Source organism: Gordonia amarae NBRC 15530, assembly GCF_000241345.1.
GTDB classification, from domain to species: Bacteria; Actinomycetota; Actinomycetes; order Mycobacteriales; family Mycobacteriaceae; genus Gordonia; species Gordonia amarae.
The window spans coordinates 1-57,671 of the sequence record NZ_BAED01000056.1 but is presented as its reverse complement, the minus strand read 5'-3'; the positions used below and the strand labels follow the sequence as shown (position 1 = coordinate 57,671).

The window sequence follows — 57,671 nt, the reverse complement described above, 5'->3', positions numbered from 1 at the left end:
GGCCAAGGATCCCGCCGACCGTTACGGTTCCTGCGGCGAGTTCGCCCGCGCCCTGCGGTCCGCGCTCGCGGATGCGACCACCGGCGAACGGCTTCCTGTCGCACCGGCGCCGGCCGTCGGCGCCGACGATGCGGCGACCAACCGGACCGACCTCTCGTCCCCGGACGCGGTCACCGAAACGGTGAACCCCCCGGAATCCGCTGTGTCCCCGGAACCCGCTGTGTCCCCGGAACCGGCGGTTTCTCCGGCACCTCAGCCACTGGCCGCACCACCCTCTCAGGGGCCGCCGGGAGCGAAGCCCCAGGCTGCGCCCGAGCCCTCGCCACCCCCTCGGCAGGAGAAGAAGCGCCGCGGCAAGGGCCTGCTGATCGCGCTAGCAGCTCTGGTGGTGGTCGTGGCGCTTGCCGCGGTGCTGGCGCTGACCGTCTTCAAGTCCGACGCCAAGGGCGGCGGTGGCGGCGGTGAACAGACCGAGGTGGCCGGTCCGACGGAGATCGACCGCTCGACCGTGCCCGCGGGCACGGTGATGCCCTTGGCCCAGATCGGCGCGGACGGTGTGCCGGTGGCTCATTCGCCGGGCAGTGGACTGCGTGCGAAGGGATCGGGTGAGGCCGTCTGCGGGCCGAAGACCATCGCGTGGCTCGGGCCGCTGAGCCGGGAACGTGCCGAACGTGCCGGTGGCAGCCGCAACGGCGTGGCGATGGCGGTGCGCGAACACAACGGCAACAATCCGGACTGCCAGGTCACCGTCCGCGAATACGACACCGAGGGTTCGCCGGAGAAGGCCCGGCAGCTCGCCACGACGATCACCGCGGACAGTTCGGTCATCGGCGTCGTCGGACCGTGGACATCGGGCGAGGTGCGCGCGGCCGGGCCGGTCCTGAACAAGGCGGGCCTGACGTTCACCAGCCCGTCGGCCACCGACCCGACGATGGGCCGCAACCTGGGCTGGAAAACGTTCTTCCGCGGCACGGTCAACGACCGTCAGGTCGGGGTCTCGATCGCCAACTATCTGACGGGCGAACGGGGACTGTCCAAGATCTGTGTGATCGGCAACGATTCGTCGGACGCCCGGGACCTGGCGCCGACGGTGGCGTCGACACTGAAGTCGGCGACCGCACCAGGTTGCACGCTGACCGTCACCCGCGGTGCCCAGGATTTCAGCGAGCAGGTGGCGACGGTGCAGCAGGTGGGTGCCGACGCCGTGTTCTACGCCGGTGAGTGGATGGAGGCGGCGCCGCTCGTGCGGCAGCTACGTGCCGCGGGTGTGACCGTCCCGTTCATCGCGGGCGCCGACCGCGTCTTCAGTACGCAGTTCTCCTCGATCGCCGGGACCGCCGCGTCGCGGTCGTTGCTGGTGTGTGCGTGTGGCCCGACGTCCGGCCAGTTCTCCACCGAGTACCGGGAGCGGTACGGCCAGGCCCCGGTCACCTTTGCCGCTGAGGCCTATGACCTGACCGCGATCATGCTCAAGGCGATCGACTCGGGCGTCGACAGCCGGACCGGGATGACCGCGTACTTCCGGGACTACCGTGGAAACGGCATGGCCCGCACATACCAGTGGGATGCCGACGGCTACCTGACGACGACACTGCCGTGGGTATACGAGGTGGCCTGACGCACGGTTCGCCGGTGGTTCCCGCCTGAGAGGTCGGGCACCGGCCGTCGAGTGCCAAGTGTAGGCTGCCCTTACTATGCTGCCTGTTGCCTGGTTCCCGTCGCGTGCCGTCCGTCTGTCCGTCGCCGTGGTGCTCGGCGCCCTGATCGCGCTGCTCACCGCGACGTCGTTCGTCATCCCGGCGGCCGGAGCCGACCCCCGAACCGATGGGCAGCTGCATTCGCTGCGCCACCTGCGCGACAACCTCTGGGAGGCCACGGCCTACTCGACCGCGATGGATACCGAGATCCCGCTGCACATCATCCGGCCGGCCGGCGGTGGCGCCGGGGCGCCGACGTTCTACCTGCTCAACGGTGCCGGCGGCGGCGAGGACGGGGCCAACTGGCTGGCGCAGACCGACGCGATGAAGTTCTTCGCCGACAAGAACGTCAATGTGGTGATCCCCGAGAAGGGGATCGGTAGCTACTACACCGACTGGATCGCCCGCGACCCGGCGATCGGGAAGCCGATGTGGCAGACGTTCCTGACCACCGAACTGCCGCGCGCGGTCAACACGTCACTGCGCACCAACGGGGTCAATGCCATCGGCGGGATGTCGATGTCGGCCACCTCCGTGCTCAACCTCGCGATCGTCGCGCCGACACTGTACAAGGGAGTCGCCTCCTACAGCGGCTGCGCGCGCACCAGCACCCTTGAGGGCTACTCGGTCATCCGCGGCACCGTGTACGTCGCCAACAAGGCCAACGTCGACAACATGTGGGGACCGTTCGGGTCGCCGCTGTGGACCACATACGACCCGTACGTCAACGCGGCCCGATTGCGGGGACTGACGCTGTACCTGTCGAGTGGCAACGGGATGGCCGGAAAGTACGACAAGCCGGGGCTGCAGGCGCCGGGAGCGCCGACCCTCGGGGAACAGGTCGTCGTCGGTGGTGCCCTGGAGGCCGCGGCGCACACCTGCACGACGGCGATGGCGGGCCGGCTGCGGCAGCTGCGGATCCCGGCGACCGTCCACCTATCGCGCAAGGGCACTCACTCTTGGGGTTACTGGCAGGACGAACTGCACCGGTCCTGGCCGACGATCGCCACCTCCTTGCGTCGCTGAACGGTGGTGATGATGGAGCCCGAGCACACCCGGACGCACCCGCGGCACGCAGTGCCCGAGACCTGCGATTCACGTGAAGATCGCTCACTCGCAACGGAATCCACGTTCGTGGCGGGATGGCGGAGGACCGCCGCCGAACGTGGTGACGCGGTGGCCGTCCAGACCCCGGACGAGTCGGTGACCTACCGGCAGGCCCTCATGGTCGTCGAGGAACGGGCCCTGGTGCTCGGGGCGGCGGTGCGCGACCGATCACGGCCGATCGCGGTAGACGTCGAATCCGACGTCGAATCGGTCCTGTCGATTCTCGCGGTGCTGTGTTCGGGACATCCGGTGATCGTGCTCGATCCGTTCCTGCCCGACGCCCGCCGTGACCACATCCTCGGAGTATCGGGCGCATACCGGCTCACCGCCGACGATCTGGACACACCGGTTCCGGACGGCGTCGAAATCGCCGAGCCCGGCCCGGATGATCCGGCGGTACTGATCTTCACGTCAGGATCGACCGGTGCGCCGAAGGGCGTCGTGCATGGGCAGCGGGCCTGGGTCAACCAGGCCGCCGACGGCCGGGCGTTCATGGGATTGGGTCCCGGCGACCGGGCGGCGACTCTGCTGCCGCTCAGCTTCGGCGCCGGATTCGACTGCCTGGTCATGACGATGCTCAACGGATCGCGGTTGCTGCTGTGGGACGTGCGGCGGCGCGGTACCGACGGCCTGCGGGACTGGCTGGCCACCGAGCGCGCCACCACGGCGCATTGCACGCCGTCGCTGCTGCGCTCGTGGCTTTCCCCGGAGACCTCCGCCGTCGGTTCGCTCCGGCTCCTGTCCACATGCGGGGAGTCGGTGTACCGCGGCGATGTCGAACGCGTCCGTGCCGGGCTCATGCCCGACGGTGTCTTCTGCAGCTGGTCCGGTTCGTCGGAAGCCGGGAATCTGGCTTTCAATCCCTTTCCCGCCGAACGTGAACTGCCCGCCGGGGTGATCCCGGTGGGCACCCCGGCATCGGACAAGCACGTCCGGATCGTCGGTGACGACGGCGCGGATGTCCCGGCCGGGGAGGCGGGTGAGGTGATCATCGAGTCGGCGCATCTTGCCCTCCGTTACCACGACGCACCCGACCTCACCGACGCCCGGTTCACCGACCTCGGTGCGGGCCGGAAGCGTTACCGGACAGGAGATCTCGGCAGGTTCGACCAGCTAGGTCAGCTGCACCTGCTCGGCCGCGGAGACGACGCGATCAAGATCCGCGGGTACCTCGTCGAACCGGTGGAGGTGGAGTCGGCGATCCGCGCACTGCCGTGGACCGCCGACGCCGTGGTGACCGCCGACCGCGGCCAGGGGCGGCTCACCGCGTATATCGCCGTCAACCCCGGCACGTGGTCGCCCGCGCCGGTGGAGATCCGGCGCGAACTGGCGAAGATGCTGTCGCCCTGGATGATCCCGCGTGACATTGTCGTCATCGCCGAACTGCCGCGCACCGAACGCGGCAAGGTCGACCGCGCCGCCCTGCCCGCCGCCCCCGGACGGACGATCGAACCGATGCGGGGCCTCACCGAAGCCAACCTGGAGATCCTGTGGCTCGAGGTTCTGGCCCTGGACGCGGTGGGGCGCACTGAGGATTTCCTCGCTCTCGGCGGCGATTCACTCGCCGCCGCCACCTTGCTGGCGCGGGTGCGTGAGCGCTGGTTCGTCGATATCCCGACCGCCGAGTTCGCCGAGGAACCCACCATCGCCGGCCTCGGCCGGCTCCTGGATGAGGCGAACCGCGAACGCGCCCGGACCGACGCCGCCGGCACCGTCGTGGAACTGCGCGGCGGGGAAGGGCGGCCGATGTTCATCGCCGCGGGCGCGGGTGCCCCGGCGGTGAGTCTGCTGCCCCTCGTGCGCGAGCTGGGCGGGGACTTTCCGGTGTACGGCCTGCAGGCGCACGGACTCGAACGCCGGGGGCGTGCCGATCGCACCATCAGGGCCGCCGCGCGGCGCGCGATACGTGACATCCGCAGGATTGCGCCCGACGGGCCGTACCGGCTGGCCGGCTACTCCTACGGCGGCTTCGTGATGCTGGAGGCCGCGGCGAGACTTGTCGACGGTGGAGCCCGGTGCGATGCGGTGATCCTTCTCGACGCGCTGTTCGAGCCGGAACTGCTCGACCGGATATGCGGTGGGCGGCATCCCGAGTTGTCGGGGGCCGGTGATCGGGTGGCGCTCCCGGACCGCACCGGCGTGACCGCGGACACGTCGGAACGGCCGAACGAGGACCCGGCGCCGGCGGATCGGTTGGCCGCGCTGCGGTCCCGTGTGCTCATGCGGACGCTGGTGGCCACGGCGGGACTGGTCACCCTGCCCACCGCGACGCAGTGGACGGTGTTCTGGGACCTGGGCCGGCAACTCATCCGCCGGCACCGTCCGGCGATCTACCGTGGGCCGGTGGTGCTGGTGCGGGCGGCTTCGAGTCCCGCGAACGTAGCGGCATGGAGCCGCCTGGTCACCGGTGGGACGACCGTTGTTCCTGTTGCCGGGGACCATCATTCGATGCTGCGGACGCCACTGGTCGCCGAGACCGCTGCCGCGATCGACGCCGTCGTCACCCCCGGTGGCCCGGCGCGGGAGCGGAACCGATGACCGGCCCGGTGGTCGCGGTCGTCGCCGCGTTCGAACCGGATGGGGAACTGCTCGAGGTGGTCGAACGGGCGCTGGCGCAGTGTGATTCGGCGATAGTCGTCGACGACGGTTCCCCGTCGCGGTCGGCCGCTGCGGAGCGGGGGGTCCGCGAGGTGCTCGACGCGTGTGCGGTCGCGGGTGCGACGGTGATCGAACAGCCGCGGAACCAGGGCATCGCGTGCGCGCTGAATACCGGAATCCGGGAGGCCCGCCGCCTCGGTGGCCGGTACGTACTCACCCTCGACCAGGACACCCACATCGAATCCGGTTATGTGACAAAGGCACTGAATCACCTGACGCTGGCCGGGTCGGTGGGCGTCGAGGCGGCGATGGTGTCGCCGAGTCTGATCAACGACGACGTCGCCCCGTTCTGGTTCGCCGACAAGGGCCTGACCCTGGCCTTCGAACCTATCCAGTCGGGCTTGCTGATCCCGTGCACGGTCTTCGACACGATCGGGCTGTTCGAAGAAGACCTGTTCATCGACTGCGTGGAGACCGAGTTCTACCTGCGCGCCCGGGCCCACGGCATGTCGGCGCTGGTGGTTCCCGGCACCCGGATCCGGCACCGGCTGGGCCGCACCGCGTCGTGGGAGCCGCCGTGGCCGTTACGTCCGATCCTGCTGCGCGGGAGGGGATCCGGGGCGACGATCGAGTTCACCGAACATCCGCCGTCCCGCAACTACTACATCTCCCGTAACCGGCTCGTCCTGTACCGGCGGTATGCGCGCGCCGAGCCGCTGTGGTGTGTGGTGTCCATCGCCAAGGACACGTTGATCCGGGGCCGGGCGATGCTCATCGGCACTCAGCGCCCCGCGCGGATCAGGCTGTCGGTGGCGGGCGTGCGCGCGGCGCTGGCGGGGGATACGGGGAAGATTCCGGACGGCCTCGTCCGGCGGCGCGGGCATCCGCGGTCGGTGGGCGGTTCGGCATGACGGTGTCCGCCGCCCCGCCTCGAGTCCCGGCCTCGGTGTCGGTGGTCATCGCCGCGCACAACGCCGCCGGCACGCTCGGCGCGCAGCTCGAAGCGCTGCGCGCGCAGGACTATCCGGGCCGGTTCGAGGTGATCGTGGCCGACAACGGGTCGACCGACGCAGTGGCGGGCTATCTCGCCCGGCATGAGGCACGCGAGCGCCTCCGCCTGCGGTGTGTGGACGCCTCCGGACGGCCCGGGGCGGCTCACGCCCGGAACATCGGAATATCCTCGGCGACAGGTGATCTCGTCGCCTTCTGTGATGCCGATGACGTTGTCCGGCCGGGCTGGCTGAGAAACCTGGTCGCGGCCGCGGGACACTGCAGCCTGGTCACCGGTGCGGTGGAGACCCGCACCCTCAACTCGGAGACCGTACGCCGGTGGATGCCGATGCCGCCGCCGGACCGGCCGCTGGAGGTGCCGGGTTTCCTGCGGGCCGCAATGGCCGCGAACATGGCGTGCTGGGCCGATGCGCTGAGGAAGGTGGGAGGGTTCGACGAGTCGTACCGGAACGGCTACGAGGACGCGGATCTGGCGTTGCGCGTGCAATTGTCCGGCGGCACCGTCGGACACTGCGCGGACGCGCTGATCGCGTACCGGCTGCGCGACACCACCGCCGCATTGTGGCGGCAGTCGCTGACCTACGGAAAGGGCAGCGTGCAGTTGTATGCCGACTACCGTCCGTACGGCATGCCCCGGCGGTCCGCGAGCGACCTCATCCAGACACTGGCCCTGGTGATTCTCGGAAATCCGCTGGTACCGGAACGTATGTCGCAGGTGTCCCGCGGTCTGTGGCTGTTCCACGCCGGGCACCTCGCCGGACGGGTGGCCGGCAGCGTCCACCACAGATGCTGGTACATCTGATGGCCTCGCAACCCGCGTCTGCGGGCCGCCGCCCGCCTCCCGAACTGGTGTCGGTGGTGATCGCGGTCCACAACGGAACGGACCTGCTCGGCGACCAGCTCGACGCGCTCGTGGCCCAGACCTACGCGGGTGACATGGAGGTGATCGTCGCCGACAACCGCTCCACCGACGGGCTGAGCGAGTTCCTGCGGCGGTACCCGGATGCGGACGCACTGCGCCTGCGCCGGGTCGACGCGTCGGAGCGGGCCGGTGCCGGTTACGCGCGCAACACGGGCGTCGCGGAATCGGCGGGGGACTTCATCGCGTTCTGCGACCACGACGATCGAGTGCACCCGGGCTGGCTGGAATGCCTGACCGCCCTCGCACCCGAGCACGCCGCGGTCGGTGGCGGCCTGGAGACCGCGACCCTGAATTCGGCCGACGTGCGACGTTGGCGGCAGCTGCTGCCGCCCGACGTACCCAACGGCTTCCCCGGCTTCCTGCGGTGGTCTCCCACCTGCAATCTGGGGATCTGGCGGGACGCCTTCGACGGTGTCGGCGGATTCGACCTCGCCTACGCCGAAGGCGGGGAGGACGCCGATCTGACATTCCGGGTACAGCTGGCGGGCGGCTCGTTGGGGTTCGCCCCCGACGCGCTCATCGCCTATCGGTTGCGCGACACCCTGATCGGACTGTGGAAGCAGTCGGTCATGTTCGGGGAGGGCGACGCCCGGCTCTTCGCCGGCTACCACCGGCACGGCATGCCGCGGCGCCACTGGCTGGCGACCGTCGACGTGATCGCCTATGCGCTGATCCGCAATCCCCTGCTTCCCACCTGGTTGACCAGGGCGCCGCGCGGGGCGTGGGTGTTCCACACCGGCAACCTCGTCGGCCGCGTCAAAGGCAGCCTCAGGCACCGCTGCTTCTATGTGTGAGTGCCGGCTCAGTCGTCCGTCGCCGCGCGCCGATAGCCCGCGACCGTCGGGCCGGTGAACAGCACCAGCAAGGCCGCCGACCAGAGCAACGTCAGCACCAGCGGCCGCCACACGGGTCCGGCATCGGCGAGACCGCGGATCGTGTCGATGGCGCAACTCATCGGCTGATACTCGACCACCGGCCGCAGCCACCGCGGATACGATTGCGCGGGAACGAAACCGGTGTTGAAGAACATCGCGAGATTGGTGCCCACGGCCGTCCACTCCACGACCCGCGACTCGGAGTTGCGCAGCGCGAGCGCCGTGACCATCATCGAGAACGACAACCCGAACAGCACCGCCACACCGATGACGGCGAGGTAGCCCGGCACGCCGGTGTGGATGCGGAAACCGACGATCGTGCCCACGAGCAGCACCGCGGTCACCGTCACCACGATGCGCACGGCCTCGGCGAGGAGCCGGCCGGTCATCGCCGACGCGCGATGCACCGGAAGCGTCCACATCTTGCTCAGCAGGCCGGTCTTCCGCTCCCACTGCAGACCCAGGCCGCTGATCGATGACCCCGACATCGCGCCGACCAGCGCCACCATCGGGACCATGCCGAACACATTCGATGTGCCCGAATGCTCGCTGACGGACCGGTCCAGGACCAGCCAGAACAGCAGCACCATCAGTGCCGGGAACAGCAGTGACTGGAGCAGGGTCACCGGATCCTTCGACCACCTCACCAGGATCCTTTCCGCCTGTAGGAGCGACGCCCTGGCCAGTGACCGGGCCGCGACGGCCGGAGCCGCCCGGGTGGACACCGGCACCGCGTCGCGGGCGGGGAAACGGAGCGAATCGGCGCTGTGGGCCACCGATTCGGTCAGCTCGACGAGGTCCTGGTTGCGGGAGGCCGGTCGGTGACTCCTGGTTCTGGGGCTCATAGGTACGCCCTCCGGTGTGTCTGGGCGTGGTGAGCCGCCGCGATGAACACGACGGCCAGCCCGGCCAGCCACAGCAGCGACGGCAGTGCCGAGTTCCAGCCGGGGTGACCGTCCGCCAGTTCCCGCATCAGCGTGGAGAAATGGGAGATCGGCTGGTTGCGGGCGAACGGTTGCGCCCAGTCGGGAAACCCCGATTCGGGGACGAATCCGGTGGACAGCAGCCCGAGGACCAGCTGCGGCAACACGAGCAGCTGGGAGGTCGCCTCCGCGCTGCGGGCCATCACCCCGAGGGTGTCCGCGCCGATGCCCAGGACCAGGGACACCGCGATCGCGAACACGATGAACCCGGCTGTGTCGATGACACCGCCGTTGAAGGAGAAGCCCAGCAGCGCACCGAAGGCCAGCGCGGCGCAGATGGAGAGCAGTACGCGGACGATGGTCACGCTCATGCGCGAGAGCAACGGCACCAGCGGATGCACCGGCATCGCCGTCAGCCGCCGCGTCATGCCACGCATCCTGTCCAGGGCGGCGCGCTGCGCGGCGGCGACCGCGGTGAACGCGACAGCCTGCAGCACGATGATCGGCATCAGGAACTGGGCGTAGTCGATGCCCCGCTCGGCCATGATCAACCGCAGCGGCAGGTAGAAGCCGAGCGCGAACACCAGCGGCATGGCGATCGCGATCACGAATTCGCTCTGCGACCATGCCGACCGGAGTGCTCGCGCGGTCATCGTCCGCCACTGCCGGACGAAGGCGCCGCCGGGTTCCCACACGGCGGCGTCGGCACGGTCGGGCCAGGTCAGGCGGTCCCCGCTGACCGCGGTGGCCGTGGATCTGATGCTCATCGGGTGTCGCCGGTCGCGGATGTGTCGCCGGTCAGCGTGAGGAACACATCGTCGAGCGAGGGACTGCGCAATCCCACGTCACGAAGGGCGATTCCGGCGTCGCGGGCCGCGGTGATCACCTGCCCCATCGTGTCCACCCGTTCGGGCGCGGTGAGGGTGACGGTGCCGGAGCCCGTGACCGTGCACCGGTACCCGGGGCCCAACAGGCCGGCGAGCACAGCCCGCAGCGCGGGCGCGTCGGCCTCGTCGGCGGGTGCCACCTCGCAGTAGGTGGCCCCGACACGGTCTTTCAGCGTGGCGGCGGTGCCCTCGGCGACGACCTCCCCGCGATCGATCAGGATGATGTTGTCGGCGAGCTGGTCGGCCTCATCGAGGTACTGGGTGGTCAGGAGTGTGGTGATGCCGTCGGCCCGCAATGCCGCCACCAGCGACCAGACCGCCTGGCGGCTGCGCGGATCGAGTCCGGTTGTCGGCTCGTCGAGGAAGACCACCTCGGGTCTGACGACGAGACCGCAGGCGATGTCGAGGCGCCGGCGCATGCCTCCCGAATAGGTCTGGACGGGCCGCCTACCGGCCGCCACCAGACCGAAGCGCTCGAGGAGATAGTCGGCGCGCTCACGGGCTTTCGGCCGGCACAGGCCCTGCATCCGTCCGAAGAAGATCAGGTTGTCGCGGCCGCTGAGGGTCTCGTCGAGGGCCGCGTACTGACCGGTCATCGAGATCGATGCCCGGACGCTTGCCGGGTCGGTGCGCAGATCGTGGCCGGCGATGCTCGCGGTTCCCGAATCCGGTGTGATCAGGGTTCCCAGCGTGGACACCAAGGTCGACTTGCCGGCTCCGTTGGGGCCGAGGATGCCCAGGATGCTGCCCTTCGGCACGTGGAACGAGATATCCCGGAGCGCCTCGACCTCACCGAATCGTTTGCTCAGACCCGATACCCGCACCGCGATCTCGGGTCCGGGGGGCGTCGTCGCATCCTCGGGGACGCGGGCGCCGACGGAGGTGCGGGACTGGGGCGGGGCTCCCATCGGGTGTTCCACCTTTCCATCGTATACCGTCACACAGGTAAGCCTGTGCTAACCTAGCGTGTCCTAAGTACGTCGCAGCGCGTGGGTCGACCTCAGCTCAGGCCCGCCCCGAGAATCTGTTGGGATGGCTGAACCGCTTTGACCGTCAACGAGCTCGGCGCGCAGTCTCAGGCCGGGTCTCTGCCCGCCGACGTGGCCCTCGCCGCTGACCGGATCGTCCCGCTGTCGGCGGCGCAACGCAGCATCTGGTTCGCCCAGCAGCTCGCACCCGACACGGCGTTCTCTATCGCCCAGTACGTCGATGTCGACGGTGACCTCGACACCGCGCTGTTCACCGCGGTCGGACAGCAGGTGGCCCGGGAGTTCGGGGCGGCCATGGTCCGCCTCATCGACCCGCCCGACCCGGACAGCCGCTGTGGGGGCGGACACGGCCCGGACCCCGCCGGTGCGCCGGTGCAACTGATCGACGATTCGTTGCGCGACGAGATGACTCACCTGGACCTGCGTGCCGAGCCCCACCCGGAGTCCGCGGCCCGCGCCTGGATGGACGCCGAGTTCCGCCGCCCGCTCAACCTGTACGCCGACCGGCTGATCGAATCGGCCACCCTGCGCATCGCCGACCGCCGCTGGTTCTGGTACACGCGGGTCCACCACATCCTGCTCGACGGCTACGGGGCGACGGCCTTCGCCGAGCGGGTGGCGCAGGTCTACTCGGCACGCATCCTCGGTACCGAGGTGGAGCCCTCGCGTGCGGGCAGCCTGGCCGACCTGCACGCGGATGACCTCACCTACCGGTCGTCGACCAGATTCGAGCGGGACCGTGAGTACTGGTCGGGGCAGCTCACGGATCTGCCCGCACCGATCCGGCTGGGCGGTCCGTCCGGGGCAGGTGGGGCCGCGCATCGCGTGGGCGCCGATCTCGACGAGCCGCTGCAACGGGCGGTGCGGGATTTCTGCGCGGCCAACGACGTCACCGTCGCCGCCGTTGCCGTCGCCGCGACAGCCCTGTACCTGGCCCGCATGAGCGGACGTGACGAGGTGGTCCTGAGCCTCCCGGTGTCGGCGCGCACCAACGCGCTGCTGCGCCGCTCCGGCGGCATGGTCTCCAATGTGGTGCCGATCCGCGCGACGATCGGTGCGGACACCACCGTCGCGCAGTTCCTGGCCCAGATCACCGCCGAGTTGAGCGGCGCACTGCGTCATCAACGGTTCCGCTTCGAGGACATGACCCGGTCGTCGGACGGGTCGGCCGGGGGGCGCGGATTCTTCGGGCCCGCGGTCAACATCATGATGTTCCGGGGCGAGACCCGGCTCGGACACAGCACCGGCCGCGGCTACGTGCTGAGTACCGGCCCCACCGACGACATGGCCTTTACCGTGTACACCGGCGGTGGCGACCTGCGCATCGACATCGAGGCCAACGGGGCGGCGTACTCGGCGGCCGGCGCCACCGCGCATCACCTGCGGCTGTGCACCGTGCTCGCCGCACTCGTCGGGGCGCCCGCCGACGCGCGGGTGGCACGGCTTGACGTCGTCGCCGCCGAGCAGCGTGCGCTGCTGGTCCCGGCCCGTGGACCCGTCGCCGCGACAGCCGAACCCGTGCCCGATCTGCTCGCGCGCGTGCGCGCGGCCTGTCCGGAAGCGACGGCCCTGATCGGCGATGAGACCGCGCTGCGGTACGACGAGCTCGCCGAACGCGTGAACCGGCTGGCCCGGGTGTTCATCGCTCACGGGATGGGGCCGGGTGAGCGGGTCGCGGTTCTGCTGCCGCGCGGCATCAGTTCCGTGACCGCCACCCTCGCCGTGTTCGCCACGGGCGCGACCTTTGTGCCCATCGACCCGGCGCTTCCCGACGATCGCATCGCGTACCTCCTCGACGACAGCGGGGCGGTTTTCGGTGTCACCGGCCCAGGAGGCCGCGAGCGGCTCACCGCGTTGTCCGGCCCGTCGTCCACGCGGTGGCTGCAGCTCGACGATGCGGCACTGATCGCCGAGTACCGGGCGGCCGCGCCCGATGCGGTGACCGACACCGACCGGAACAGGCCCCTCACCACCGCCGACGCCGCGTACCTCATCTACACGTCTGGGTCGACGGGGCTTCCCAAGGGGGTCGTGGTGTCCCATCGGGGACTGGCGTCGTTCTCCGCCGAACAGATCCGGCGGTACGGTCTCGGACCGGGCTCGCGCACAGTACATTTCGCCTCCCCGAGTTTCGACGCGGCGATCCTCGAACTCCTCCTGGCCTTCGCGTCCGGGGCGACGCTGGTCGTGGTGCCGTCGTGGGTGTACGGCGGCGACGAACTCGCGAGGATCCTGCGTGCCGAACGCATCACTCATCTGTTCCTGACCCCGGCTGCTCTCGCCTCGGTACCTCGGGACGATCTGCCCGACCTCGGCACGGTCATCGTCGGCGGCGAGGCCTGCCCGCCTGACCTGGTGGCACGCTGGGCGCGAGAGCGGTTGATGTTCAACGCCTACGGGCCCACCGAGGCGACCGTGATGGCGACCCTCGCGGGGCCGCTGAGACCGGGCGCTGAGCCGGGGGAGCGTGACGTGCCGATCGGGGCACCCATCACCGGCACCACCGCCGTCGTGCTCGATCACCGGCTGTTGCCCGTGCCGGTCGGTGCCACCGGTGAGCTGTACCTGGGTGGCGCCGGCATCGCCACCGGCTATCACCGCAGGCAATCCCTCACCGCGACAAGGTTTGTCGCCGACCCGTATGGACCACCCGGTGCGGTGATGTACCGCACCGGGGATCTGGTCGCCTGGCGGGCCGACGGCATGCTCGCCTATCGGGGCCGCGCCGACCGGCAGATCAAGATCCGCGGCTTCCGCATCGAGCCGGGTGAGGTCGACGCCGCGATCGCGGCCGTCCCCGGGGTCGGTGCCGCGCTCACCGAACCGCAGGTGGTGACCGGTCCACACGGCGGACCGCGGACCGTACTGGTCGGGTACTTCACGGGAACCGCGGACCCGGACGAGATCGGCGACAGGCTACGCGCGGTGCTGCCCTCGCACATGGTGCCGTCGGCCCTGGTGCAGCTCGACGAGATCCCGCTGACCTCCTCGGGCAAGGTCGATCGTGACGCCCTACCCGTGCCCGAGGTTCGTGCGGCGCCGTACGAGGCGCCGCGGTCCCCGGAGGAGGCGGTGGTCGCCGCGGCCTTCGCCGGCTGTGTGAGTGCCGAGCGCGTCGGCCGGGACGACGACTTCTTCGCACTGGGCGGGGACTCGCTCGCGGCGACCCGGCTCGTCGCCGAACTCGCCGAGCGATTCGGCACCGACATCCCGGTCCGCTGGGTGTTCGAGTCGCCCACGGTGGCCGCGCTGGCGCGGCGCCTGGACGAACCGGTCGTCCGCCGGGTGCCGGCATTGCGGCACAACACCTCCGACGACGATGCCGTGCCGGTGTCACCGCAGCAGAAGCGTATGTGGATCATCAACCGGTTCGACACCGACTCGACCGTGTTCCACATCCCGTTCGCGCTGCGCCTGCGCGGTGCACTCGACGTTCCGGCGCTCGCGTCCGCGGTCACCGATGTGCTCGACCGTCACGAGACGTTGCGCACGGTGTATCCGGACAGCCCGGAGGGTCCGGTCCAGCAGGTGGTGCCCGTCGCGCTGCTGCACCAGCTGACCGATGCGGTGCGGACACCGGAAGCCGTTGCGGCCGAAGCTGTCACCCATCGCATCGAAGAACTCGCCGCGACTGGTTTCGATGTCTCGGCGCAGGTGCCGCTGACGGTGACGCTTCTGCGCGTCTCCGAGGACGAGCATGTACTGGTGTGCGTGGTTCACCACATCGCCGCGGACGGTTCGTCGTCGGCGCCGCTGGCCCGGGACCTCGCGGAGGCCTACACCGCCCGGCGCAGGGGCGCCGCGCCCGGCTGGGCACCGCTGCCGGTGACCTACCGCGACTACACCCGCTGGCACCACGAGCTGATGGGAGATGAGGCCGATCCGGACTCGGTATCGGCTGTGCAGCTGAGGTATTGGCGCGAACGGCTCGACCGGTTGCCTGATCTGCCGGCGCTGCCGACAGACCGGCCGCGGCGGGCCGCCGCCGGTGGCTGCGGCGGCGTCGTCTCGTCGTCCCTCCCACCCGGCGTCGTGGAGCGGATACGCACCGTCGCAGTGGCGACGGGCACGACACCGTTCATGGTGGCGCACGCGGCGCTGGCGGTGGTCCTGGCCCGGTTGTCCGGGACAACCGACATCGCAGTCGGCACCCCGGTCGCCGGGCGCGGGCAGCGGCCGCTGCCGGACCTGGTGGGCATGTTCGCCGGAACCCTGGTGCTGCGCACGGAGGTTCGCGGTGAGCAGAGTTTCGCCGCACTGCTGGCGGATGTGCGCGAGGTGGATCTCGGCGCGTTCGAGAACGCCGACTTCCCGTTCGACAGACTGGTCGACCTGATGAGACCGCGGCGTTCCGCGGCCCACCATCCGCTCTTCCAGGTGGGCTTCTCCTACCAGAACATCAGCCTTGGACACTTCACCCTTGACGGACTCGATGTGGAGGTCATCGAACCCGAACTCGGCGTCGCCAAGTCGGACCTGCACCTGACCCTCGTCGACGACGGTGGTTCCGGCCCGATGGCGGTGCGCTGGGACTACGACCGGGATCTGTTCGACCACAGCACCATCGAGCGCTGGCACACCCTGTGGTCGGGCGTGCTGGCCGCCGCCCTCGACGCGGTCGACACCCCGGTGGGCGACCTCGCCGCCGGAGCGGACGGTGCCGGTGCGGTCACGGGGCCGGTGAGCGGACGTGCCGACCGGACCCTCACCGGGCTCCTCGAATCCGCGTTCGCCGCGTACCCCGACCACGAGGCGCTGTGGGTCGATGCCACGTCGTCGGCACTCTCCTACGGACAGCTCCACAGCCGGGTCACCGCACTTGCCCGCACGCTCATCGCCACCGGTGTGGGCCCCGAGACCAGGGTGGCCGTGGCCGTCGAACGGTCCGCCGAACTGATCGAGGGAGTGCTCGCGGTCCTCGTCGCCGGTGGTGCCTACGTGCCCGTCGACCCGGCCGCACCGCCCGAACGTAACCGGCTCGTCCTCGAGTCGGCGCGTCCTGCGCTGGTGCTCGTCGCCGGGGGCGTTCCCGACGGCCTGCGCTGCGACGGGATTGCCGTGTACGACATGACCGCCGGAGGTCAGGTGGTAGCCGGCGGACGCGTCACCGACGCCGACAGGCGCGCACCGCTGTGGCCGTCGAACACCGCGTACGTGATCTACACCTCCGGGTCCACTGGCACCCCGAAGGGAGTGGCGGTCTCCCACGCCGCGATCGCCGCCCAACTATCGTGGAAGACCGGGGCTTTCCCGCTCGGCACCGACGACACGCTGGTCCTCAAGACCGACCTGACCTTCGACCTGTCGGTGTGGGAACTGTTCTGGCCGTTGATCAGTGGCGCCCGGCTGGTTCTCGCCGCACCCGGTGCGCAGCGCGATCCGCGCGAACTGGCGGGGCTGATGGCACGGACCGGCACCACCGCGGCACATTTCGTGCCGTCGCTGCTCGACGCGTACCTCGACGCGCTCGACGATCTGCGTGCCCTCGACAACCAGCCACTGTCGCCGCGGCTCGACCGGGTGCTGTGCATCGGTGAAGCCCTCACCCCGGCCACCGCCGCACGTGCGGCGCGGACGCTCGGGGCGCGGGTGTTCAACCTCTACGGGCCCACCGAGGCCGCGGTCGGCATCACCTGCCACGAGTGGACGGCCGGCGGCCCGGAGAGCGCCACGGTGCCCATCGGCGTCCCCGTCGACGACTCGGTGACCGTGATCCTTGATGCCCGGCTGCATCCGGTGCCCGCCGGTGTGGTGGGCGAGCTGTATCTGGGCGGAGTGCAACTGGCCACCGCCTACGAGGGACGGCGGGACCTGACCGCCACCCGGTTCGTGGCCCGGCCAGGTGGGACGGGCGACCGGCTGTACCGGACCGGTGACCTCGCCCGGGTGCGCCCCGACGGACAGATCGAATTCCTGGGCCGCAACGATTTCCAGGTCAAGATCCGCGGCCGGCGGATCGAGCTGGGGGAGATCGAGTCGGCGCTGGCCGCCGACGAACGGGTCGCCTCGGCCGCGGTCACCGCGCACGACGACCTGCTGACCGCGTATCTGGTGCCGTTCTCCCCGGAGGCCGGCTGGGACGCCGATACGGTCCTGCGGGATCTGGCCTCGCGGTTGCCCGCGTACATGGTCCCGGGCGTGGTTGTCACCCTTGCGGAGCTGCCCCGCGGGATCCACGGCAAGGTGGACCGTGGTGCGCTGCCCGAACCGCACCGTCCCGGCCGCGAGTATGTGGCGCCCCGCACGGCCACCGAACGCGCTCTCGTCGACCTCCTCGGCGACCTGCTGCCCGGCACGGACACGCATGAGGATCTGGGGATCCGGGACGACTTCTTCGACGCCGGGGGCAACTCACTGCTGGCCGCCCGGTTGTCCGCACGTATCGAGGACGTCTTCGGTGTGCGGGTTCCGGTGCGAGTGGTCTTCGACACCCCGGTTGTCGGCGACCTCGCGCGCCGTATCGAGGACGCCCACGCCACCGACCGTCCCCGGCTGATGGCACAGCAACGGCCCGAACGCATTCCGCTGTCGCGGCCACAGCAGCGGATGTGGCTGCTCGACCAGCTCGACCCCGGCTCCGCCGCCTACAACCTCCCACTGGCGCTGCGCGTCGACGGGCCGGTCGACCAGGCCGCACTCACCGGTGCGCTGCGGTACCTCCTCGACAGGCACGAGAGCCTGCGCACGATCTACCCGGCCATCAACGGTGTGCCGCACCAGCGGATTCTCGGTACCGACGAGGCGCTGGCAGGTGCCGACATGGTCCTTTGCGCTTCTGGGGCCGATGCCGGGGCCCGTGACCTGACGGCGCGGATCGCGGAGATCGCCGCCGGCGGATTCGCCCTGGACACGCGGATCCCGTTGCGTGTTCACCTGATCGCACAACCGGACGGGCAGACGGTCGTGGTGGTCGTGGTGCACCACATCGTGGCCGACGGCTGGTCGGTCCGGCTCCTGTTCGGCGACCTCATCGCCGGTTACCTCGGGGCAGGCGGGAGCGCACGCCCGTTGCCCGTCCAGTACGCCGACTACACGTTGTGGCGGGCGGAACTGCTCGGTGACGTCGGACCGGTGCACGCGAGCATCGCCCACCAGCACAGGTTCTGGCGTCGCACGCTGGCCGATCTGCCGGGGCCGCTGCCGCTTCCGTTCGACCGGTCGCGGCCCGCGCATCCCACGGGCCGGGGTGCGACCGTCGAATTCGAGATCGACCCCGCGCAGGTGGCCGCGGCCGAGGCATATGGCCGCAGCCGCCGGGCCACCCTGTTTCATGTGGTGCACGCCGCGTTCGCGGTGATGTTGTCCCGGCTGTCGGGCAGCACCGACATCGTTATCGGCACACCGGTCTCGGGCCGGCCCAGCGCGGTGCTCGACGATGTGGTCGGCATGTTCGCCGAGACCGTCGTCCTGCGCACCGAGGTGAACCCGGACGCGACCGTCGCCGGGTTCGTCGACGCGGTGCGAGCCACGGATACAGCGGCACAAGATAATTCGGAAATTCCCTTCGATGTCCTGGCCGCCGAATTCGAATCAGACCCGGGTGGCGCGCATCATCCGGTGTTCCAGGTGATGCTGGCCGCCGGCGACCCGGCACCGTCCCCGATGGCCGTGGACGGTCTGACGGTGACACCCGTCGAGATCGACCTGCCCGTTGCCCGGTTCGACCTGCACCTGACCGTCGACCTGCCCGCCGACAGCACCGCCGTGGCGTCGGGAACGCGCCCGGTCCGTGGCCGATTCACTTACGCGACAGACCTGTTCGATCACGAGACGGTCGCCGCCTTCCCGGCGATGCTGAGTCACGTACTGCACGCCGTCACCATGGATCCGGGCGCGCGGCTGCACGACATCGACGTGGTGCCGGAGGAGACGAGTGCCGTCGCTCTGGCCCGCTGGTCCGCCGGGCCGGAACCCACGGTCGACCGGTGGGCCGGGACACTACCGGATATCCTGGCGGCCAACGCTTCCCGTGGGTGTTCCGCGACCGTGATGGTGGTGCGCGACGTCGACGACTCGGTCACCCTCACCATGCCGGAGTTCGGGCGCCGGGTCGCGCGCACCGCCCGGGCGTTGATCGACAGGGGAGTGGGCCCGGAATCGACGGTCGCCGTCGCGGTCGACCGCTCGGTGGACATGCTCGTCGCCCTGCACGCCGTCGTGTCGGCCGGCGGCGCCTACGTGCCGCTCGACCTCGACGACCCGCCCGTCCGCGTCGCCACCATGCTCGACGTCGTCGACCCGGTCGTCGTCATCGCACCGGACCGGGCAGCGGCGATCCTGCCGCCGCGCTATGCCGACGATCTGTTCGCACCCGATGCCCGGCACGCCGATCGCGACGACGCGGTGATCTCCGACCACGACCGCCTCACCCCGCTGCATCCCGGACATCCCGCGTATGTGCTCTTCACCTCGGGGTCGACGGGGGTACCCAAGGCGGTGACCGTCAGTCACGAGGCGATCGTCAACCGCCTGGTATGGATGCAGGCACAGTACGCGATCGGCGCCGCCGACACCGTCCTGCAGAAGACACCCATCACTTTCGACGTATCGGTGTGGGAGCTGTTCTGGCCGTTCATCTCCGGGGCGTCGGTCGTCCTCGCCGCACCCGGCGCCCACCGGGATCCGCAGGCGCTGGCCGCGCTCATCGCCGAGCGGCGGATCTCGGTCGTCCACTTCGTCCCCACCATGCTCGACGCGTTCTTCGGCGCCACTGTCGACGCCGACCTGACGCCGCTGCGTCTGGTGTTCACCAGCGGCGAGGCACTAGGCGCGCCGGCGGCGGCCGCCGTGTTGGACCGTACCGACGCCCGGTTGCACAACCTGTACGGGCCGACCGAGGCCGCCGTGGATGTGACCGCTCAGCCGGTCGGGAGGGCGGAGGTCGACGGGCCGTCGATCCCCATCGGACGTCCCGCCTCCGGCAATCAGGTGTACGTGCTGGACCGGCGCCTGCGGCCGGTGGTGGCCGGGGTGATCGGCGAACTGTATCTCGGCGGAGTGCAACTCGCCCGCGGCTACCACGGCAGGCCCGATCTCACCTCGGCCCGCTTCGTCGCCTCCCCCTGGGACAAGGGCGGCAGGCTGTACCGCACCGGCGACCTGGTCCGGTGGCGTCGCACATCCGGTGCCAATCCGGTCCTGGAATACCTGGGGCGCAGTGACTTTCAGGTCAAGGTCCGCGGGCAGCGGGTCGAGACCGGTGAGGTCGAGGCGGCGATCCTGTCGCACCCGGGGGTGACCGCGGCGGTGACCGTGGCCCACGACGCAGGTGCGTCCGGTAGCCAACTGATTTCCTACGTCGTCGCTGCGGATGCGGTTCCGGCGCCGTCACCGGCGGACATCCGCTCGCATGTGGCGCTGATGCTGCCCGACCACATGGTTCCCGGGCACGTCATGCTGCTCGATGAACTGCCGGTCACCACCAGCGGCAAGGTCGATCGCCGCGCGCTGCCCGCACCGGCGCACGGCCCGGACGTGATGCGGGGCGGCAGCGGAGCCGACGGCCGGACGCCCACCGAGACGGCGCTGCTCGCGATCATCCGGCCGTTGCTCGGCAACCGGTTCGGCGTCGACGACGACTTCTTCGACCTCGGTGGGAACTCGCTGATCGCGATCCGGGTGGCCGCCGGGATACTGACCGACCTCGACGTGCGGGTGCCGGTGCGTGCGATTTTCGACGCCCGCACCGTCTCGGCGCTGGCGACTGTGGTCGAGGACCTCGCCGCCGGGCCAGGGCGACCGGCCGCCGGTGCCCGGCCGGTGACCGATCGCCCCGCGTGCGCGCCGCTGTCGGCGGCTCAGCAGCAGATGTGGCTGCACAACCGCATGTTCCCGGGATCGAACGCGTTCATGATCGTCGCGCCCCTCCGGATACCCGGTCACCTCGATCAGGGGGTGCTGCGTCAGGCGATCGGCGACGTCATCGACCGGCACGAGATCCTGCGGACCAGCTACCCGGAAACCGAACACGGTCCGGTCCAGGTGGTCCGCAACCTCCACCCGGGCGACCTGTTCCCGGTTCTGACCGTCCTCGATGCCGCACCGGCCGACAGCCCGGAGGACTCGGGCGTGGGTGAGTGCGTGCGCGTGGCCCTCCACCGTCCGCTCGACCTCACCACGGATCCGCCGCTGCGCGTGGTGATCCGGCCTTCCGCCGAGGCCACCGAGGTGGCACTGGCCATCCATCACATCGCCGCCGACGGCTGGTCGCTGCGCGTGCTGGCCGACGACCTGAACCTCGCCTACATGGCCCGCGTCATGGGCACCGAGCCCGATTGGCAGCCTCTGCCGGTGCGCTACGCCGACCACATGCTGGCGAGGGCGGCGCGACTCGGCAGCGCCGCCGACCCCTCATCCGAACTCGCCGGACACCTCGAGTACTGGCGGGCGGCACTGGAGGATGCGCCCACGGAGTCCGGTCCTACCCGGGACGGTTCCGGCGGCGCTGCCGAAACATACCGGGCTCCGGTGGATTCGGCTCTGCTCACCGGTATCGACCGTATCGCGGTGCGGCACAACACCACCCGGTTCGCCGTCGTGCACGCCGCCCTCGCCGTGATGCTCAGCCGGTCCGGCGTGGGCCGGGACGTGCTCATCGGCACACCCGTCGCGGGCCGGTCCGACGGCGACGTCGCACGCCTCGTCGGCATGTTCGTCACCATGGTGGCGCTGCGTTCGGACGTCGACCCGCTGCGCGGCTTCGGTGATCTCGTCGCGCGCTCGCGGGACACGATCCTCGACGGCCTCGACCATTCGGCCGTCGACGTCGAGGAGGTGATCGACCACCTCGGGATCACCCGCGACGGAACGCGGCACCCGCTCATCGGCGTCACCCTCACCGTCGACACCGGTGAGTATCCGGCCGCCGGCGATGGTGCCGCGGCACTGGCCGCGTCGGCGGCCCGCATCGACCTGCCCGTCGCCAGATTCGATCTGGAGTTCTCGCTCGTGCCCGCCGCCGACGGGGGAGCCGAGCTGACCGTCCTGCACCGGCCGGAGGCCTACAGCAGCGCCACCGCCGCGATACTTCTCGGCAGACTCGGGCACGTTCTGCGTACCGTCGTCGCGAATCCCGGTGTGGCGCTACGTAAACTGGACCTGCTGACGGGCACCGAACATGCCGCGGTGGCCGCGCTGTCGGGTCCACCGCCCGCGGGGCCGCGGTTCCTCGACCAGGTGCTGTCCACACCCGGTTACCAGGTGGTGGGTCCCGACGCGACCGGTCGGCGGACCCGGTGGGATCACCACACCTTCATCGCATACAGCGATCGGCTCGCCCGCACCCTGCGGGAACGGGGCGCCTGCCCGGAAGGGGTTGTGGCGCTGTGTATGAGCCGGTCAGTGGAATCGGTGGCGGCGATGCGGGCGGTGGCGATGACGGGGGCCGCATTCGTACCCGTCGACCCCACGTACCCGGCCGACCGGATCGCCTTCATGATCGCGGACTCGGGGGCGCGGATCGTCGTCACCACCGCCGCCGATCGTGAGCGGTTGGACGGTGCCGAGGCCACCGCGGCGGCCGGAGCGATCGACGCCGACGACCCGGACCTGTACGCGGCGACGACCCCAGCCGGTCCCGTTGATACGCAGGTGGTCCGGCACCTCGATCAGCTCGCCTATCTCATCTACACCTCCGGGTCGACCGGCACCCCGAAGGCCGTTGCCGTCACGCATCGCGGCATCGCCTCATTCGTGGCCGAGCAACGCCGCTACGGGGTGGCCGCCGGCAGCAGGGTGCTGCATTTCGCCTCACCCAGCTTCGACGCGGCGCTCCTGGAGATCCTCCTCGCCGCCGACGCCGGGGCCACCACCGTCGTCGCGCCGCCGACGCTCTACGGGGCCGACGACCTCGCCGGGCTGCTGCGGGACGAGGCGGTCACGCATGCGTTCCTGACTCCCGGGGTAATGGAGACGATCACGCCCGCACCGTCGGCCGCCGATCCGCTGCCCGAGCTGGGCACGTTCATCGTGGGCGGCGACGCGTGCGCACCGACCGTCGCCGGGCGCTGGATCGGCTTGGGCAAGAGGTTCTTCAACGCCTTCGGCCCCACCGAGACCACCATCATGGCCACGCTCGCCGGGCCGCTCACCGCCGCCGACACCGCCCCGATGCTGATCGGGCCGGGCGTCACCGGCGCCCGCATTCAGGTACTCGACGAGTCGCTGGCAACGCAGCCGGCCGGCGTCGCCGGGGAGCTGTACGTGGCCGGCCCCGGGTTGGCCCGCGGCTACCACGGCCGGGCGGCGCTCACGGCCGCCACGTTCGTCGCCGACCCCGACGGACCGCCCGGGTCGCGCCGCTACCGCACCGGCGACCTGGTGCGTGCGATCACCGACGATGCCGGTGCCCCTGCGCTGACCCACCAGGGCCGCGCCGACCGGCAGCTCAAGATCCGCGGACATCGCGTCGAAGCCGGTGAGATCGAGGCGATCCTGCGTTCGGATCCCCGTATCGGCGGCGCGATCGTCACCACGGCGACCGGCCCGGACGGGACGGCAGCCCTCGTCGCATACGTGGTACCGGCCCCCACCGCACCGGACACGCTCGACGTGACCGCGTTGCGGACCGACCTGCGCGGCAGGCTGCCCGGGTACGCCGTGCCGTCGGCGATTATGGTGCTCGGTGCCATCCCGCTCACCACGTCCGGCAAAGTGGACCAGCGCGCCCTGCCCGCGCCGGTGTTCGGTGAAACCGGTTATGTCGCACCGGAATCAGCTCTGGAACAGCTGGTGGCGCAGGTGTTCGCCGAAGTGCTGCACTGCGACCGGGTCGGTGTGCACGACAACTTCTTCGACGCCGGTGGCACATCGCTGTCCGCGGCCACCGCGGTCGCCCGGCTGCGGTCGCAGGCCGGGCGCGAACTGTCGGTGCCCGACCTGTTCGATGCCCCGACCGTTGCCGGACTCGCCGCGGTGCTGGATCGGGCGGCCGCACCGGCCGGACCCGCGCCCGGGGACCTGCCGCGCCCGGACCGGATTCCGCTTTCCCCGGCGCAGCAGCGGATGTGGTTCCTCAACCGATTCGACCCGAGCGCGCTCACCGAGAACATCCCGCTGGTCCTGCGCATCACCGGTGACCTCGACGTCGTCGCGTTCAGCGCCGCACTGCATACGCTCGTCGTGCGGCACGAGTCGTTGCGCACCATCTATCCGGACTCGCCGCAAGGACCGTTCCAGGAGATCATCCCGGCCGCCGACGCGGCGCTCGAACTCGCCGTGACCGACGTCGGGCACACCTCGATGGACGCCGCCATCAGGGCGGTCACCTCCGTCGTCTTCGACGTCACCGCCGAGATACCGGTGCGTGCGGCCCTGCTCCGCGACAGCGACACCCGCAGCCACGTGTTCGTACTGGTGCTGCACCACATCTGCGCCGACGGTCTGTCGGTGGTGACGCTCGCCGCGCAGCTCGCCGACGCGTACGGCGCACTGCTGTCCGGCCGTGAACCCGACCGCACCCCGGTTCCGGTGCAGTACGCCGACTTCGCCGTCTGGCAGTGCGGACGCCTCGATGATCCGGACGGCCCCGCCACCCGGGAACTCGCGCAGTGGCGTGACCGACTCGACGGCGCACCGCCCGTCATCGACCTGCCCACGGACCGACCGCGTCCCGCCGAACCGAGCGGTGCCGGACGGCGCATCGACTTCCACGTCGACCAGGCGTTGTGGGCGCGCGTCACCGACTTCGCCGGACGGCGCGGCGTCACCCCGTTCATGGTGGCGCACACTGCGCTCGCGGTCCTGCTCGGCAGGATCGGCGACAACCACGATGTGGTGATCGGCACACCCATCGCCGGCCGCGACCAGGCGCGGCTCGAAGGGGTGGTCGGCATGTTCGTCAATATGCTGGCCTTGCGCACCCGGATCGATCCCGGGGCGACGGGCGAGGAGTCGCTCGCGGAGGCACGGGCCGCCGCGCTGCACGGCTTCGCCCATGCGTCGGTACCGTTCGACCGGATCGTCGAGGGGCTCGACCTGCCCCGTACCGCGGCCCATCACCCCGTTTTCCAGGTGGCGTTCTCTTTCCAGAATCTGGGGCCGGTCACCATGACGCTGCCGGGGGCCGAGGTCGAGGTCATCGACGACGACCTGCTCATCGCGGAATTCGACCTACATCTCACCCTCGCCGAGACCTTCCCGGCCGCAGCCGATTCCACCGGGGTCATGGGCCAGCTCGTCTACGCCACCGACCTGTTCGACAACTCGACGGCGACGGACCTGACCGAACGCTACGTGCGGCTGCTCGGCGCGCTCATCGAGTTCCCGGACCGTCCCGTCGGCGATCTGCCGCTGCTCGGACCCGGCGAACTCGCCCGGCTGTCGATGAGCGCACCGCCGGCACAGCACACCGAGACCGGTCTGGCCGACGGATTCCACGCGCAGGCGCGGCGCACGCCGGACGCCGATGCGCTGGTCACCACCGACGGCGTGCTCAGTTACCGCGAACTGGCGCGGCGCGTCACCGACCTGGCCGCTGTGCTCGCCGGTCACGGCGCCGGACCGGACGTCCGGGTGGCGATCACCGCACCTCGCGGCCTGCACCAGATCGTCGCGATGTACGCGGTCGCCACCGCGGGAGCGGCCTACGTCCCGGTCGACCTGACCGCGGGGGAACGCGCGACGATGATCCTCGACGCCGCCGACCCCGCGCTTGTCCTCGGTACCGGCGCAGCGCCGATCAGGGACCGGCCGTACCTCGACCTGACAGCTGTGCCCCACCCCGCGCCGCCCGTGCCGGCGTGGCGTCCCCGCCCGGACAACTCCGCCTACGTCCTGTACACGTCCGGCTCGACCGGCGTGCCCAAGGGCGTCGACGTGTCCGTCGGAGCCGTCACCGAACAACTGCGGTGGATGCAGCGGCGTTACCCGATGGGTGCGGGCGACACCGTCATCCTCAAGACGCCGGCCGGATTCGACCTGTCGGTATGGGAGTACTGGTGGCCGCTGCGCACCGGCGCCCGGATCGTCGTCGCCGAACCCGGTGCCGAACGCGACGGCCGGGCCCTGCTCGACACCCTCGCCCGGCACCGGGTGAGCGTGTTGCCGACGGTACCGTCGGGCCTGGCCATGCTCCTCGACGCCGGTGACGACAGGCTCTCCGGCACCTTGCGCACTGTGCTGTGTATCGGTGAGGAACTACCCGCCGAACTCGTCGCCAGATTCCGGCCGGCCGCACCGGATACGTTGCTGCACAACCTGTACGGACCCACCGAGGCGGCGGTGAGCGTCACCGGCCACGAGGTGGGTGAGCCTGGCGGCCGGGTGCCGATCGGTGCCGCACAACCATCGGTGGCGATCCGGGTGCTCGATTCCCGGCTGCGCCAGGTGCCAGACGGCGTCGCCGGCGAACTGTACGTGTCGGGGGTACAGGTGGCCCGTGGCTACCACGGCGACCCGGCGCGCACGGCGCTGTCGTTCGTGACCGACCCTGTCGACGGCTCCCGCATGTACCGCACGGGCGACCTGGTGCGACGGCTGCGCGACGGTAACCTCGTCTACCTCGGCCGCACGGACCATCAGCTCAAGATCCGCGGTTTCCGGATCGAACCCGGCGAGATCGAGGCCGTCCTGCGGCGGAGCGCAGGCGTCGCCGATGCCGTGGTCATCGCAGTGTCCCGGGAAGGAGATGCCGCGGCCGGAACGCCCGATCGGCTGATCGGATTCGTCACCGCCGCAACCGGATCCGGACACGCTGGGCTGGCCGAGGCCGTGACCCGCGAGGCGGCCCGGAAGCTGCCCGGTTACCTTCGTCCCGAAGTCCACGTGCTCGACGAACTGCCGTACAACGCCAACGGCAAGGTCGACAGGTCGCGGCTGCCGCGACCGAAGCCCGTGCAGCGGCAGTACGTCGCACCCGCCACCGACCTCGAACGGCTGGTGGTGGACGCCGTGACGGAGGTGGTCGGGGCCACCTCGAACTCCGTCCGGGTCGGCCTGGCCGACAACTTCTTCGCCCTCGGCGGCAACTCGCTGTCGGCGACCCGCCTCGCCGCCCGGCTGGAACGCGATCTGAACTGCCAGATCCCGGTCCGCGTGTTCTTCGACGCCGTCGACGTCGCGGACGTCGCCGCCCGGATCGCCGCCCTCGCCGGCACCGGCGGCGCCAGCGGCGCCGGCGGCCGGACCGTACCGCCCCTGGTGCGGACCGGGGACGACGACCCCGCACCGCTTGCGCCCGCGCAACGACGGCTATGGGAGTCGGTGCGCGCGGGGTCGGGCGGCGACTGGAACGTGCCGATGGCGATCAGGTTCACCGGCGGTCTCGACATCGGTGCGGTCGAGGTGGCCGTGGCGGACCTGGTGGAGCGGCACGAGTCGCTACGCACCCGCTACCGCGACACCCCCGACGGGGTCCGGCTGATCGTCGTTCCCGCCGCGACCGTCGCCGAATCGCTGCGCGGTGCGCTCACCCCGGTCGACGTCGCAGCGGACGATCTGCCGGCCGCGCTGACCGCGGCCGCATCGATACCGCTCGACGTGGTGAACGGGGTGCCGATCGGTCTGCGGCTGCTGCGGCTGCTGCCGGATGTCCACATTCTCGTGCTCGTGGTCCATCATCTGAGCTTCGACGGCCAGTCGATGGCACCGCTGGCCCGTGACGTCCTCATGGCCTACACCGCGCGCCGCGACGGCGGGGTGCCGGAACTGCCCGAGCCCGAGGTCACCTTCGCCGACTACGCCAGGTGGCGCACCGGCATCCTCGGTGCCCCAGGAGCCCGCACCGACGAGTTCGAGCGGCAACTCGCGCACTGGACGGGCATCTTCGGAGACGGCGCGGGCGCCCTCGCACCGTGGACGCCGCTGCCCACGGACCGGGCGCGGCCGGCGGTGTGGAACGCGGAGGGCGCGACGGTGCGGTTCCGTATCGGTGAGAATCTGCACGCCGCCATCGACGGCTACGCGCGGACCCGGTCGGTCAGCGTGTTCGCCGTCCTGCAGGCAGCCTTCGGTGTCGTTCTCGCCGAACGCACCGGCGACTCCGACGTCCACCTCGCCACCTCCAACGGAAACCGGACCCATCCGGCACTCGACGGTGTCGTCGGCAACTTCTCCGAGGAGATACCGATGCGGCTCGATGTGTCCGGTCCGCGGCCGTTCGTCGACGTGGTGTACGACGTGCGAGACCAACTGCTCGGCGGTCTCGCGCACCCCGACATCTCGATCCCCGACCTGATCGACGCGTTCGGGCTGGTCCGAGACAACGCCGGGTCGGTCGGGCATCCGGTCTTCTCGTCGACGCTCATCCTGCAGCAGGCCGAGGCCGGCGACGCCGGGGTGGCCGAGCTCGACCTCGGTGACGTGCGCATCGCCCGCGAGACGGTGCCGTCGACGACCGCCCGGCATGACCTGGAGTTCACCCTGCTCGAGCTACGCGACGCCGATCGGCCGGCCGGGATCGAGGGCACCGTCATCTATCCGGTCGCCCTGTTCGACCGGACGAGCGTCGAGCCGCTGCCGCAGCGCCTGCTGGAGGTGCTCGCGGCGGCCATGAGCCCCGGCGACCCCACGGTGGCCGACGTCCGGGGGACGCGGTGACCGCCGGCAGCGCGACGCCGGCCAATGGCGCGCTGACGGGAATCTCCGTGGTGATCGCCTACTACCGCGGGCTGCCGGACCTCGACGCTCAGCTCGACGCCCTGTCGGCACAGGACTTCAGCGGGGCGTTCGAGGTGATCGTCAGCGACAACGAGGGCAGCGACGAACTGCGCGAGCACATCGAGGCGTATCCGCTGCGTACCCGGCTCGGTCTGCGCACGGTCGACTCTTCGGCCAAGTCCGGTACCTCACACGCCCGGAACGTGGGGACCCGCAGCGCCGCGTACGATTTCATCGCCTACTGCGATCAGGACGACGCGGTGCACAGCGGCTGGCTGACGGCGATGGCCGCCGCCGCGGCGGACGCGGACCTGGTGGGCGGTCCCGTCGAGTCCGCGACCCTGAACGATCCGGTCGTCGCGTCGTGGCGGGTGCTGCCCGACCCGGACGAGCCGTTCGTCAGCGGCCGGTTTCTCCCGATGACGTTCGGCTGCAACCTCGGCATCCGCCGCGAGGTGTTCGACGCTGTCGGCGGCTGGGACGAGACCTACCCGACGGCCGGCAGCGATGTCGAATTCTGCTGGCGGGTACAGACATCCGGGTACCGCTTCGGATACGCGCGCGATGCCATGGTGGCCTACCGGTTCCGCACCGGCATGCGCGAATCCTGGCATCAGGTGGTCGACTACGGCCGCGAGGACGCCCGCGTCGCCAAACAGTACGGCGCACCCGGCCGGCAGTGGTGGTGGCTGCCCGTGCACGCCGGCGTGGTCGTCGCCCTGTGCCCGGTATGGCCGTGGGCCTGGTCGCGGCGACGGCGCGGCGAATGGGTCTGGCTCACCGGCAATCTCGTGGGCCGGCTGTGGGGCAGCATCAAGTACCGCGTCGTGTACCTGTGACGCGTAACTATCCCGGTTTATGGGAGCAGAAGATCGCGGTGCCCGGAAAGTAGTTGCCGCGCAACGGGCTCCATTGGCCCCAGGTCTCCTCGAAACCATCCGGCCACTCGGGCTCGACGATATCGTCGAGAACCAGTCCCGCCGCGACGATCTCGCGCACCCGGTCACCGATCGTCCGGTGATGCTCCACATACGTGACAATGCCGTCGTCGTCGGTCTCCCGGTACGGGGTGCGGCTGAAATAGGGGATCGACACGGTGAGGCCGGCGGGTCCGGGGTCGTCGGGGAACATCCACCGCATCGGGTGATTGACGGAGAACACCCAGCGCCCGCCCGGCCGCAGGATGCGGGTCACCTCGGCCATCACGAGCGCCGAATCGGCGACGAACGGGACCGCCCCGAACGAGGAGAACACGACATCGAACGAGGCGTCGGTGAACGGCAGTGCCTCCGCGGTGGCCTGGACCAGGGGAGTGGGCGCGTCGTCGCCGGCGATCGCGCGCAGGCCGTGCCGCAGCATCTCCCCGGAGAGGTCGAGCCCGATCACGTGTGCCCCGTGCGCGGTGAGCCAGCGGGCACACGGCGCCGAACCGCAACCCACCTCCAGAATCGTTTTGCCCTCGACCGGCCCCAGCAGGCCTGCTTCGGCCTCGGTGAGTCCCTCCGGGCACCAGCGGAACTCTCCGCCGGTGCGTGCCGCGCCGAGAAACTCGCCGTGTTCGTCGTGGTAGTCGTCGGCGTCGTGGTCCCACCACGAGCGGGACGCGCGCTCGCTGACCACCGAATCGATCTCGTCCAGGGGGCGCGGCAGGTGGGGGGATTGATCAGGGCTCATGGCAGGCTCAGTCTAGGAGCAAGGGCGAGCAGGGGCGCCGAGGTGTTCGTAGCTGTCCAATCGTCCCTGGTCGCAGCTGGTGCAGACCTCATTTGCCCAGGACAATGCGGCTGGAGTAGCCTTGAATTCGCGCGCGTACGCTTTTGCGCGTGGTTCGGAGCGTTGTCGCATCCGGTTCGGCCCGATTCGGTGGCCGGCGGACGTGGTGCGCTGTGAGCAACAATCAGACATTTCAGTACCTACTACAACCCTGTCCGGAGCAACTCAACATATGTCGTCCCCCACGATTTCCTCGCCGCAAGTAGCCGTCAACGATATCGGCTCGGCCGAGGACTTCCTCGCCGCCATCGACTCCACGATCAAGTACTTCAACGATGGCGACATCGTGGAAGGCACCATCGTCAAGGTGGACCGCGACGAGGTTCTGCTCGACATCGGTTACAAGACCGAAGGCGTCATCCCGTCCCGCGAACTGTCGATCAAGCACGACGTCGATCCTTCCGAGGTCGTCAACGTCGGTGACGAGGTCGAGGCGCTGGTCCTCACCAAGGAAGACAAAGAAGGCCGCCTGATCCTGTCCAAGAAGCGCGCTCAGTATGAGCGGGCCTGGGGCACCATCGAGGAGCTCAAGGAGAAGGACGAGGCCGTCAAGGGCACCGTCATCGAGGTCGTCAAGGGCGGCCTGATCCTCGACATCGGTCTGCGTGGCTTCCTCCCGGCATCGCTGGTGGAGATGCGTCGCGTCCGCGATCTGCAGCCGTACATCGGCAAGGAGATCGAGGCCAAGATCATCGAGCTCGACAAGAACCGCAACAACGTGGTCCTGTCGCGTCGCGCCTGGCTCGAGCAGACCCAGTCCGAGGTCCGCAGCGAGTTCCTGCACCAGCTGCAGAAGGGCCAGGTCCGCAAGGGCGTCGTGTCCTCGATCGTCAACTTCGGTGCGTTCGTCGATCTCGGCGGCGTCGACGGCCTGGTGCACGTCTCCGAGCTGTCGTGGAAGCACATCGACCACCCGTCCGAGGTTGTCGCCGTGGGCGACGAGGTCACCGTCGAGGTCCTCGACGTCGATCTCGACCGCGAGCGCGTGTCGCTGTCGCTCAAGGCCACCCAGGAAGATCCGTGGCGTCAGTTCGCCCGCACCCACGCCATCGGCCAGATCGTGCCCGGCAAGGTCACCAAGCTGGTGCCGTTCGGTGCGTTCGTCCGTGTCGACGAGGGCATCGAGGGTCTGGTCCACATCTCCGAGCTGGCCGAGCGCCACGTCGAGGTGCCGGATCAGGTCGTGTCCGTCGGTGACGACGCGATGGTCAAGGTCATCGACATCGACCTGGAGCGTCGCCGGATCTCGCTGAGCCTCAAGCAGGCCAACGAGGACTACACCGAAGAGTTCGACCCGTCGAAGTACGGCATGGCCGACAGCTACGACGAGCAGGGCAATTACATCTTCCCCGAGGGCTTCGATCCCGAGACCAACGAATGGCTCGAAGGCTTCGAAACCCAGCAGAAGGAATGGGAAGCCCGCTACGCCGAGGCTGAGCGTCGTCACAAGATGCACACCACCCAGATGGAGAAGTTCGCCGCCGCAGCCGCCGAGGCCGCCGCAGCACCGTCGGACTACTCCTCGTCCTCCTCTGAAGGTGGCCGTGGTGGATCGTCGTCGTCCTCGACCGGCGCCTCCTCCGGTGGCTCGCTGGCCAGCGACGAGCAGCTCGCCGCTCTCCGCGAGAAGCTGTCGGGCAACGCCTGATCGCCTAACCGCATAGCAACAGCGCCCCGGCTCATCTGAGCCGGGGTGCTGTTGTGTCGTGTGCCCTGTTGTCACGGATGCGGAATCCGGGGGAAGTCGCGGGAGCCCCTAGATTAGTACTGCTAAGTAACCTACCATCGGGCACATGAGTCCCTTCAACAACAATAGTCACTCCTGTAACACCCGACAGCGCTCGTTCCGGCGCCGCTTGTTCGCTGTGCCGTTGGTGGGTGCGCTGACGATCGGCGCGCTCATGGGGACGGCGGACGCCACGGCGGCGCCGTCGACCGGATCCTCGGGATCATCCTCGGGGTCCTCTGGATCGTCGACAGGATCGGCGGACCTGCTCGGCGGGCTTGTCGATCTGGTGATCGGTTCGTCGGGGGAGTCGACGGGGTCCGAGTCGACGGGATCTGCGGACGGATCGCTCGGCAGTGCCGAGATCGGCACGCCGGAGCAGCGATCGACCCGCGCGAGCCGGTACCTGTTCGCCGATCCGGCCGACCGTTACATCGTCGTACTCGGGGCCAAGATCGGCACGCTGGGCAGATTTCCGGACATCCTCCTCAAACGACTCGACCTCGCCGCCCGGCTGTCGCGCCAGAACCCGCTCAGCAAGGTGGTCGTGACCGGCGGCGACACCTGGTGGCTGCCGGTCAGCGAGGCCCAGTTCATGAACGTCGGCATGATCCGCCGCGGAGTGCCGCCCTGGCGGATGCTCAACGAGGACAAGGCCACCAGCACGGTCCAGAATGCCGACTACACGGTGCAGCTTCTCAAGAAGCGCAAGGCGACCGGGGCGGTGATCGTCACCAACGACTTCCATATGGACCGCGCCCTCAAGAACTTCCGGGACGCCGCGAAGACTCAGAAGGCCGACATGAGCTTCATTCCCGCATACGCCGGCGACTGACGGACCGCCGCGGTCCGGCGCCTGGTGCTGGGTGCGGATACCCATGCGGTGTTGACAATAATTTTCATTAAGCCGTTAACTGACCGCGTGAGAACAACACGAACACCCACCCTGTACCTGGCCGCGCTGGTCGCTGCCACCACTCTCGCGCTGTCGGCCTGCGGCTCGCCCGATTCCGATGGTGGCGAGACCTCGGCGTCGAGTCGGGTGGCAGAACAGGCCGGACCCACACCGCGTCTGGCGCTCAGTTATGACGGCGGCGTGCTGGTTCTCGACGCGACAACGCTCGAGCAGATCGCCGACATTCCGATCGACGGCTTCGTCCGGCTCAACACCGCCGCCAACGGACGCAACGTCTTCGTTTCCGCGGCAGGAGGATTCCGTGTCATCGACATGGGGACCTGGACGGTACAGCACGGCGACCATGGTCATTCCTACACCACCGCACCGAAACTCACCGAACTGCGCTTCGGCGGAGCGGAACCGGGGCACGTCGTGCCGCACGATGCCCGGATCGCCTTGTTCAGCGACGGAACCGGTGACGTCGATATCGTCGAACCCGCCGAACTGGCCGACGGCAAAGCGAAATCCACGCGGTACACCGTTCCCGAACCGCACCACGGGGTCGCGGTGTCACGGGGCGACGGCAGCCTCGTGGTCAGCGTCGGCGACGAGGACTCCCGCACCGGAGTCGCCATCATCGACCGGGACCACAAGCGGATCGCCGGGAATGATCAGTGCCCGGGCGTGCACGGAGAGGCTGCTGCCGCCGGCGGGGTGCTCGTCTTCGGCTGCGAGGACGGGCTGCTCGTCGTCGACGGCAACAACATCCGCAAGGTGGCGAGCCCGGATGCCTATGGGCGCATCGGTAATCAGGCCGGGGCGGAGAGTTCGCCGATAGTGCTGGGCGACTACAAGACCCAGAAGGATGCCAAGGCCGAACACCCGAACAGATTCACCCTGACCGACACGCGCACCGGCTCACTCCGAGTGGTGCCGTTTCCGGCGAGCTACAGCTTCCGTGGCCTCGAACGGGGACCGAATGGGGAAGCGCTGATTCTCGGCACCGACGGTGCCTTGCACCTCATCGACGCCGAGACGGGTGCCGAAACCGCGAAGATCCCGGTGATCGAACGGTGGACCGAGCCGACGCGGTGGCAGGATCCGATGCCCAACCTGTTCGTCCTCGACTCGATTGCCTACGTGAGTGATCCGGCGACCAGGACGATCCACGCCGTCGACCTCACCGAGCGCAAGCGCGTCAACCAGGCCGGACTGGACAAGCCGACCATCGAGCTCACCGGCGTGACCGGCTGACTCGACGGCGGTGGGTGAGTGGGGCGGCGGTCCCGGTTGTGACCGCTGCCTCAATCGTCTGCCAGACTGGACGACGTGATCAGAGTGGGATTGACCGGGGGTATCGGCGCGGGCAAGTCGACGGTGGCCAAGACTTTCACCGAGCGGGGCGCGTACCTCATCGACGCCGACAAGATCGCCCGCGAGGTGGTCGAACCGGGCTCGGACGGTCTGCGCCGGCTCGTGGACGCGTTCGGTCCGGAGATCCTGGGCTCCGACGGCTCGCTCGACCGGCCCGCGCTCGCGGCCCGGGTATTTTCCGACGACGAGCAGCGACAGAAACTCAATGCCGTCACGCACCCGCTGATCGGGGCGAGAACGCAGGCACTGCTTGACGCCGCACCCGCGGATGCGATTGTGGTGCAGGATATTCCGCTACTCGTGGAGAATCACTCAGCGCCGTTCTTTCACTTCGTGGTGATCGTCGGAGCCGACGAGGAACTGCGCGTACACCGGCTCACCACCTCGCGCGGCCTCGACGAGGCCGACGCACGGGCGCGGATCGCGGCGCAGGCCACCGACGACCAGCGGCGTGCCGTCGCCGACGCCTGGCTCGACAACTCCGGAACACCCGAACAACTCGCGGAGGCGGCGGCACGGCTGTGGGACGAGCGTCTGGTGCCGCTCGAGGAGGCCGTTCGGCAGGGAGCCCCGGCCGAACCGGATGCCGCGGCGGTGGCGTGGGATCCCAGCCCGGCGTCGCTGGAGACCCGCCTGACCAACCGGTTGTGGGCGCTGTGCGGCGCCAACGCCACCGCGGTCGAGGTGGCCACCAGCGGACTGGTGCCCTCGCTGCGGGTGGTGGCCAGGGATGACGACGCGGTTGCGGCGATCACCGCGGCGCTGCCTGCCGGAGGCTTCGCCGCTACGTCGCCGGGTGAGTTCGCATCGGCCGATGCGGGCAGGCCCGCGGTGATCGGCGTGGCGGTGAAGGCCGGGTAAGGCCTTACGCTCCGGGCGAGTCCAGCCAGGTCAACGGCTCACCGACCTGCGCGTTGAGCCAGTCCTGCACCTTGTGGTCATGGTCGGCGGCCCCCACCAGCGCCCGCGTCGCCACGAACACCGCCTCCTGGGCGTCGGCCGTGCTGAGCAGGCCCGCGGAACAGGCGTCGAACAACTCATCGACGTCGATCAGCTCCAGCGGCTGCGGCGGGGTGTCCACCAGGTCCAGGTACCAGTCGGTGGCGTGCCAGCGGCCCTCGTCGTCGGGGCCGTGGAAGCGGCCCACGTCGAGATACAGTCGCTGCCCGGGACGGTGACCCTCGGTGAAGTGAAAGATGTTGGCGCGCAACCCCAGTGCGGGGAGCAACCAGGTCTCGAGGTGGCTGAACTTGGCGTGATCGGCAGTGCGGGACATGTACAGGCCGTAGTCGGTCTCGCGGTACTGCTGCACCGGCCGCACGAAGCCCTTGTTGTCGGTGTTGGTCATCGCCGGTACGTCGAAGACCTCGTACTTGGGGGGATGCGGTGCCGCTGTCATGGTGGTGACAGTAGCGGGCGAATACGACAAGGGCTTGAGGAACGAAACTGTCCGCATTCGGGTTTACCCTGACGCTATGGCGTTTGCAGCAGAACATCCGGTGATCGCGCACTCCGAGTTCCGGCCCGTCGGTGAGATCGAACGTACCGGCCGGGAGTTCGAGGTGGTCAGCCAGTACGAGCCGGCCGGCGACCAGCCGCAGGCCATCGACGACCTCGAACGCAGGCTCAAGGCGGGCGAGAAGGACATCGTGCTGCTAGGTGCCACCGGTACCGGTAAGTCGGCCACCACCGCCTGGCTCATCGAGCGGGTGCAGCGGCCCACGCTGGTGATGGCGCCCAATAAGACACTGGCTGCGCAGCTGGCCAATGAGCTGCGGGAGATGTTGCCCAACAACGCGGTCGAGTACTTCGTCTCGTACTACGACTACTACCAGCCCGAGGCGTACATCGCGCAGACCGATACCTACATCGAGAAGGACTCGTCCATCAACGACGACGTGGAGCGGTTGCGGCATTCGGCCACCTCCAATCTGCTCTCGCGCCGCGACGTGGTGGTGGTCGCCTCGGTTTCCTGCATCTACGGTCTCGGTACGCCGCAGTCCTACCTCGACCGGTCCGTCGAATTGTCGGTGGGGCAGGAGGTGGACCGCGATGCGCTGCTGCGGCTGCTGGTGGACGTGCAGTACACCCGCAACGACATGTCCTTCACCCGGGGCGGCTTCCGGGTGCGCGGCGACACCGTCGAGATCATCCCGTCGTACGAGGAGCTCGCGGTGCGGATCGAGTTCTTCGGTGACGAGGTGGAGGCACTGTACTACCTGCATCCTCTGACCGGAGATGTTGTGCGGGAAGTTGATTCGCTGCGAATCTTCCCCGCCACGCACTATGTCGCGGGTCCGGAGCGCATGGAGAAGGCGATGGCCGGCATCGAGGCCGAACTCGAGGAGCGGCTCGCCGATCTGGAGGGCAAGGGCAAACTCCTTGAAGCACAGCGGCTGCGGATGCGCACCACCTACGACCTGGAGATGATGCGGCAGGTGGGTTTCTGCTCCGGCATCGAGAACTATTCGCGGCACATCGACGGTCGCCCCGCGGGGAGTGCGCCCGCCACCCTCATCGACTACTTCCCGGACGATTTCCTGCTGGTCATCGACGAATCGCATGTGACGGTGCCGCAGATCGGCGCGATGTACGAGGGTGACATGTCCCGCAAACGCAACCTCGTCGAGTACGGCTTCCGGCTGCCCTCGGCCGTCGACAACCGGCCGCTGACCTGGGACGAGTTCGTCGACCGTATCGGGCAGACCGTGTACCTGTCGGCCACCCCCGGAGCGTACGAGCTGGGGCAGTCGCAGGGTGAGTTCGTCGAGCAGGTGATCCGCCCGACCGGTCTCGTCGATCCCGAGGTCATCGTCAAACCCACCAAGGGGCAGATCGATGATCTGGTGCACGAGATCCGGGAACGCACCGAACGCGACGAACGGGTCCTGGTCACCACCCTCACCAAGAAAATGTCCGAAGACCTCACCGACTACCTGCTGGAACTCGGCATCCGGGTCCGATACCTGCATTCGGAGGTCGACACACTGCGCCGCGTCGAGCTGCTGCGGCAGTTGCGCACCGGCGAGTACGACGTCCTGGTGGGCATCAACCTGCTCCGCGAGGGCCTCGACCTGCCCGAGGTGTCGCTGGTGGCGATCCTCGACGCGGACAAGGAGGGCTTCCTGCGCAGCACCACCTCGCTGATCCAGACCATCGGCCGCGCCGCCCGCAACGTGTCCGGGCAGGTGCACATGTACGCCGACAAGATCACCGACTCGATGCGCAACGCCATCGACGAGACCGAACGCCGCCGCGAGAAGCAGATCGCCTACAACACCGAGCACGGCATCGACCCGCAACCGCTGCGCAAGAAGATCGCCGACATCCTCGATCAGGTGTACCGGGAGGCCGACGACACCGTGGAGGTCGGCGGGTCGGGCCGCAACGCCAGCCGGGGCCGCCGCGCCCAGGGGGAGGTCTCGAAGGCGAAGGGCAGCGCCGGCGTGATCGAAAAACGCGACACCTCGGCGATGCCGCGTGCCGAACTTGCCGATCTGGTCGGTCAGCTCACCGAGCAGATGATGAGCGCGGCCCGCGACCTACAGTTCGAGCTCGCCGGCCGGCTGCGTGATGAGATCGCCGACCTGAAGAAGGAACTCCGGGGCATGGACGCGGCCGGTATCAAGTAGGAGGTGACGCCCGATCGATCGGCGCGCCATTGTGCCGATCGCCACGAATCGGCGACAAAACTGTTACCCTCCCGCTACTGTCGCGATTCAAGGGGTTCCGTGGGGGCGCGCGCCACCCGGCATCCCCGCCGGTCCACCGGCCGGCGGCATGTCCTATGGGCGACAAACTGAACTATGGAGGAATGGATGAGCGCATACCAAACGATCGTCGTCGGCACCGACGGTTCTGAGTCGTCGTTGAAGGCGGTGGAGCGTGCGGGTGCCTTGGCCGGCGGGGAGGGCAAGCTGGTGATCGCGTGCGCATACCTGCCCAACGACCGGGGCCCGGGTGAGGCCGCCGACATCCTGAAAGACGAGGCTTACCAGATCCAGGGCTCCACCCCCACCGAAGAGGTGCTGCGCACCGCCAAGGAACGCGCCGGCAAGGCCGGTGCCGCCAACGTGGTGTTGCGTCCGGTCAAGGGTGCCCCGGTCGACGCTCTGCTGCAACTGGTCACCGACGTGTCGGCGGACCTGCTGGTGGTGGGTAACCGCGGCCTGAACTCGATCGCCGGGCGCCTGCTCGGTTCGGTTCCGGCGGATGTGGCCCGCAAGTCGGCATCGGACGTGCTGATCGTCCACACCACCTAGACCCATCGGACCTGACGGTGCGGGTCAATCGTTCCGTACCGGCAGGTCTTTCAGTTCGTCAGGCAGCGGCTCGTCGTAGACCACGACGAGCCGCTGTGTTGCTCGAGTGAGCGCGACGTACAGGTCGCTGTGCCCGCGGGGCGACTGTCGCAGGATCTCTGCCGGACCGACGACCACCACGTTGTCGAATTCGAGTCCCTTGCACGCCGATACGGTCAGGACCCGGATCTCGTCACCGCCGCTGGTCCGGCCATCGAGTTCGGCGGCGATACCCGCACATTGGTTGTCGGGTGCGATGATCGCGGTCAGTCCCGGCCAGTCGCCGCCGAGTGCCGTGACAACCGCGGACGGGACTGAGGATCCCGCCGCGGTCATCGCGTACGGTTCGATTCCGTTGCTGCGCAATGATGTCGGCGGTGAGTGCTCCGGATTGATCTGGTGCAGCACGCGATTGGCGTACCGGGTGATCTCCGAGGGCGTGCGGTAGTTGACCGTCAACTCCCGCAACTGCCAGCGTTTGGCCACATACGGTTCCAGCACCGCCTGCCACGATCGCGTGCCCGCGAGGTCACCGGTCTGGGCGGTGTCACCGATGATCGTCATCCAGCGGTTCGGGATCCGCCGCATGAGCATGCGCCACGCCATCGCCGACAGTTCCTGCGCCTCGTCCACGATCACATGGCCGAACGCCCACTGCCGGTCGCCGACGGCTCGTTCGGCCGTCGTCAGGTTCCGGCGCCGAGTCTGCCGCTCGGCGAGCTGCTCGGCATCGATCAGGTCATAGGCCATCAGGATCTCGGGATCGAGATCATCCTCGAGATCCTGGGGTGCCGACCCGGTCAGGATGTCGAGCGCCTCCTGCGCCTCCGCGAGCTGCCTGCGCCACTGGGCGCGCTGCTCGCGTTCGTCGTCCTCGGTGCCGAACCCGATGAGCTCGGCGATCTCGTCGAGCAGCGGGACGTCGGCGGGGGAGAAGTCGGCGCCTTCGGGACGCGGTGCGGCCACCCTGTGTAGTGCCGCGCGATCGTCGTCGGACCAGCCGGGGGTGGCCCGACGGATCGCGGCCGGATCGGCGTACAGATCACGCAGCACATCGAGCGGCGTCAGCGTGGGCCAGAAGCGCAGCAACTCCCGGCGGATATCGGGATCCTGCGCCATCTCCTCCCGGATGTCGGCGATATCGCCGGCGCTGAGCAACTGCGAACCGTCGAGTAGGCTCGCGCCGATGGTGCGGGCGTGAGCCTGCGCCAGCCCGTCGAGCCCGGCCCGCACGAAGATCCGCTGTGCCTGGTTGTGCGCCTTGCGGGAACTGCGGGCCTTGGCTCGGGCATCCTTGATCAGCTGCGAGGTGATCTGCACCTCGTAGGTGTCGAAGGTGACCGGAACCGGCATCGACGGCAGCGACTGGTAGGCACGCACCGTTCGTTTGACGACGTCCACCATGCGCAGGTCACCCTTGACGGCCATCGTCTCCCGGCTGTCGGTGGCCGCTGCGCTCACCCCGGGGAACAGATCCCCGACTGTCGAGAGCAGCACCCCCGACTCGCCCAGCGACGGCAGCACCTGCCCGATGTAGTCCAGGAAGTCGTCGTTGGGGCCGACGATCAGGATTCCGCTGCGCGAGAGCGTGTCCCGGTGTGTGTAAAGCAGGTAGGCCGCACGGTGCAGGGCCACCGCGGTCTTGCCCGTGCCCGGGCCGCCCTGGATCACGGTCACCCCGCGGTGCGTCGAGCGGATGATGATGTCCTGCTCCCGCTGGATGGTCTCGACGATGTCGGTCATCTCGCCGGTGCGGGCGGCATTGAGCGCGGACACCAGCGCCGACTCGTTGACCACGTCGCCGTGGGCGGACATATCGGTGACCGCGTGCTCACCGGTCAGGTACTCGTCGTTGACCGCACGCACCATGCGGTTGCGGGTGCGGATATGGCGCCGCATCTCCACGGATTCGGGAGCCGCGGGGGTGGCGAGATAGAACGGGCGGGACAGGGGAGCGCGCCAGTCGAGCAGTAGCGTGCTGTCGGCCTCATCATCGTCGAGGATGCCGATGCGCCCGATCCGGCGGATCTCACCGTCCTCCAGGTCGAGCCGGCCGAAGTACAGATTGTGTTCGGCCGCATCGAACTTGGTGAGATCGTCGGTGTAGAGACGCTCGTACGATTCGCGTTCGGACAGCGCCTGCGGGTTGTCCTCGGTCTCCCGCAACGCCTCCGACAACCGGCGGTTCGTGTTGGCGCGCATCCGATCCAGCCGCGCGTAGGTGAGGTCGAGATGCTGCTGTTCCTCATCGACACGGATATCGGAGCCGGTCGTGTTGTGCCGGGTCGGGCCTGTGTGTTCGATCGTCACTGGTCGTTCTGGTGTCTCTGGTCGTTCTGATAGCGCTGCCTGGTCGCGGGTCACTGACGGTCTGAACCGCTCTTGGCCAGTGCCTCGGTGCCGGCCGCCCGGGCCTTGCGCCACAGCCGTTGTCCGTCCTTGGCCTTGTCCGCCGCTGCCTCGGCGGCGGTCGAGGCGAGCTCGCGCGCTGCCTGAGCCACCTCCGGGGCCCGTTCACGTGCCGCCTCGACCACTTCGGGCGCCCGGTCCCGGGTCTTCACCGCGACGTCCGACACGATTCCGCGTGCGGCCTCGGCGACCTGGGGTGCGTGGTCGCGGGCCTTGGCCGCGACGCCGGCTCCCCGCGCTTCGAGTGCGTGCACGGCGTCCTGCACGGTTTCGGACGCTCCGGCCGACCGCTCGGCCACCGCCTCGGCACCCTCGGCGGCTTTCGACCGCAGGGAGTCCCACGCGGATGCCGATGTGCCGGCGCCGACCGGGAGGGCGGCCACCACCGTTTCGGCGGCGCGGCGTCCGCGCCAGCCGAGCGAGGGTTTGCCCTCGGTGTCGGCGGCGGCGATCAGCAGGCCACCGAGCAGGCTGACGTTCTTGACGAACTGGGTGCGTTGCTGTGCCTTGAGTGCCGGGTCGGTCTCGTTCCAGAACGCGTGCCCGGCGACGGTGGTGGGGACCAGGGATCCGGCGAGGAGAGCGGCGGCCGGGCGGGGGAACTTGCCGCTCGCGAGCAGCAGGCCCGCGGCGACCTGGATGGCGCCGTTGACCCGGATGACGGTTTCGGCATCCGTCGGCACGTTGGCGGTCACCGTGTCCGGCAGCGCCTGGACCGATCCGTCGATGAAACCTTGCGCCGCGGCGGCCTTACCGGCCGGATTCCGGAGGGAATCGACACCTCCGACCACGAACACGGATGCGAGCATCGGGCGGGCGATACGGCGGAGAATCATGCGATCACGACCTTCGTTTCTGGTGAACTTCGGGTGTCACATCCGGGCCCGGCTCTCGAGCGCGGATTCGATCCACTTTACGCGCGCATCGGCGCGTGCCCCGGAAACGACGGCCGTGATCGGCTCACGGGGTGCTCACCAACCGCGTTCGCGCCACTCGTCCAGGTGCGGTCGTTCGGCGCCGAGGGTGGTGTCCTTTCCGTGGCCGGGATAGACGACGGTGTCGTCGGGGTACCGGTCGAACACCTTCCGGGTGACATCGCCGAGGAGGATCTCGAAGTCACCCTCCTTCCAGGTCTTACCGACCCCGCCGGGGAACAAACAGTCACCGGAGAACAGGTGCACTGTGCCACTTTCCCCGTCGCTGCGTTCGCCCCGGCCGCCGTCGGTGAGGGCCAGTGCGATCGATCCCGGTGTGTGCCCGACCAGATGGATGGCGTCGAAGGTGAGGTCACCCACCACGATCGTGTCGCCGTCGTCGACGAGCCGGTCGGGGGTGACCGGGAGTTCGGCGGCGTCGAGCCGCCCGGCGGCGGTGGGTACCTTCAGGGCCGAGCTGACCTCGGCCAGCGCCTGCCAGTGGTCGAAATGCTGGTGGGTGGTGAGCAGCAGCGCCGGGCGTCCGTCGGAGGCGGCCACCGTCGCCAGGATCCGGTCGGCGTCGTTGGCGGCGTCGATGATCAGCTGGTCGCCGGTCGCGCGGCTGGTCACCAGGTACACGTTGTTGTCCATCGGGCCGACGGACAGTTTCACGATCGTCGCCGAACCCAATGTGCGACGCTGTGGTTCGGGCGATTCGGACAGGTCGCCGGTATAGGTGTCGGAGATGGTGGTGGGAGGGGAAGTCATGCCGAAAGGTTATCGCGCGGCGGCCCTGGTCCGGCGGAGTACAGTGGAGAGCCGATCGCACGTCTGTTCGCCTAGTGAGTTGAGGAAGTGCCAGTGGTAGACCGGCTGATCGTTCGCGGGGCGCGCGAGCACAACCTGCGCGGAATCGACGTGGACCTGCCACGAGACAGCCTGATCGTCTTCACAGGGCTGTCCGGATCCGGCAAGTCGTCGCTCGCGTTCGACACGATCTTCGCCGAGGGACAGCGTCGCTACGTCGAGTCGCTGTCGGCGTACGCCCGCCAGTTCCTCGGCCAGATGGACAAGCCCGACGTCGACTTCATCGAGGGTCTCTCACCCGCGGTGTCGATCGACCAGAAGTCCACCAACCGCAACCCGCGATCGACCGTCGGCACCATCACCGAGGTGTACGACTATCTGCGTCTGCTGTACGCGCGGGCGGGCCGCGCGCACTGCCCCGAGTGCGGCGAACTGATCGCCAAACAGACTCCGCAGCAGATCGTCGACCAGGTACTCGACATGGAGGAGGGCACCCGCTTCCAGGTGCTCGCGCCCGTCGTACGCACCCGTAAGGGCGAGTTCGTCGACCTGTTCGCCGAACTGCAGACGCAGGGTTTCTCCCGTATCCGTGTCGACGGTGTGGTGCATCAGCTCACCAGCCCGCCCAAGCTCAAGAAGCAGGAGAAGCACGACATCGAGGTGGTCGTGGACCGTCTCGTGGTCAAGGCCTCGGCCAAGCAGCGGCTCACCGACTCGGTGGAGACCGCGCTGCGCCTGGCCGACGGCATCGTGGTGCTCGACTTCGTCGACAGGGACGAGAGCGACCCCGACCGCGAACGTCGCTTCTCCGAACAGATGGCCTGTCCCAACGGGCATCCCATCGCGATCGACGACCTCGAACCGAGGTCCTTCTCGTTCAACTCGCCTTACGGCGCCTGCCCCGAATGCGATGGGCTCGGAGTGCGCAAGGAGATCGACGAGGACCTCGTCGTGCCCGATCCTGAGCTCACCCTCACCGAGGGTGCGATCGCGCCATGGTCGAGCGGCCATAACGCCGACTACTTCCTGCGGCTGATATCCGGTCTCGCCGACGAGATGGGTTTCGACCTCGACACCCCGTGGAAGAAGCTGCCGATCAAGGCGCGCCGGGCCATCCTCAACGGCAGCGACCACCAGGTGCACGTCAAGTTCCGCAACCGCTACGGCCGCACCCGCTCGTACTACACCGAGTTCGAGGGGGTGATGTCGTTCCTGAGCCGCCGGATGGACCAGACCGAGTCCGAGCAGATGAAGGAACGCTACGAGGGTTACATGCGCGACGTGCCGTGCCCGGCGTGCGCGGGTGCCCGGCTGCGGCCCGAAATCCTGTCGGTGACCCTCGACCATCCCACGCACGGCGAGAAGTCGATCGCCGACGTGTGCGCGATGTCGGTGGCCGACTGCGCCGACTATCTCGACGGTCTCGCCCTCGACGAGCGTCAGCAGGCCATCGCCGGCCGCGTCCTCAAGGAGGTGCAGGCGCGGATCCGCTTCCTGCTCGACGTCGGACTGGAGTATCTGTCCCTGGCCCGGGCGGCGGGCTCACTGTCCGGTGGTGAGGCCCAGCGCATCCGGCTCGCCACGCAGATCGGGTCCGGCCTGGCCGGTGTGCTGTACGTCCTCGACGAACCGTCGATCGGGCTGCACCAGCGCGACAACCGCCGTCTCATCGAAACCCTCACCCGGCTCCGCGATCTGGGCAACACCCTCATCGTCGTCGAACACGACGAGGACACCATCCGGGCCGCCGACTGGATCGTCGACATCGGTCCGCTCGCCGGTGAACACGGCGGTCAGGTGGTGCATTCGGGCAGCTACAAGGACCTGCTCAAGAACCGCAAGTCGCTGACGGGGGCGTATCTGTCGGGCCGGGACACGCTGCCGGTACCCGCGATCCGCCGGCCCATCGACCGCAAGAAGCAACTCGTGGTCGTCGGCGCACGGGAGCACAACCTGCGCGGTATCGAGGTGTCCTTCCCGCTGGGCGTGCTGACCGCGGTCACCGGTGTCTCCGGCTCGGGCAAATCGACGCTCGTCAACGACATCCTGGCGACGGTGCTGGCCAACAAACTCAACGGCGCCCGGCAGGTGCCCGGCCGGCACACCCGGGTCAAGGGTCTGGAACACCTCGACAAGCTGGTACAGGTCGACCAGTCACCGATCGGCCGCACCCCGCGATCAAACCCGGCCACCTACACCGGCGTATTCGACAAGATCCGCACCCTGTTCGCCGCCACCACCGAGGCCAAGGTCCGCGGCTACCAGCCGGGCCGGTTCTCGTTCAACGTCAAGGGCGGCCGGTGTGAGGCGTGTGCCGGTGAGGGCACCATCAAGATCGAGATGAACTTCCTGCCCGACGTGTACGTGCCGTGCGAGGTGTGCCACGGGGCGCGGTACAACCGGGAGACCTTGGAGGTCCATTACAAGGGCAAGACCATCTCCGAGGTCCTCGACATGCCGATCGAGGAGGCCGCCGACTTCTTCGAACCCGTCACCTCCATCCACCGCTACCTGAAAACGCTCGTCGACGTGGGACTGGGTTATGTGCGGCTCGGACAGCCCGCACCCACGCTGTCCGGTGGCGAGGCGCAGCGTGTGAAGCTGGCCGCCGAACTGCAGAAGCGTTCCACCGGCCGCACCGTCTACATTCTCGACGAACCCACCACCGGCCTGCACTTCGAGGACATCAAGAAGCTGCTGAAGGTGATCAACGGCCTTGTCGACAAAGGCAATTCGGTGATCGTCATCGAACACAACCTCGATGTCATCAAGACCGCCGACTGGATCATCGACATGGGTCCGGAGGGCGGTGTCGGCGGTGGCACCGTCGTCGCCGAGGGAGATCCGGAAGATGTTGCGGGCGTTGCCGAAAGCTACACCGGCAAGTTCCTCGCCGAAATCCTGGAGGGATAGCAGCCGGCGTCGGCCGCGAGTCGCAATCGAAGACAACACGAACTCATCACCGATGTGCGTGGCGGCGACATCCGGCAGCTCGATGATTCGGCGTCGTCCGAACCGGGTGTCTGACTTCTCGTATTGTCGCCCGGAGGGTTTCAGCCCAGCCACACCGATTTCGCGCCTGCATCACCGATACGGATCACCCAGACGATCGCACCCAGTGCCAGCACGATGACGGTGAGCGTCGTGACGAGCCGGGCGAGGTCGCGCCACCGATCGGGAACCTCAGGCACCCACTGCCACCGCGACAGGTCGGCCGCCGCCGCCCAGTGAACGGTGATCGCGGCGAAAAGCCCGGCGACCCAATAGACCATCTGATCGCCGAGGTGGACGTGCCGGGCGAGATCGGGGTTCATCGGCGTGGTCTTCTCGAGCGATTCGCCGGCCGATGTCGTCAGCGGTGTCACGATCACCGCGACGAGAGTGATCGCGACCGCACCCCATCCGAGCCAACGTCGCGCCCGCGGCCACGACACCGCGACGATGTCGGTCAGCGCCGCGAACGGAATCGATACCACCGCCAGATGGGCGAGCAGCGGATGGATCGGCATTCCCTGAATGGTGTTCACGGACCGATGGTTTCAGGGATGCGCTTAAGGTCGGCTGAAATTGTCGCGGGCGCTGCCGCGGGTCGGCGGATCGCCGGTCCGGACAACCGTCGCGTGTAGCATCGCCGGAATGCGGGTGCTGGTGGTGGAGGACGATCCGGCGGTGGCCGAGACGCTTCGCCGGGTGCTCACCGCCGACGGCTGGAATGTGGTGACCGCCGCCGACGGCGCACTCGGATTGGCCCGGGCGTGCGGTGAACATTTCGACGCCGTCATCCTCGACATCATGCTGCCCGAACTCAACGGTTTCCTGGTCGTGCGCGAACTACGGGCCCGCAACAACTGGGTCCCCGTTCTCATGCTCTCGGCGAAGGACGGCGAGTACGACCAGGCCGAGGCGCTGGACTACGGCGCCGACGATTACCTGGTCAAACCGTTCTCCGGGGTGGTGCTGCGGGCGCATCTGCGTGCCGTCGCTCGCCGCGGCGCACAGGAGCGTCCGGTCGATCTGATCGCCGGAACGCTCGTACTCAACCCGGCGACCCGGCAGGTGCATCGGGGCGGAGTGCGGATCGAACTGACGTCGAGGGAGTTCGCCGTCCTGGAATACCTGATGCGCAATCGGGGCCGGGCGGTGGCCAAGAATGCGATCCTGCGCTCGGTGTGGGACGAATTCTACGAAGGCAGCGAGAATATCGTCGAGGTGTATATCAGGTATCTCCGCAAACGGATCGATATCCCGTTCGGGGTGGCCTCTATCGAGACGGTCCGCGGCGCGGGATATCGCCTCGTGGACGCGTAGTCCCGACGGCCGGGTGGGTGTCACATGCTGGTACCGATCGGCAGCCGTAGCTCGAACGCGGCGCCGCCACGATGGTCGTCGACCACCCGGATTCGCCCGCCGTGGGCATCGGTGATCTGCCGGACGATTGCCAGGCCAAGTCCGGCGCCGTCGGCCCTCCGGCGGTCCGGGTCGAGCCGGGCGAACCGGTCGAAGATTCTGTCCCGCTGGTCTTCCGGGACGCCGGGACCGTCATCGCTGATGGTGATCACGGCCCAGTCATCGACGGTGTTCATGGTCAGCGACACGGTCGATGCCGCGTGTCGCGTGGCGTTGTCGGACAGATTGCGCAGAGCACGGCCGATCAGGTCCGGGTCGGCGTGCACGCGGATCGGTTCGATATGAATGCTCACGCGGATACTGTCCTGCGCCCGTACCCGGGCGGCCTCGGCCAGTACCAGATCATCGAGATCGATGTCGACGGGATGTACGCGTAGACCCTTCTCGTCGGCGCGTGCGAGCAGCAGCAGGTCATCGACCATCCGCTTCATCCGGCGGACCTCCGGCAGCAGAACGGTGCGTACTGTGTCCACATCGACGGCGGTCTCGGTGTCGTCGGCCAGATCGAGCAGCCCCACCACGGTCGTCAGCGGGCTGCGCAATTCGTGTGACGCGTCGCCGACGAGACGTACATGTGCGTTGTGGCTTGCCTCCAGTCGATCGAGCATCGCATTGATCGTCATTGCCAGACTCCGGATCTCGTCCCGCGGAGCGGGAACCGGCACACGCCGGCTCAACGACGACGCGGTAATCGCCCGGGCTTGGCCGGTGATCCGCGAGACAGGTGCCAGCGACCGGCCGATCAACAGATAGCAGACGCCTGCGGTGATGAGCAGGATGATCGGGAATTCGATGAGCAGAACGGTCGCGGTGGTGATCTCGCTGCGGTGCAACGACTCTCCACTGGCCGCGGCCAGCACCGTATAGGTGCGTCCGTCGTGCCTGGTGGTCCGTATCGCGATGTTCAAGGTCGTATGCCTGCCGGGAATCGAAACGCCGGTGACATAGTGCATCGCTTCGTCGAGCGCACGATCGATGCCGACCATCGGCGTGTGGGGTGTCTCCGGCGAACCGTCGACGACGATGCCGTCCTCATCGACTACCTGTGTGATCTCGACACCTCCACCGGGTGTCTTGTCGTCCTCGTCGAGGCGGGGCAATCCGCCGGCACCGATCTCGTCGGCCATCTCCTGGGCCCGCAGCGTGGCGGCGGTTCTGGTGGAATTCTCGTTCTGTCGGTGCAGGATCAACAGGGTCACAACACCGCTGACCACCAGCGCGAGCGCGATGATGATGGCAGAGATCACCGCGGACCGGCCGCGGATTCCGAGCCGGTGCCAAATGCTTGATCTGCGCACTGTCACCACCATTCGGACCTGGTGTGCCGATACTACGGTGCCTCTGGTACGCGCACCACGACGGCGATTTCAGCGGCATTTAAGCAACACGGGGCAAGCTGGGTACGCCCTGCCGAACTACCGGCCCACGACGGGTTCGGGCACGACGGGTTCGGCCGCTGTTCGGTGACGATCGCGGGAAAGGAGGACAATGCCTGTGTTATCGGCTGCACTGTCGGACATCGGCGACACCGATTCGCCGCTCCCGGGATTGGAACGGATCGAATCCTCGTCACGGGCGCGGGTGGCGTCGGTGTTGGTGAACACTTTGCGGTCGGTGCATTCGCACAAACAGATCTACGGGGACCACTGGTCGATACAGGAATTCATCGACGCGCCTGCACGTGATGTCTTCAACTGGCTGGCCGACCCCCGGTCGCTGGAGGAGTGGACGATCAGCCTGCGCGGTTTTCGGCCGGCCGATGAGCCGGGGCTGTGGAGCGCCGACGACCTCATCGCCGATGACGTCCACCCCTACATCCGCTCCATTGCCAACTCGCATGCCATGACGGTCGACTATCACTGCGCCTGGGACCAGGGCCGTGACCTGTGGATCGTGTACCTGATGCGGGTGGTCAACGCGCAGATGGTCCTCGGACGGCCTGGCTCGGTCGTGGTGTGCAACAGCTGGCGGCATCCGTTCCACGACCACAATCCGTATCCGCACACCACCCCCGCCGGTCGTTCGGTTTGGGTGGGCGACCTGTGGCCGATCGCGTCGGCCGCCCACCGTGTCGAACTCCGCAATCTCAAGGTGATCGCCGAATACCGCCACCGGCGCGGACTCCCGCTCACCCCGGAGTGGATGGCCTAGCGACGACGGCCGAGTGGGTAGCCGGCTGCTAGCCGCCCATCGACTTTCGGATCTCGTCGAGCTTCTTCTTGGCGGCCTCGGTGCGTTTGCGGAGCGCCTCGTCGGCCTGCTGCCCCTCGGCGGAGGATTCGGCGAGAACCTCCGAGCCGATGGCGGTGGAGATGCGTTTCTCGATCTTGTCGCGGACGAAGTCGAACGACGGCACCCCGGCCTCGGAGTAGTCCGGGTCGGGCAGTACCGGTGCCGCGCCCACACCGGGCAGGCCCGGGGATGCCGGGGGTTGCTCAACGACTTCGGCGTCAACGATCTCCGGGTCGGTTCCGCCGGGTGATTCTGGTGTGCTCACACCGTCCAGCGTACGTGGGTGACGGGTAGCCGCGGCGCTATGCGCGCACCGGTCCGGTGTACTTCTCGCCGGGGCCCTCGCCGGGTGCGTCGGGGTAGGCACTCTTCTCGCGGAACGCGAGTTGCAGACCCTTGAGTCCGTCGCGGACCGGGGCGGCGTGCAGCCCGAGATCGGCCTTCGACGCGTCGACCAGGCCCGCGAGCGCGGTGATGAGTTTGCGGGCCTCGTCGAGGTCGACGGCATCGTCGCCGGCCCCCTCGGCCAGGCCCAGTTTCTCCGCGGCGGCGCTCATCAGCATGACGATCGACTTGGTGATGACCTCGATGGACGGAATATCGGCGAGGTCGCGGACGTTGCTTTCACCGGTCTGCAGCTGCTCGTCTCCAGCACCGACAGCGTCGCCTTCGGGTGAATCCCCAGGTGACGAATAGGAGTTTGAGGTCATGGCTGCTAGACTCCCACAGTACGACCGCCCCGGTTCTCGCCGGGGTCGCAAGTGGAGTTCCGCTCCCACCGTCACGACACGGCGATTCGTCGCCGAAGTTGTACGGTCCGGTTCCCAGCCGAGCCACGTCGCATCGCAGCCGATGCACGAGTTCGGGCCGACAGGCATGTCGGTGGACCGGTCGGTAACGGAGCCCTGTGGACATTGTGTCCCAGGGCTCTTGTGCTGAGTGTGCAGCTCCCGCGATCCTGCCGAGCAGCTCCCGGTGGTCACCATGAAAGTTTTGATCAAGGAGGCCCCATCAGCACTGAGACCCGCATCAACGAGCGCATCCGCGTACCGGAGGTCCGTCTTGTCGGACCCAATTCGGAGCAGGTGGGCATCGTGCGTGTTGAAGATGCGCTTCGCCTGGCCTACGAGGCCGACCTGGACTTGGTAGAAGTCGCGCCGGACGCCCGGCCGCCCGTGTGCAAGATCATGGACTACGGCAAGTTCAAGTACGAAGCGGCCCAGAAGCAGCGCGAAGCGCGCCGCAACCAGCAGATGACCGTCATCAAGGAGCAGAAGCTCCGCCCGAAGATCGACGACCACGACTACGAGACCAAGAAGGGTCACGTCGTCCGGTTCCTGAAGGACGGGTCCAAGGTGAAGGTCACCATCATGTTCCGCGGACGTGAGCAGTCCCGTCCCGAACTCGGCTTCCGCCTGTTGCAGCGTCTGGGCAACGACGTCGCCGAATACGGGTTCGTCGAGACCTCGGCCAAGCAGGACGGCCGCAACATGACCATGGTGCTGGCCCCGCACAAGGGTGCCAAGACCCGCGTCAAGGCCCAGCAGGAGCGCGGCGGCAAGCCGCAGCCGGGTCCGGACGCAGCACCGACCAGCTAGCCACATTTGCGCCGGCGGCAGTATCGCCGGCGTCAACCGCAGTCCCTGCGAACGAGAACGCACCGGGTGACCGGCGCGCGTTCTCGTTCGCTCGAATGAAGGAAGATTCATGCCGAAGAGCAAGACCCACAAGGGCACCGCGAAGCGATTCAAGGTGACCGGCAGCGGCAAGATCGTGCGCCAGAAGGCCAACCGCCGCCACCTCCTGGAGCACAAGTCCTCGCGCCGCACCCGCCGTCTCGACGGTGTTGCCGTCGTCAGCGAGAACGACGCCCCCCGCATCAAGCGCCTGCTCAACCGCTGACCAGCGGCCCCGCTTGAGACCAGATTTCTGACGAACTAGAAGGATTTAAGACATGGCACGCGTGAAAAGGGCCGTCAACGCCCAGAAGAAGCGCCGGACAACCCTTGAGGCCTCCAAGGGCTACCGCGGTCAGCGGTCGCGGCTGTACCGCAAGGCCAAGGAGCAGCAGCTCCACTCGCTGACCTACGCCTACCGGGACCGCCGTGCCCGCAAGGGTGAGTTCCGCAAGCTGTGGATCGCGCGTATCAACGCCGCCGCCCGCGCCAACGACATCACCTACAACCGCTTCATCCAGGGCCTCAAGGCCGCCGGTGTCGAGGTTGACCGCAAGGTGCTCGCCGACATCGCCGTCACCGACCCCGCTGCCTTCACCGGCCTCGTCGAGGTCGCCCGCAAGGCGCTGCCGGCCGACGTCAACGCACCGGCCGCCTGATCGGCTGGTTGTCATAGACGACAACGTTTCACGACCCGCGACGGATGTTCTCAGCGAACGTTCGTCGCGGGTCGTGTCGTATGCGAAGCTGCACCGTTCGTCGGTCCGTCGTGCCGAGGGACGCTTCCTGGTGGAGGGCGCCAACTCGGTGACCGCCGCCCTCGACTCCGGCCGTGCCGCAGTCGTGCTGGTTCGGGCCGCCGACGCCGACCGTCACCACGATGTGGTGGCCGCGGCGGTTGAGCGCGGCGTCGATGTTCTGTGGCTCTCCGAGCGGGCAGTCGCCAAGTTGTCGGAGGCGACGACACCACCCGGAGTCTTCGCGGTGTGCGACCTGCTCGACGCCGAACTGGCCGAGGTCCTGGCCGCCGAACCACGCCTGCTGGCAGTGGCCGTCGAGGCCCGTGAACCCGGCAATGCGGGCACCATCATCCGCTGCGCCGATGCAATGGGTGCCGATGCCGTTGTCCTGCTGGGGGATTCGGTCGACCCGCATAACGGCAAATGCGTCCGGTCCAGCGCCGGCAGCATTTTTCATCTGCCGATCGTGCGGGAACGGTCGATCACCGAGGGCCTCAACCGGATTCGCACCGCCGGGCTCACCGCCCTGGCGACGGCCGCCGACGGTGAGCTGTCCCTCGACGACGCCGCCGACGTGCTCGCCCGGCCGACGGCATGGCTGCTCGGCAACGAGGCGCACGGCCTCGCCGACGAGGTGCTCGCCGCCGCCGACCATCGGGTCTCCATCCCGATCCGCGGCCACGCCGAAAGTCTCAACATCGCTGCGGCGGCCGCCATCTGCCTCTACGAAAGCGCCCGCATCCAGGCACGATAGGCGGCCGGAATGTCGTAGGCCGGTTGTACAAAGAGGCCATGGGATTCATGGGAAAAGAGAACACTCCGGAGACGAACTATCTGGAGGACACCGGCGCCAGGTTCGTTCGCATCGAACTGAAGGACGGCCGCTTCAGACTGATCGGCCAGTTCTTCAGCCCCAGCGAGTACGAATTCAGCTACAGCCTCGATGCCGATGCGACCCGGCAGTTCGCCGATCTGCTCGGCCTGCCCCTGGACGACGAGTTCCTCGCGGCGGTCGCCGCCCGGTTCGAGCGGAGCAACTCCCAGATCGAGGACTTCCTGAAGGACAACGAGATCCCGCACATGTTCTGGAACCACTGGGAGACTCCGGACGGCCCGTGGTGACGACCGGTCCCGGACCACTTCGTCGGCCTGCGGCCAGAGCGTTGGCGCCGGTCGACTAGTCTTTATGGGGTCCAATCGGGCACACCCAGCGACAACAAGAGGAGATCGCCGACCGTGGCCAACTCTGACGCCCCCACCGCAGACGGAACCCTGACGTTCCCGGAACCGGCCGAGCTCGACGCCGCCGCGTCGGCTGCGATCGAGGCGTTTGCCGCTGCCGCCGATCTCGACGCACTCGCCGAGGCCAAGACCGCGCACCTGGGTGACAAGTCGCCGATCGCCCTGGCCCGCCGCGCGCTGGGCAGCATCCCCAAGGATCAGCGGTCGGCCGGCGGCAAGCTCGTCAACGAGGTGCGCGGCAAGGTGAACGCCGCCCTCGATGCCCGCACCGAGGTGCTGCATGCCGAACGCGACGCCGCGGTCCTGGCCGCCGAACGTGTCGACGTGACGCTGCCGAGCGGCCGGCGCCGGGTCGGTGCTCGGCACCCCATCACGGTGATCGGCGAGCAGGTCGCCGACGTCTTCATCGGCATGGGCTGGGAGATCGCCGAAGGCCCCGAGGTAGAGACCGAACACCACAACTTCGACGCCCTCAACTTCCTGCCCGACCATCCGGCGCGCTCGATGCAGGACACCTTCTACATCGCCCCCGAAGGGTCGCGGCAGGTACTGCGTACCCACACCTCGCCGGTGCAGGTGCGTTCGATGCTCAGCCGCGAACTGCCGATCTACGTCGCCTGCCCGGGCCGCACGTTCCGCACCGACGAACTCGATGCCACCCACACTCCGGTGTTCCACCAGATCGAGGGCCTGGCCGTCGACAAGGGTCTGACGCTGGCCAATCTGCGCGGAACGCTCGAAGTGTTCGCCAAGGCGCTGTTCGGTCCCGATACCACCACCCGGATGCGGCCGAGTTACTTCCCGTTCACCGAACCGTCCGCCGAGGTCGACGTGTGGTTCCCCGCCAAGAAGGGCGGCGCGGGCTGGGTCGAGTGGGGCGGCTGCGGCATGGTCAACCCGAACGTATTGCGGGCCAGTGGAATCGACCCCGATGTCTATTCCGGTTTCGCCTTCGGCATGGGCCTGGAACGCACGCTGCAGTTCCGCAACGACCTGCCCGACATGCGCGACATGGTCGAGGGCGACATCCGCTTCACCCAGCCGTTCGGCCCCGCAGTCTGACCACGACCACCACTTTTCGACGAAAGTAGCTGACTTCACGTGCGTGCTCCACTGTCTTGGTTCACCGACGTTCTCCGGCAGGGCGACCCGGCCTGGTCGGCCACCGCGGAGGAGGTCGACGCCGGTTTCGTGCGCGTCGGATTCGAGATCGAGGACGTCGAACCGTTCCCGGAGATCACGGGTCCGCTCGTCGTCGGTCGTGTCGAGTCCATCGAGGAACTGACCGAGTTCAAGAAGCCGATCCGCTTCTGCCAGGTCGACGTGGGCGAGGAGCAGCCGCGAGGCATCGTGTGCGGCGCCCGCAACTTCGCCGAGGGCGACCTGATCGTTGCCGCGCTGCCCGGTGTGGTGCTGCCCGGCCCGTTCGAGATCGCGAGCCGCAAGACATACGGCAAGGTCTCCGACGGCATGATCTGCTCGGTCGCCGAGATGGGTATCGGCGCCGACGCGTCGGGCATCCTCGTGCTGGCCCCGGGCACCGCTCAGCCGGGTGCAGACGCGCGCGAGGTGCTGGGTCTGGCCGACACCGCCATCGACATCAACGTCACCCCGGACCGCGGCTACGCGTTCTCGGTGCGCGGTCTCGGCCGCGAGCTGGCCGGCAGCTTCGGTGTGCCGTTCGTCGATCCCGGTGCCGACCGTCCGGCCCTCGCCGACGACGGTAGCCGCGACGCGTGGCCGGTGGTGATCGAGCCCGATTCGTCGGCCACCCGCTACACGGCGCGCGTCATCGCCGGAGTCGACGCCGCGGCGGTGTCGCCGTGGTGGATGCAGAAACGTCTGCTCGTGGCCGGGATCCGCCCGATCTCGGCGATCGTCGACATCACCAACTACGTGATGATCGAACTCGGTCAGCCGCTGCACGCCTTCGACGCCGACAAGGTCACCGGCACCGTCACCGTCCGGTCGGCGGCGCCGGGGGAGAAGCTGACCACCCTCGACGGCGCCGAACGCGCTCTCGATCCCGAGGATGTGGTGATCGCCGACGAGTCCGGGCCGATCGCCCTGGCCGGTGTGATGGGCGGCAGCACCACCGAGGTGTCCACCGACACCACCGCGGTGCTGCTGGAGTCGGCGACGTTCGATCAGGTGCGGGTGTTCCGCACCGGCAAACGGCACAAACTGACCTCGGAGGCGTCTAAGCGGTTCGAGCGGATCGTCGACCCCGAGATCACCGTCGCCGCCTCCGATCGCGCAGCCGAGCTGATCGTGCAGATTGCCGGTGGTGTGATCGCCTCCCCGCTGGCCGGGGTGCGCGTCGACACCGAACCGGTCACCCCGATCACGATCGCCGCCGACGAACCGGACCGCGTCGCCGGCATCTCGTATGAGCCGGGCACCACGGCAAAGCGGCTTACCGAGGTTGGTTGCGCCGTGACCGGCACCGACCCGCTGAGCGTCACGCCGGCGTCCTGGCGGCCGGATCTGCGTCAGCGTGCCGACCTGGTCGAGGAGGTGCTGCGGCTGGAAGGACTGGAGCTGATCCCGGCGATCCCACCGAAGGCACCCGCCGGAACCGGGCTCACCGCCGCCCAGCGCAGGCGCCGCGGCATCGGCCGGGTACTGGCCGTCGACGGTTTCACCGAAGTGCTGCCGTACCCGTTCATGCCGGCCGGGGTGTTCGACCTGTGGGGCCTGGCCCCCGACGCCGAACGCCGCCGCACCGTCAAGGTGCTCAATCCGCTCGAACGTGACCGTCCCGAGCTCAACACCACGCTGCTGCCGGGTCTGCTGGAGATGACCACCCGCAATATCGCACGCGGACAACGCGATCTGGCGCTGTTCACCATCGGTCAGGTGGTCATCGCGGGCGACAATGTCACCGCCGTCGACGCTCTCGACGTCACCAGACGGCCCGACGATGCCGAGATCGCCGCCCTCGACGCCTCGCTGCCGCATCAGCCGCTGCATGTGGCCGGTGTGCTGACCGGCCTGATCGATCCGGCCGGACCGTGGGGGCCCGGCCGGGTCGCCGACTATCTCGACGCCTTCGAGGCCGCCCGCACGGTCGCGGGTGCCGCGGGTGTCGAGATCGAACTGACGGCCGCCGACGTCGCCCCCTGGCATCCGGGCCGCTGTGCCGCCGTCATCGTCGACGGCAAGACCGTCGGCCACGCCGGAGAGCTACACCCGGCGATCCTCGAACGTGCCGGACTGCCGAAGCGCCTGTGCGCCTTCGAGATCGACATCGACGCGCTGCCGCTCACCACGGTGCTGCCTTCGCCCAAGGTTTCCGTGTTCCCGGCGGTCCTGCAGGACCTCGCCGTGGTGGTCGACGCCTCGGTGCCGTCCGCCGACGTCGCCGCCGCCCTGCGCGACGGCGCCGGAGACCTGCTGGAATCCCTGGAACTGTTCGACGTGTTCACCGGTGATCAGGTGGGTGAGGGCAACAAGTCACTCGCCTTCGCCCTCCGCTTCCGGGCCGGTGACCGCACCCTCACCGAGGACGAGGCCAACGCCGCGAAACTCGCCGCCGTCGACGCGGCCGGCAGCCGCGTCGGCGCCCGCCTGCGCTGATCGGGACGGTGCTGTCCGCTCCTCGTGCGGAGCAGACAGCACCGTCGCGCATGGGGTCTGGCTAGCGGTTGTCCACGGTGATAGACACACGAGCCCGATCACGCGGCTCGTTCTCAGCCGTGTTGCTCACGTTGACGGTGGTATCGACCGCTCTCCCGGCTGGGATCGTGAGCTTCCTGATGCGGGCCGTTCCATCGAGGTCGTTGGTGGAGTCGGTGTCGCCTTCGTAGAAGTTGACCCGGCCGGCGGTGAGGAACACCGTGCCGTTCTCCTGATCAAGTGTGTACTTGACTTCGACCCGTATCTCCCCGCCGCACCTTGCTCTAGAAGTCCTGTGGAAATAGTGCTCGTCGTCCAGATTCTCGACTCTTCTGGTTGTCGGGGTACAGATTTCGTCCGACCCGATGGTTTCGTAGTCGTTGATCTGGTAGCTGATCCTGACCTGGACGGTCCGGGTGACGGCATCGGCAGGCGCGGTTGTCGCAACGAGCCCGACAGCACTTGCCATGCAGGCTGCGCCTACCCACCACCGCGCTGTGTGTCGCGCACGGGGGCACTCGGGGACAATTGGGTCTTGGCGGTGTAAAAACATGTCTTCCTCCAACTGAGCAGGGTTGAACCGGCCAGTGCGTGGGACCAATGAACCGCCAACAATGGTGCGCGAACCCGGTTGTTCTATGAAAACAGAGGTGCGGGATGCGGGCAACACGTCGTCGTCTATGTGACAGACGATGAGCGTGGTCGGGTGGAGGATCTTGCAGAATGTCGCGACTGAATCCGGTGGCAGCGTCCGCACTCCGGTAGGTCCCGACCCGGTCTTGGTAGCCGTTGATCGCGTGGATGAACTCTGGGAGAGGAATATGCCCCTCGGATCGTCCCCCCGAGTCAGTGGTGCTCGTCATCGTTGCGGGCCGCAGGCCTGGAGGTGAGAACTTCCTCGGTCGCAGTGCCGGTATCGGTGTCAATCAGCACCGGATTCAGGGACA

General features: G+C 68.6%; 37 protein-coding genes (1 of these 37 running past the window's edge). 24 read left to right on the top strand and 13 right to left on the bottom strand.

Going from position 1 to position 57,671, the window contains the following annotated elements; genetic code table 11:
- The 6 genes from GOAMR_RS23740 to GOAMR_RS15755 all read left to right on the top strand — a co-directional run.
- Positions 1–1,618, top strand: the 3' portion of a protein-coding gene (locus GOAMR_RS23740; RefSeq protein ID WP_138943768.1) for a bifunctional serine/threonine-protein kinase/ABC transporter substrate-binding protein. The gene continues 770 nt to the left of window position 1, outside the view; the window shows 1,618 of its 2,388 coding nt (coding positions 771–2,388); its start codon lies off the left edge, out of view; it ends in the stop codon at positions 1,616–1,618.
- Positions 1,619–1,694: 76 nt separating this feature from the next.
- Positions 1,695–2,723 carry an alpha/beta hydrolase gene (locus GOAMR_RS15775; protein ID WP_005189943.1) on the top strand — a complete coding sequence of 343 codons (1,029 nt, stop codon included), beginning with the start codon at positions 1,695–1,697 and terminating at the stop codon, positions 2,721–2,723.
- 150 nt (positions 2,724–2,873) lie between these two features.
- Entirely contained in the window at positions 2,874–5,342 is a 2,469-nt protein-coding gene (locus tag GOAMR_RS15770) for an AMP-binding protein (RefSeq protein WP_244427431.1), read from the top strand.
- A complete protein-coding gene (locus GOAMR_RS25640; RefSeq protein WP_005189938.1) occupies positions 5,339–6,313 on the top strand; it encodes a glycosyltransferase in 975 nt (324 codons plus the stop codon). The genes GOAMR_RS15770 and GOAMR_RS25640 overlap by 4 nt, the downstream gene beginning before the upstream one ends.
- Positions 6,310–7,215, top strand: coding sequence for a glycosyltransferase family 2 protein (locus GOAMR_RS25635; RefSeq protein WP_005189935.1), 906 nt, complete (start codon positions 6,310–6,312; stop codon positions 7,213–7,215). The genes GOAMR_RS25640 and GOAMR_RS25635 overlap by 4 nt, the downstream gene beginning before the upstream one ends.
- The gene (locus tag GOAMR_RS15755) at positions 7,215–8,129 is read left to right on the top strand and encodes a glycosyltransferase family 2 protein (RefSeq protein WP_005189933.1); all 915 of its coding nucleotides are present in this window, start codon (positions 7,215–7,217) and stop codon (positions 8,127–8,129) included. The genes GOAMR_RS25635 and GOAMR_RS15755 overlap by 1 nt, the downstream gene beginning before the upstream one ends.
- Before the next feature lie 8 nt (positions 8,130–8,137).
- On the opposite strand, the gene GOAMR_RS15750 is transcribed toward GOAMR_RS15755, so the two are convergent.
- Genes GOAMR_RS15750 through GOAMR_RS15740 form a run of 3 tightly spaced genes read right to left on the bottom strand, consistent with a single transcriptional unit; the run spans position 8,138 to position 10,928 of the window.
- Complete coding sequence (locus GOAMR_RS15750) at positions 8,138–9,055, bottom strand: ABC transporter permease (protein WP_005189930.1); 918 nt, start codon at positions 9,053–9,055, stop codon at positions 8,138–8,140.
- Positions 9,052–9,900 (bottom strand): ABC transporter permease, encoded by an 849-nt coding sequence (locus GOAMR_RS15745; RefSeq protein ID WP_005189927.1) that lies wholly within the window; start codon positions 9,898–9,900, stop codon positions 9,052–9,054. The genes GOAMR_RS15750 and GOAMR_RS15745 overlap by 4 nt, the downstream gene beginning before the upstream one ends.
- Positions 9,897–10,928, bottom strand: a complete 1,032-nt coding sequence (locus tag GOAMR_RS15740; protein ID WP_005189924.1) for a daunorubicin/doxorubicin resistance ABC transporter ATP-binding protein DrrA — start codon at positions 10,926–10,928, stop codon at positions 9,897–9,899. The genes GOAMR_RS15745 and GOAMR_RS15740 overlap by 4 nt, the downstream gene beginning before the upstream one ends.
- Before the next feature lie 138 nt (positions 10,929–11,066).
- Between GOAMR_RS15740 and GOAMR_RS15735 the strand changes: the two genes are divergently transcribed.
- Together GOAMR_RS15735 and GOAMR_RS15730 are read left to right on the top strand one after the other, a co-directional pair.
- Positions 11,067–28,544 carry a non-ribosomal peptide synthetase gene (locus GOAMR_RS15735; protein WP_005189922.1) on the top strand — a complete coding sequence of 5,826 codons (17,478 nt, stop codon included), beginning with the start codon at positions 11,067–11,069 and terminating at the stop codon, positions 28,542–28,544.
- Complete coding sequence (locus GOAMR_RS15730) at positions 28,541–29,443, top strand: glycosyltransferase family 2 protein (RefSeq protein WP_005189918.1); 903 nt, start codon at positions 28,541–28,543, stop codon at positions 29,441–29,443. The genes GOAMR_RS15735 and GOAMR_RS15730 overlap by 4 nt, the downstream gene beginning before the upstream one ends.
- Positions 29,444–29,450: 7 nt before the next feature.
- Here the strand turns inward: GOAMR_RS15730 and GOAMR_RS15725 are convergent, their stop codons facing one another.
- Positions 29,451–30,278, bottom strand: a complete 828-nt coding sequence (locus GOAMR_RS15725; RefSeq protein WP_005189915.1) for a class I SAM-dependent methyltransferase — start codon at positions 30,276–30,278, stop codon at positions 29,451–29,453.
- Positions 30,279–30,549: 271 nt separating this feature from the next.
- Here GOAMR_RS15725 and rpsA point away from each other — a divergent pair, with 271 nt between their 5' ends.
- From rpsA to coaE, 4 genes are all read left to right on the top strand, one after another.
- Positions 30,550–32,025, top strand: a complete 1,476-nt coding sequence (gene rpsA / locus GOAMR_RS15720; RefSeq protein ID WP_005189913.1) for a 30S ribosomal protein S1 — start codon at positions 30,550–30,552, stop codon at positions 32,023–32,025.
- A gap of 145 nt (positions 32,026–32,170) precedes the next feature.
- On the top strand, positions 32,171–32,938 hold the full coding sequence (locus tag GOAMR_RS15715) for a YdcF family protein (protein WP_005189910.1): 768 nt from the start codon (positions 32,171–32,173) through the stop codon (positions 32,936–32,938).
- 87 nt (positions 32,939–33,025) lie between these two features.
- Complete coding sequence (aztD, locus tag GOAMR_RS15710; RefSeq protein ID WP_005189907.1) at positions 33,026–34,255, top strand: zinc metallochaperone AztD; 1,230 nt, start codon at positions 33,026–33,028, stop codon at positions 34,253–34,255.
- 75 nt (positions 34,256–34,330) lie between these two features.
- Positions 34,331–35,236: a dephospho-CoA kinase gene (coaE, locus tag GOAMR_RS15705; protein WP_005189904.1), complete on the top strand. Its 906-nt coding sequence runs from the start codon at positions 34,331–34,333 to the stop codon at positions 35,234–35,236.
- 4 nt (positions 35,237–35,240) lie between these two features.
- On the opposite strand, the gene GOAMR_RS15700 is transcribed toward coaE, so the two are convergent.
- Complete coding sequence (locus GOAMR_RS15700) at positions 35,241–35,774, bottom strand: ribonuclease FAU-1 family protein (RefSeq protein ID WP_040515509.1); 534 nt, start codon at positions 35,772–35,774, stop codon at positions 35,241–35,243.
- 76 nt (positions 35,775–35,850) lie between these two features.
- On the opposite strand from GOAMR_RS15700, the gene uvrB reads away from it, so the two are divergent.
- Positions 35,851–38,007: an excinuclease ABC subunit UvrB gene (gene uvrB, locus GOAMR_RS15695; protein WP_040515508.1), complete on the top strand. Its 2,157-nt coding sequence runs from the start codon at positions 35,851–35,853 to the stop codon at positions 38,005–38,007.
- 186 nt (positions 38,008–38,193) lie between these two features.
- Positions 38,194–38,637: a universal stress protein gene (locus GOAMR_RS15690; RefSeq protein WP_040515506.1), complete on the top strand. Its 444-nt coding sequence runs from the start codon at positions 38,194–38,196 to the stop codon at positions 38,635–38,637.
- 24 nt (positions 38,638–38,661) lie between these two features.
- Here the strand turns inward: GOAMR_RS15690 and GOAMR_RS15685 are convergent, their stop codons facing one another.
- The 3 genes from GOAMR_RS15685 to GOAMR_RS15675 all read right to left on the bottom strand — a co-directional run bounded on the left by GOAMR_RS15685 (position 38,662) and on the right by GOAMR_RS15675 (position 42,770).
- On the bottom strand, positions 38,662–40,986 hold the full coding sequence (locus GOAMR_RS15685; RefSeq protein WP_005189896.1) for a HelD family protein: 2,325 nt from the start codon (positions 40,984–40,986) through the stop codon (positions 38,662–38,664).
- Between the two features lie 50 nt (positions 40,987–41,036).
- Positions 41,037–41,921, bottom strand: coding sequence for a DoxX family protein (locus tag GOAMR_RS15680; protein ID WP_005189894.1), 885 nt, complete (start codon positions 41,919–41,921; stop codon positions 41,037–41,039).
- A 135-nt stretch (positions 41,922–42,056) separates the two neighbouring features.
- On the bottom strand, positions 42,057–42,770 hold the full coding sequence (locus tag GOAMR_RS15675; protein ID WP_005189892.1) for an MBL fold metallo-hydrolase: 714 nt from the start codon (positions 42,768–42,770) through the stop codon (positions 42,057–42,059).
- 93 nt (positions 42,771–42,863) lie between these two features.
- On the opposite strand from GOAMR_RS15675, the gene uvrA reads away from it, so the two are divergent.
- On the top strand, positions 42,864–45,722 hold the full coding sequence (uvrA, locus tag GOAMR_RS15670) for an excinuclease ABC subunit UvrA (protein ID WP_005189891.1): 2,859 nt from the start codon (positions 42,864–42,866) through the stop codon (positions 45,720–45,722).
- 140 nt (positions 45,723–45,862) lie between these two features.
- Here uvrA and GOAMR_RS15665 read toward each other — a convergent pair whose 3' ends face one another.
- Entirely contained in the window at positions 45,863–46,336 is a 474-nt protein-coding gene (locus GOAMR_RS15665) for a DUF2231 domain-containing protein (protein WP_005189889.1), read from the bottom strand.
- 109 nt (positions 46,337–46,445) lie between these two features.
- Between GOAMR_RS15665 and GOAMR_RS15660 the strand changes: the two genes are divergently transcribed.
- Entirely contained in the window at positions 46,446–47,117 is a 672-nt protein-coding gene (locus tag GOAMR_RS15660; RefSeq protein WP_005189887.1) for a response regulator transcription factor, read from the top strand.
- Between the two features lie 20 nt (positions 47,118–47,137).
- On the opposite strand, the gene GOAMR_RS15655 is transcribed toward GOAMR_RS15660, so the two are convergent.
- Positions 47,138–48,463 carry a HAMP domain-containing sensor histidine kinase gene (locus GOAMR_RS15655; protein WP_170319171.1) on the bottom strand — a complete coding sequence of 442 codons (1,326 nt, stop codon included), beginning with the start codon at positions 48,461–48,463 and terminating at the stop codon, positions 47,138–47,140.
- 241 nt (positions 48,464–48,704) lie between these two features.
- Here GOAMR_RS15655 and GOAMR_RS15650 point away from each other — a divergent pair, with 241 nt between their 5' ends.
- Positions 48,705–49,367 carry a hypothetical protein gene (locus GOAMR_RS15650; RefSeq protein ID WP_005189882.1) on the top strand — a complete coding sequence of 221 codons (663 nt, stop codon included), beginning with the start codon at positions 48,705–48,707 and terminating at the stop codon, positions 49,365–49,367.
- A 28-nt stretch (positions 49,368–49,395) separates the two neighbouring features.
- Here GOAMR_RS15650 and GOAMR_RS15645 read toward each other — a convergent pair whose 3' ends face one another.
- Together GOAMR_RS15645 and GOAMR_RS15640 are read right to left on the bottom strand one after the other, a co-directional pair.
- Entirely contained in the window at positions 49,396–49,713 is a 318-nt protein-coding gene (locus tag GOAMR_RS15645) for a hypothetical protein (RefSeq protein ID WP_005189880.1), read from the bottom strand.
- Between the two features lie 37 nt (positions 49,714–49,750).
- Positions 49,751–50,158, bottom strand: coding sequence for a DUF1844 domain-containing protein (locus tag GOAMR_RS15640; RefSeq protein ID WP_005189877.1), 408 nt, complete (start codon positions 50,156–50,158; stop codon positions 49,751–49,753).
- A 231-nt stretch (positions 50,159–50,389) separates the two neighbouring features.
- Between GOAMR_RS15640 and infC the strand changes: the two genes are divergently transcribed.
- From infC to pheT, 7 genes are all read left to right on the top strand, one after another.
- Positions 50,390–51,046 (top strand): translation initiation factor IF-3, encoded by a 657-nt coding sequence (infC, locus tag GOAMR_RS15635; protein ID WP_083836983.1) that lies wholly within the window; start codon positions 50,390–50,392, stop codon positions 51,044–51,046.
- A gap of 109 nt (positions 51,047–51,155) precedes the next feature.
- Positions 51,156–51,350 (top strand): 50S ribosomal protein L35, encoded by a 195-nt coding sequence (gene rpmI / locus GOAMR_RS15630; RefSeq protein WP_005178720.1) that lies wholly within the window; start codon positions 51,156–51,158, stop codon positions 51,348–51,350.
- Positions 51,351–51,402: 52 nt separating this feature from the next.
- A complete protein-coding gene (gene rplT, locus GOAMR_RS15625; protein ID WP_005189871.1) occupies positions 51,403–51,783 on the top strand; it encodes a 50S ribosomal protein L20 in 381 nt (126 codons plus the stop codon).
- 73 nt (positions 51,784–51,856) lie between these two features.
- Positions 51,857–52,618 carry a TrmH family RNA methyltransferase gene (locus tag GOAMR_RS15620; RefSeq protein WP_005189868.1) on the top strand — a complete coding sequence of 254 codons (762 nt, stop codon included), beginning with the start codon at positions 51,857–51,859 and terminating at the stop codon, positions 52,616–52,618.
- A gap of 38 nt (positions 52,619–52,656) precedes the next feature.
- On the top strand, positions 52,657–52,986 hold the full coding sequence (locus GOAMR_RS15615) for a hypothetical protein (RefSeq protein ID WP_005189866.1): 330 nt from the start codon (positions 52,657–52,659) through the stop codon (positions 52,984–52,986).
- Positions 52,987–53,100: 114 nt separating this feature from the next.
- Positions 53,101–54,168 (top strand): phenylalanine--tRNA ligase subunit alpha, encoded by a 1,068-nt coding sequence (gene pheS / locus GOAMR_RS15610; protein ID WP_005189863.1) that lies wholly within the window; start codon positions 53,101–53,103, stop codon positions 54,166–54,168.
- A 39-nt stretch (positions 54,169–54,207) separates the two neighbouring features.
- Positions 54,208–56,685 carry a phenylalanine--tRNA ligase subunit beta gene (gene pheT, locus GOAMR_RS15605; protein ID WP_005189861.1) on the top strand — a complete coding sequence of 826 codons (2,478 nt, stop codon included), beginning with the start codon at positions 54,208–54,210 and terminating at the stop codon, positions 56,683–56,685.
- A gap of 61 nt (positions 56,686–56,746) precedes the next feature.
- Here the strand turns inward: pheT and GOAMR_RS15600 are convergent, their stop codons facing one another.
- The gene (locus GOAMR_RS15600; RefSeq protein WP_005189858.1) at positions 56,747–57,193 is read right to left on the bottom strand and encodes a hypothetical protein; all 447 of its coding nucleotides are present in this window, start codon (positions 57,191–57,193) and stop codon (positions 56,747–56,749) included.
- Positions 57,194–57,671: the final 478 nt, after the last annotated feature.

What these genes read in the sequence shown, in the direction of transcription:
- GOAMR_RS15775 (WP_005189943.1), top strand. Translation starts at nt 1,695, where the DNA reads ATGCTGCCTGTTGCCTGGTTCCCGTCGCGTGCCGTCCGTCTGTCCGTC.
- GOAMR_RS25640 (WP_005189938.1), top strand. Translation starts at nt 5,339, where the DNA reads ATGACCGGCCCGGTGGTCGCGGTCGTCGCCGCGTTCGAACCGGATGGG.
- GOAMR_RS25635 (WP_005189935.1), top strand. Translation starts at nt 6,310, where the DNA reads ATGACGGTGTCCGCCGCCCCGCCTCGAGTCCCGGCCTCGGTGTCGGTG.
- GOAMR_RS15755 (WP_005189933.1), top strand. Translation starts at nt 7,215, where the DNA reads ATGGCCTCGCAACCCGCGTCTGCGGGCCGCCGCCCGCCTCCCGAACTG.
- GOAMR_RS15750 (WP_005189930.1), bottom strand. Translation starts at nt 9,055, where the DNA reads ATGAGCCCCAGAACCAGGAGTCACCGACCGGCCTCCCGCAACCAGGAC.
- GOAMR_RS15745 (WP_005189927.1), bottom strand. Translation starts at nt 9,900, where the DNA reads ATGAGCATCAGATCCACGGCCACCGCGGTCAGCGGGGACCGCCTGACC.
- GOAMR_RS15740 (WP_005189924.1), bottom strand. Translation starts at nt 10,928, where the DNA reads ATGGGAGCCCCGCCCCAGTCCCGCACCTCCGTCGGCGCCCGCGTCCCC.
- GOAMR_RS15725 (WP_005189915.1), bottom strand. Translation starts at nt 30,278, where the DNA reads ATGAGCCCTGATCAATCCCCCCACCTGCCGCGCCCCCTGGACGAGATC.
- rpsA (WP_005189913.1), top strand. Translation starts at nt 30,550, where the DNA reads ATGTCGTCCCCCACGATTTCCTCGCCGCAAGTAGCCGTCAACGATATC.
- GOAMR_RS15715 (WP_005189910.1), top strand. Translation starts at nt 32,171, where the DNA reads ATGAGTCCCTTCAACAACAATAGTCACTCCTGTAACACCCGACAGCGC.
- GOAMR_RS15700 (WP_040515509.1), bottom strand. Translation starts at nt 35,774, where the DNA reads ATGACAGCGGCACCGCATCCCCCCAAGTACGAGGTCTTCGACGTACCG.
- uvrB (WP_040515508.1), top strand. Translation starts at nt 35,851, where the DNA reads ATGGCGTTTGCAGCAGAACATCCGGTGATCGCGCACTCCGAGTTCCGG.
- GOAMR_RS15690 (WP_040515506.1), top strand. Translation starts at nt 38,194, where the DNA reads ATGAGCGCATACCAAACGATCGTCGTCGGCACCGACGGTTCTGAGTCG.
- GOAMR_RS15680 (WP_005189894.1), bottom strand. Translation starts at nt 41,921, where the DNA reads ATGATTCTCCGCCGTATCGCCCGCCCGATGCTCGCATCCGTGTTCGTG.
- GOAMR_RS15675 (WP_005189892.1), bottom strand. Translation starts at nt 42,770, where the DNA reads ATGACTTCCCCTCCCACCACCATCTCCGACACCTATACCGGCGACCTG.
- GOAMR_RS15660 (WP_005189887.1), top strand. Translation starts at nt 46,446, where the DNA reads ATGCGGGTGCTGGTGGTGGAGGACGATCCGGCGGTGGCCGAGACGCTT.
- GOAMR_RS15650 (WP_005189882.1), top strand. Translation starts at nt 48,705, where the DNA reads ATGCCTGTGTTATCGGCTGCACTGTCGGACATCGGCGACACCGATTCG.
- GOAMR_RS15640 (WP_005189877.1), bottom strand. Translation starts at nt 50,158, where the DNA reads ATGACCTCAAACTCCTATTCGTCACCTGGGGATTCACCCGAAGGCGAC.
- rpmI (WP_005178720.1), top strand. Translation starts at nt 51,156, where the DNA reads ATGCCGAAGAGCAAGACCCACAAGGGCACCGCGAAGCGATTCAAGGTG.
- rplT (WP_005189871.1), top strand. Translation starts at nt 51,403, where the DNA reads ATGGCACGCGTGAAAAGGGCCGTCAACGCCCAGAAGAAGCGCCGGACA.
- GOAMR_RS15615 (WP_005189866.1), top strand. Translation starts at nt 52,657, where the DNA reads ATGGGATTCATGGGAAAAGAGAACACTCCGGAGACGAACTATCTGGAG.
- GOAMR_RS15600 (WP_005189858.1), bottom strand. Translation starts at nt 57,193, where the DNA reads ATGGCAAGTGCTGTCGGGCTCGTTGCGACAACCGCGCCTGCCGATGCC.